Genomic DNA, 57671 nt, shown 5'->3' on the forward strand with positions numbered 1-57671 from the left:
CGATCGTGCCTTCGACGATGTCGCCATCGTTGAAGTACTTGATCGTCTTGTCGATAGCCGCGAGGAAGTCTTCCTCCGACCCGATGTCGTTGATGTCGACGCCTCGTCGTGCCGAATCCGGCGGGGGCAATGTCGCCTGGTGGATTGAGACATAGTCGCCGGCTGCGTCCCACAGCTCGTCCGTGCGAGTCTCGACGATGGTCGCAGTACTCCCACCGGCACGATCATCGATGGGTGGCCCCGCCAACAAGAGCACTCGGCAAGCTTCGATCTGCCGCGCGAGTACCACCGAGACGGCGTGTTCCGCGCCCAGCGAGTTCTCAGTCTGCAACTGCGTGCGCTCGAATATCGCCAGCGCACGCTCGAGTTCCACTGTGGAGTGATGCCTCCTGGCGAGGTCAAACTCGGCAGAAGCAGCGTTCGCAGCCGCGACTGCGGCCCGGGGGTGGAACGGCCCGAACGTCTCCGTCGCCAGTTCCACTGCGACGCGCAGTTCGCGTGCGGCATCATCGAGCGCAGTGACGGACCGGCTCATACGGGCGACCTCCAAGCCTGCGACGGCGCTGTTCATCTCGACAGCCACAGCTATGGGATGGCTGCGGCCCAACGCCGCGACGACCCGATGACGTAGTAAACGCAGGTCATCCACACTCCGTGTCAAGTCGTCCACGGACCTCGAAGCCAGCGCGATCTCAAACTCCGCGTGGGCGAGATTCACCAATCCACCGATCGCGTGCGGGTGCTGCTCGCCCAGTTGCGAAGCGGCCCGTTGAACAGCGATAGCCAGGATATCCGAGCAACGTCGTAACTCCGCCATATTGCCCTCAGCGGCTGCGCGCGAACACTTCGCCGACGCAAGCGTGAGCAACACCAGACCCAAATACGGGTGATCGGCGCCGATCTCATCAACAACCGCGGCACTACTAACGTCCATCTGTCGGAGAAACTGGCGCGCGCCATCCACTCTCGCATGCATCATAGCGTTCTCGAAAGCAGCCGTTGCTAACGTGAACCACAGAATCGGCCGATTGTGGAAGGCCTCGATCCCCACGCCGACCGCCAGATCGTCGCTTCTGAGGTCACTCGGGCCGTAGACCGCTCTCAGGGCGAAGTCGACCGCGATCCGCAGGTCGTGTTCGTCGAGCCGGCCGCCATGGTCCTCGTGGCGCAGGATCCTGTCCACCGAGTCCCAGCGGCCTCGGCGCGCATGGATCGCAGCCTGCGCCGAAACCACGATCTTCTGCATTCGTTTGTCACGCATACCACGACGGCAGGAATCCAGTAGCACATCGGCGAGGTAGGCCGCCTGACCGTAGTCGAGCAGAACAGCGGCAGCGACCACGGTGTCGACCGTTTCCCGCGCGGTGCTCAGCCGCCCTGCCAAGAGTCGCTCACGCACGATGTCGGCCGCGGCCGAAACCTCGCTGAACGCAGTCCTCCAGTCCGCCTTCGACGCCGAGAGAAGTACTCCGACACAGTTGATCAGCTTGGCTGCGGCCGGGTCGAGCTCACGCTCGCCGCTCATCGTGCGTCCGCCCGTCCATCGTCCCTTTCGCTGTGCTCGAGGACCCACTTGTTGACCATGGCCTGGTGAAGGCCCCGCACTTCGGGATCGATCGCGCCAGCGGCACCGAGGAACCCGAGCACTGTACTGACGTGCCGCTGATCGGCGTCCTCGAAATCCAGCATGGTGTCCACCCGATCCAGGGTGCGCTTATACCCTTCGTCTCTCTTCGCCGCTGCCTTGTCGTGAGCCTCTTGAGAGTCCTGAACCTTCCGGAGCAAGTAGGCGGTCTGCAACGACTCGAATTGGTCCATCGCCCCTTCGATCGCAGCGGCGAACAAAGTGTTGCTGGCACGCATCTCGTCCAGGCGGTCGGGATACTGCTCGATCAACACGCCGATGACGCTGTGCTGTTCCTCCGGGACGGTGAAGACGGGCCCACCCGAATATCCTTGGTAGTTGCCGATCATGGTTTGAGTTGTCAACTCCACGGCGTCGATCACCCCGCCGGCCTGGCAGTCGTACAAGAGCGGTCCGACCACTTCGCCGGCCAATTCCGGGTCGGCTCTACTTGGCCGAGACGGCGCGAACCACTTATCGCCTCGCTGACACCGGCTCGCCACGGGAATCCGAACCGCCGAGCCGAGTGAGTGGCTCAGCTTGAGCAACGCCAAGTCCGAGGTCTCGGCTTTCGCTTCCAGCACAGCAGGCACCGGTGCACGGTCGGCCACTGACACCTGGAGACGGCACTCACTGTCGCCGACTTGGACGCCGTCGACGCAGTGAAGCGCGGTCAACAGCAGGCGCGGCGCGAGCAACACCCCACCTCCGCGATCTACTCCATCTCGGGACACCCGCGCCCGCGCGAGATCGCTCATGTCCGCTCGACCGTGATCTTGAAGTCGAACGAAGCTTCACCGCCCACGCGGGTCAAAATTACACCCGCGTCGACTTTCAGCTTGATCCCGAAGCTCGCCTCGAGCTTCGAGACCTTCCAGCCAGAGCTGACCGCGGTATCGTCCATCGACTTCTGCATGACCTCGACCGCTTCGGCGACTGCAGCCTGGATGTCCTCCCGACGCTCGGACAGGAGCTCGGCTGTCTTGGGTCGTGCCGAGATCTGACGGTTCCCGTCAGCACCGACCTCGACGGTCTCCACCAATATCGACGAACCCGCCACGCGGCCTCCCTGAAGTTGTCACAGTCTCAATAAGGTCGCCGCCGGACGGGGAACAGTTACACCCAGGGACCGATCGGCATATCGGACGGACCGGAATTCACTCGCGCGAGTGAACCAACCCCATGACCACGCGGTAGGCGTCGTCTGGCACCGCGTCGGCAGCTTCTGGAGACCTCGTCACTGAACTGGTCGTTCGCCCATATGGCCCGGCCGCCAGGAGACAGCGAAAAGACTTGCCAATCACGTCGACGCCGTGCTATTCGCCCGTGCCAGGACAGTGTCACAAGGAGGCCAACGACGACTACTCCAAGCAACAAGTACGCCTACGCCGAGATACTGTGCTCTGCACGCACCAGCTTCACCAGATTTCGCGATCGCTCCGCACCCACCCCCAGCGCCTTCCGGAGACTCTCGGCAGACACCGGACGCTGGTACAGCTCACGATGCCGCCGATCCTCACGCCGAGCCCGTTCCAGCAACTCGGCATTCACGTCCATGCCGTCTGTCTGATCCGCTGAAGCGCTGTCCGAGTCGATGGTCTGCGTCTGGGCAACGCCAGCCGGACGCTCGGTGGCTGGTACGGCTGCCAGCGCCTGCAGCAGCACCGGCCCCACCTCCGACCACCCGATCAGCAACAACGGACCCACCGCATCGAACAACGCCCTCCCCGCCTCGCCTGCGATCAACGGCTCCGCAACGTTCAACGCCAACGTCACCACACTCGAGGCCAGCAGCAACCGCCGCGCCGGCCGAATCACCTGAGCAGGAGCGCCTCGCAGCGACAGGGACCGAATGGCGATCAGCAGCCCGACCACCGACAGATCCACCGCAGGCGCCACCAGCGGCGCTACCCAAACCGGCACTCCCAACCGAAGCGCCAATGTGAGCACGTTCCCGAAACCGAACAGGAAGGTCAGCGCCACGATGATCCCCACGATCAGCGTGACCGCCGACAGCACCGGATCGCGCCCCTCGCTCGGGCTCAACACAGCAGCCGACCTCCCCGACAACCTCCACCCCGACCCGCGCCCTCCGCAATTGACATGCAAGGACACCTCGACAGAATCCGGCACGGACGTGCCCGAGAAGTGCCCGAGAGGTCTCGCACACGTCGACAGAACGCGGTATAGTCCGACACAAGTGATGGCCGTTGACCAGCCGAAAAGGTCTTGTCCGACATCACTTGGCACCACCCGACACCCCAAAACGCGTTCTCTTAACCAGCGGGTTCGGGGTTCGAGTCCCTGATGGCGCACCCCACTGAATCGAAGCCCACCTGCGGGTATCCTTGATCACGAGGATCTTGCCGGTGGGCTTTGATCATGAGTGAGACCGGCGAGGGACCAAATGGGGCCGACCCCGCGGGACACTTGGTCCTCTTAGGACGCCTGTAGGGCGCAGCCGCGGCAGTGACGTCCGATTTCCAGCGCCTCAACGCCTCTGACATCTCCCACGTCGCCGAAATCAGGCGCGAGGCGACCACTTGTTCACTATTGCAAATCTGGAGCGCGGGTAGTCAACGAACTGGGTCAGGACTGCCGCCGACGGTCCACTGCGACTCGCTTCGTTCTACGATCTCCAACTCGGTCATGGGCGGCTCGGCTGCGTCGACGATCTTCTTCAGGTTCTCAGAGCAGCTGGCGCACGGGGTCCTTCTACGGTGCGACCTTGTGTGCCGACTTCCGCGTCGACCCCGGCCTGCGGTGCTTCTTCGTTCCGTAGTGGCGTGTGGCTTTCCGGGAGTCGCGGCGGATCTTCTTCGCCGTCCGCCGCGCCGCTTTCATGACCAGATTGGCGGTGGCTTCGGCCGCCTGGTGCGCCAGGCAGGGCAACACGCTGGTGTAGGTATCGGCGGTCAGCACGATGCTCGAGTGCCCCAGCATCGCCTGCACCACCTTCAAGTCGTTCCCCGCGGCCAGCGACAGGCTCGCCGCACCATGGCGAAGGTCATGCAGCCGGATCGGCGGCAAGTCCGCGCCGGCGATGAGCTTTGCGGAAGGCATGAGTGACATAGCCGGGACTCCGCCGGGAGCGCCAGCGTGACCGCGCCGTGACGCAGGCCATGCAACGTCGCCGGCGGCAACCCAGATCGGTGTCGACCCAGTCACCGCCGGGCTGCTCCTTGGCCGCCGCATCCTGGCACGCGATTGTGCCGGGCCAGTACCAGAACCGTGTCCGATCTGGTTCGCCACCTCAATCTCTCGGCGGGCCGAGTCAGCGACCGGATGGCGCGTGCCCCGCGTGAACGCTTCCGCCGCGCAAACCCAATACTTGCTGTGACTATGACGCGGCAGTCAACTCCGGCAAGCGGTGATGATCGGCCTGACCTGCGCCGCGGTGATCTCGAGGAGTCTTTCCGGCGTCTGTTCGACGAGCACGCCGCGGTCCTGCACCGCTATCTGGTCGGGAGGATCGGTGTCGACATTGCCGGTGACCTGCTCAGCGAGACGTTCCTGATCGCATTGCAGCAGCGCGACCGCTACGACGCCGAGCGAGGAAGCGCCCGGTCCTGGCTGTTCGGTATCGCGACGAACCTACTGCGCACGGAGGTCCGCAACGAGGTCGCTGCCCAACGCAGGCAGTTGCGCCTGGCCGCGCACGAGCACAGCAGGCGGGTTGTGCACGGGCATGCCGATCGGGTAGCCGAACGGATCGACGCGCAGACCCGGGTGCAGCACCTGGCCGGGGCGTTGGCGGAACTCTCGCCGAACGATCTGGACGTGCTGCTGCTGACCAGTTGGGCGGAACTGGCGCCGACCGAGATCGGCGAGGCGCTCGGTGTTCCCGCCGGCACCGTGCGCTCCCGCTTGCATCGGATCCGGCGCTTGCTGAAGGCGTCCGCGGCATCCAGCTCCGCGCGCGACGAGGAAGGAGTACAGGCCGATGACTGAGGACAACGTCCACCGCTTGTGGACCGACGAAGAGCTGGACGAAGGGCTGCTCTTGATGCGCCCCAGCGAACTCGCCAACCGGCAGCCCCTGGCCGAGGCACGAAACACACTGTTGAACGCAGTGCGCTCACTCGAAGGAAGGGACACCCTGGTGGCCGACACCAACCCGGTGACCGAGCTGGCACGAAAGCCAGGGCTTCCCGCCGGACGGCGCTGGTGGCTCAGCGCGGCCGCCGCGGTAGTGGTCGTTGCCGTCGGCGCCACCGTGGCGATCACCGGTGGAGACCACGGTGACCCCTCGGCCCAGCCGACGTCGTCGGTGCCGGCGGTGAAATTCGCGTCGGTGCAGCAGGCCCTGGGCCAAGCGGCCGACATGATCCACGTCACGGGCGAGGCACCCATTCCCGCGGGGAAATTCCGGTACACCGAGACCCGCGGCTGGTACCTGGTCGCCAGCAAAGAGCGCCAGTTCGCTTTCCTCGCCGAAGAGCTGAGGCAGACCTGGCAGCCGAGCGACTTCGACAGTGAATGGCTGCTCAAGATCAGTCAGACGGGGAACAAGCAGTGGCTGGTGGGCAACGAGCAAACCCCCACCACCGAGGGCCAGAACAAAAACGAAATCCGTCAGTCCGGTGAGTGGCGCGCGCGGGGTGGCCAGTTCCCCGAGAAAGCATTGATCTTCGCCGGCCGGGGCGCCGGCAAATGGAGCGCACCCACCAAACAGCAGCTGGCCGACTTGCCCCGCGACCCGCAACAGCTCTACGACCTCATGCTCAAAGATCCCTATCTGGCGAACAAGCCCCGCGGCGGAGGTGTGCTGGCAGTCGCGGCCACTCTGCTGAAGACCGGTGTCGTACCCGCCGATCTCAAGGAAGCGGTCTACCGCGCGGTGGCCAAGATCCCCGGGCTGAAGATCACCGCGCAGGTGGCGAACCTCGACGGCCGCAAGGGCGTCGCCCTGGGTGTCACACCCCCGGACGGTACCTATCTCTACGAGATCATCGTCGATTGCGACACCGGCGAGTTCATCGGGGAACGGACGACCCAGTTCACGCCAGGAGGCGACGCGGGGATCGAAGGCATCAAAGCCGACACCGTGACCTCCTACAGTTCGGTCCACACCGCCATCACCGACCAGGCGGGGACCGTTCCGGCGGGAAACTGACCGGCCCACGAGGCCGACCAGAGTGGGCCCGGCACTCGCTCGGGGCGGGTGCCGGGCCCTGCGGGTGCCGAAATCACGTCCATGCATGTCAAACGGCATGTCCGTACTCGTGGAGGACTCCCCCGAGTCGGTCCTGCCGGCGTATCACGAGGCGTTCGATCCGGTCGGGTTCAAGGGCCTGGGGCCGGGCTCGCAGGGGCGCCGCGGCGGCCAGCGATCGGTGGGTTCGGTGCTGGTTGTAGTGCCGCTCGTACTCACGGAGCGCATGTCGGAGGTGAGTCTCGTTCCACCTCCACTCGGTCAAACAACACCTCGTGGCGCACCCTTACCTCCGCCCACCCGATCAGCAGCAACGGACCCACCGCATCGAACAGCGCCTTCCCCACCTCGCCAGCGATCAGCGGCTCCGCGACGTTCAACGCCAACGTCACCACGCTCGACGCTGACGGCAGCCGCCGCGCCGGCCGGATCACCTCGGCAGAGGCGCCCCGCAGCGACATGGACCGAATGGCGAGCAGTAGCCCGTCCACCGATAGATCCGCTGCAGGCGCCACCAGCGGTGCCACCCAGGCCGGCACTCCCAGCCGGAGTGCCAACGTCAGCACGTTCCCGAAACCGAACAGGAAAGTCAGACCGCCACGATCATCGTGACCGCCGCCAGCACCGGATCACGTCCCTCGCTCGGGCTCAACACAGCAACCACCCTGCCCCGCCGTCCACGCCACGAACCGCGAACGACCTGCACGAACAGCTCGGCAGAATCCGGCACGGACGTGCCCGAGAAAAGGTCTTGTCCGACGTCACTCGGCACCGCCTGACACCCCAAAACGCGTTCTCTTAACCAGCGGGTTCGGGGTTCGAGTCCCTGATGGCGCACAGTCGAAAGGCAAAGCCCACCAACAGTTTCTCTGGATTTCAGGGTCGCTGTCGGTGGACTTTGTTGATCTTTGAGCCCGAGGTGGGCCGCTGTCAGCCCCGCCATTGGGTGGGCCTCAGCGAACGAGGCGCGTGGCCCCTGCTCGGCACCGTCCTGGCGGCTGTAGCTACCGCCCGACCTGCAGATCTTCTGTCCCCGGTCGTAGCCGGTGCGGCGGACCAAATTCGCGGTCTTCCTCTGCTGCGCGAACCGCAATCGATTCAGCAGCGCGATCGTGCCCCGATCCAGGGGCACCACTCGGCCGCCGGCCGTGGTCTTCGGCAGGCACAAACCGCCGAGCAGCGGATGTGGGCCTTCTACGAAGCCGAGTGCAGCCTTGGGATCGTGGCCCGCCGGGGCCGGCGGGCCACGATCCAATGCCCGTGCTTATCGGGCTGCCCCCAGCGAGCCGCCGATGACGGCACGCATCCAGAACCCCGCGCCGGAAGCCCAGCGCAGCGCGGGGTGCTCCGACACGACGGCTTTGATGACCTCGTCTATCACCGGCGTTCCGCCGTCGCCGTTCGTGAGTACCACCAGACCGCCGGCTGAGGACAAATCGGTCACCGACAGCGCCCGGAATCCGACCGTGTCGCCGACGTGGCCGTATACCGGCCCGGCCTCGTCGAGCACCGTTCCCAGGCCGTAACCGACGCCGGCCTGGTCGGTGAGCAACTGCCGGGCCAGCTCGGCGGGCAGGAGCGCGCCCGGTTGCCCGAAGGCTGCCTGCCGCACGGCAAGCGCGATGCGAGCCAGGTCCGCCGAGGTCGTCCACAGCCCGGCGGCCGCGGCCTCCGGGACGGCTCGCCAGCCACCGTCCACCTGCCTGGCCTCCCGGCCGTGCGCGTGGGCGACTTCGGCGCCGACGGGGTACGCAGGGTCGAAGCTGGTTTGCTCCAGACCGAGCGGCGCGAACACCAGTCGTCGGGCCAGCTCCGCGTAATCCTCCCCGGTGATGTCGCACAACAGCAGCTGCACGACGGAGAAGTGGCTGCCGGAATAGCGGAACCCCCCGGCCGCTTCGGGGTGCACCCGGACCTCGGGGGTGGCCGCGGGCGGCACCCCGTCGAGGACGTCCACGAGCGACGGCCAGGTTTCCTTCGGGTGGTAACCGGCGTACCAGGCCGGCGTCAGGCCGCCGGTGTGGGTCAGCAGCTGGCGCAGGGTCACCTTCGCCGGAACGCCCTCGGTGTCGAGCAGCCGCCACGATTCCAGGTACGCCGAGATGTCCCGGTCCAGATCCAGCCGGCCGTCCGCCACCAGCCGCAGGGCGACCAGCGTGCTCACGTGCTTGCTCACCGACCCGCACTGGAACGCGGTCCCGGCGGTCACCGGAGCGTCGTCCCCGGCAGCCCGGACACCCTCCTGCCAGACGTCGACGATCTCGCCGTCGGCGAACACGGCCACGCTGACCCCGGGCACGCCGTGTTCGGCGAGGCTCGCGGTGACGTCCTTCCGCCCGCCACCGCGCGCCACTTCATCGCCTCGGGGGACGGTTGTGCATTCGGCGATCAGAGTGCGCAGATCGGCCAGGTGATCCTCGGCGAGACGCCGCACGGTCGGCTCCTCGTGCCTGCGGGCCGAGTACATCCAGCTGACGCGCAGACGCCCACCCTGCACGGCGACGCTGAGCTCGAGTGGATGCGATCGCGCGCACCGGCCGCTGCGCGTGAGGGTCAGGTCCGCCAGCTCCGACGTCGTCCGCGCGGCTGTCTCGTCCGGGCTGCCGGAGAGCTGCCCGTGATAGTTGAAGATCACCTCCGGCTGCAGCTCGGGCCGCGGCCGGAGCCCGTAACCGATGCCTCCGTTCGGCACGGCTCGCAGCGTCTCGGCAACCGTGGCCAGCACGTCGCGGCCGTGCCGGGACGCCGGCAAACCGAGAGACACCGGGTACACCGCGGTGAACCAGCCGACCGTCCGGGACAGGTCGGCGTCCAGCAGCGGCCCGCGCCCGTGCCCCTCCAGATCGACGAGTACCCGGTCGTCGCCGGTCCACCGGGTGATGGTCAGGCCGAGCGCCGCCACCAGCACCTCGTTGATCCGGTATCCGGACGCGGCGGGCACCCGGCGCAGCAGCGCCTCCGTGGCCGCCGGGTCGAGGGTCACGGTCACCATGCGCGTGTCGGCGACGGTGTCGGCCTCATTCGGCCGATGGTCGACCGGCAGCGGGGCACCGGGCGGAAGGTCCGACCAGTACCGGGCTTCCGCTTCACCCGCGGCGGACGCGCCGAACTCACTGAGCCGGTGCGCCCACTCGGCGAACGACGTGGTCACCGCCGGCAGCACCACCGGGTCCCCGGCCACGAGCTGCCGGTACGCGGTCCGCAGGTCGGCCCGGACGATCGGCCACGACACCGTGTCGACCGCCCAGTGGTGCACGGCGAGCAGCACCCGGTCGCCGTCGGGCAGACCTCGCAGCAGCAACGCCCGCGCCAGCGGACCGTCGGCCAGGCTCAGGCTGGTGTGCAACTCGCGAGCGGCGTCGAGCGCTTCCGGACCAGTGGCGTCGATTTCCTTCACCAGCAGCGAGTTCTCGTGCGGTGCCACCTCCTGCCGCCACTGGCCGTCTTCATGCGTCAGCCGCAGGCGAAGCGCGCTGTGGTGGTTCACCACGGCCAGCAGCGCCCGCTCCAGCACGGCGATGCGCAGCTCCGGCTCGCCTTCGACGGTCAGCAGATCCGTCTGGTTGTAGTGGTCGAGGTCCCGGTGCCCCGGTGTCTCCGCCCACCATCGCTGGATGGGGGTGAGCGGCACCTGTCCCGTGCTCACCTGCGGGTCGGGAACCTTGGCGGGTAACGGTTTCGCCGCGTCGACGGCAGCGGCCATCTCGGCCACCGTGCGGTGCCGCACGGCCAGCCTCGGAGTCAGCGGCAGGCCGGCTTGCCGGGCCCGGGCGACGATCTGGATCGCCAGGATCGAGTCGCCCCCCAGCCGGAAGAAGTCGTCGTGCACGCCGATCCGGTCCAGACCCAGGACGTCGGCCCAGACGCGGGCCAGCGCGCGTTCCGTCGCGGTCCGCGCTTCGGCGTGGCTGTCGTGGCGGCCCGCCCGCCCCGACGCCGGCGCCGGCAGCCGAGCGCGGTCGACCTTGCCGCCGTTGCTCAACGGCAGTGCGTCCATCGTCACGAAGACGGCTGGGATCATGTACTCCGGCAAGGTGTCCGCGAGAAACCGGCGCAGCTCACCGTCGGCCGGCGCGGAACCGTCGGGGACGACGTAGCCGACGAGCCGCTTCTCGCCGCGCCTGCCCGGCCGGGCCGCGACGCAGACGTCACGTACTCCCGGATGCAGCAGCAACCTGGCTTCGATCTCGCCGAACTCGACACGGTAACCACGGATCTTGACCTGGTTGTCGGTCCGGCCGAGAAATTCCAGGTTGCCGTCCGGCAGAAGCCGCGCCAGGTCTCCGGTTCGGTAGAACCGGTCCCCCGGCCGGGGGCTGAACGGGTCCGGGAGGAACTTCTCGGCGGTCAGGTCCGGCCGGTTCAGGTAGCCGCGGGCAACGCCGACACCACCGATGTACAGCTCACCCGCCACACCGGTGGGCATCGGCCGCAGCTCGCTGTCCAGCACGTACATCCTGATGTTGGCGATGGGCTTGCCGATCGGCACCGGCCGGGCCGGGTCGTAGTCGTCCGGCACGGTGTAGATCGAACAGCCGACCACGGTTTCCGTGGGGCCGTACTCGTCGATGATCCGCGCGCCGGGCGCGATCCGCCGCCACGCCACCACCGTTTCCGGCTTGACCTCGTCCGCACCGACGACGAAGGTGCGGACCGAGTTGACGAGGGTGTCCGCGGGCAGTGTCGCGCGCAGCACGTCCAGGTGCGCCGGGGTGATCTTGAGCAGGCTGTGGTCGCCGGGGCGGGTCAGCAGCTCGCGCAGGCCGCCGAGGCTGGGATCCGGCCGCACCAGGGTGACGTCTCGCCCGCCGGTCAGCGGCAGGAAGAAGTTCGGCACCGACAGGTCGAATGCGATCGAGCCGAGCATCGGCGCCCCGTGCACGCCGTCGAGCCCGTACCCGTCCACCGCCCAGAGCAGGTAGTTGTTCAGGCCCCGATGGCTGATCAGCACACCCTTCGGCCGGCCCGTCGAGCCGGACGTGTACATCGCGTAGACCAGGTTGTCCGGCGTCGTCACGTGCGGTGGGTCGTCGGTCCGGGCGGCGGCCAGCGCCCCGGCGTCGCTGTCAAGGCAGACCAGGCGATGGTCCCCGGCCGGCAGCCGGTCTCGCAGCGACTCGGTGCTGACCACCACCCGCGCGCCGGTGTCGGCCAGCATGAACGCCAGCCGGTCCGCCGGATGGGAGGCGTCGAGCGGCACGTAGGCCGCGCCGGACTTCAGGATTCCCAGCAGGGCTGCCAGCATGGCGACGCTGTGGTCGACGCACACGCCGACGAACTGTTCCGGCGCGACCCCGAGGCCGCGCAGGTGCCAGGCGATGCGGTTGGCCTGCTCGTTGAGCTCGGCGTAACTGGTGACGCCGCCCTCGGCGTCGATCACCGCCACGGCGTCCGGCGTCTCGCGGACCCGGTCCTCGAACAACTGGTGGGTGAGCACCTCCGGCCAGTCGACGTCGGTCTGGTTGTGCCGGCGGACGACCGTCGCCAGCTCCCCCGGCGGCAGGTGACAGGCCTCGGGGTCACCGTCGGGATCGGCCGCGATCTCCTCCAGCACCCGCCGGTACAGGCTGCCGAGCAGCTCGCCGAACTGCCTGCTGACCACCGTCTGCTTCGCCGAGAGCCGGACCATGCCCGTCCGGTTGGCCACCACGACGAGGTCGAAGTCGTTCGGGCTGTAGTCGATGCCGGCGTAGATGTCGACCACGTCGAGGTCGACGGTGTTGAAGTCGAGGTAGTTGAACAGGATGTGGTGCAGCGGGGCACCCTCGCCGACCTCGCGTTGGATGGCCGGCACCGGGTAACGCCGGTGTGGCCACAATTCCACCTCACCGGCGAACACCTGCTGCACCAGTTCGAGCCAGGTGCGGGCGCCGCGGCGGAACGCGAAGGGCAGCGTGTTGAGGTACATGCCGAACACCCGGTCCGCGCCGAGTACCTCGGGGCGGGTGTCGCACACCAGTCCCGTGGAGAACGACGGTTCGAGGGTGAGCATGCCCATCACGGTCAGGTGCACGGCGTGCAGCACGCTCTTGAGCGGCACCCGGGCGCGGCTGGCGAGGTTCAGCAGTGCCGGCCGCAGGTCGCCGTAGGGGATCTCGACGGTGTAGGTCGGCTGCTCCTCCTTGGCGCCGCCGCTCCAGCCCGCCGGCAGGGTCAGCGGCGGCGAGTCGGTGACCACCCGCTGCCAGTACTCCCGGTCGTCAGTGTCCTTGAGGGCCTCCAGCTCGGCGGCGATGAAGTCGGCGAAGCGGACCGCCGGCAGTTCGGCGAACTGCGGCGTCCGGCCGTCCACCAGGTCGTGGTACGCGGTGACGATCTCCATGAGCATCAGGTGGTAGGTCCAGCCCTCGATCACCGGATGGCATTCGGTGATCGAGATCCACCATGCGTCGTCGGCCGTGACGTGGGCGAAGATCCGGATCAGCGGCGGAGTCGCGAAGTCGAACAGATTGCGCCGCTCGGCCGCCATGTAGGTGTGGATCTCGGCTTCCCGCTCCGCCGGCGTGAGGTGCCGCAAGTCCTGTGAGCCGATGGTCATCACGGCCTCGCCGTGCACCAGCTGCATCGGGACCGAGTAGCTCGTCAGGTCGATCGCGGTGCGCAGCACTTCGTGCCGGGCGACGACGAGGTTGGCGGCGGTGTTCAGCGCCTCGAGCTGGAAGGGGCGTTCGCTTCGTACTTCGTAACTGGTCCCGTTGTGGTACGGGGCATCGGGGTCGGACAGCATCGCGACGGCCATCCCCGCCTGCACCTGGGACAGCGGGTAGGCGTCGACCACCCCCTCGGGCAGGCGGGCGGCGTCGGCCGGGTCCAGCAGCGCGAACGGCGCGACGCCGGGTACCGGGACGGCCGGCGCCGCCCCGGCCAGGAACTCAGCGAGGCCGGCGACGGTGCGTTCGGCGAACACGTCCCGGACCGTGAGGTCCAGGCCGGCTTCGCGCAGCGCGCCGACGAGGGCGACCGCGCGGATGGAGTCACCGCCGACGTCGAAGAAGTTGTCCAGCACGCCGAGCTCGGGAACGCGGAGGCAGTCACGCCAGATCTCGGCGATGCGGGCTTCCAGGTCGGTGCGCGGTGGAACCCGCTCCTGGTCCTGAGCCAGCCTCGAACCATCCAGTTCGGACAGTGCGCGCCGGTCCACCTTGCCGTTCTCGGTGAGCGGGAAGGCATCCACGGCGGTGAAGGTCGAGGGCACCATGTAGCCGGGTACGCGTGCGGCCAGGAAACCGCGCAGCTCGGCGAGTTCGGGCGCCTGCGCCTCGAACACCAGGTGCGCGCCGAGCCGGCCGTCCTCGGCGAGCACCACGGCGTCGCGCACGCCGGGATGGGTCGTGAGCACGGCCTCGATCTCGGCGGGCTCGATCCGGTAACCGCGGATCTTGACCTGGTTGTCGACCCGGCCGACGAAGTCGAAGTCGCCCCGGGGCAGCACCCGGGCCAGGTCCCCGGTCCGGTAGAGCCGCCCGCCCGGCACGGTGCCGTACGGGTCGGGCACGAACTTCTCCGCCGTCAGGTCCGGCTTGCCGTGGTAGCCCCGGGCGACGCCCACCCCGCCGACGTAGACCTCGCCGATCGCGCCGATCGGCGCCGGCTGCAGCAGTGTGTCCAGCACGTACGCGGTGGTGTTCGGGATCGGGGTGCCGATCGGGACGAGCTCGGTGGACGGCGGGCCCTCGACCACGTGGACCGAGTTGCCGACGGTGATCTCGGTCGGGCCGTATTCGTTGACGATGCGGGAGCCGGACAGGCGCTGCCACGTGGCGAGCAGCCCGGCGGAGAACGCGTCACCCGCGGGGATCACGACGGCGGTCAGGTCGCGGGCCTGCTGCGGGGTGAGGTGCGTCGCCAGCAGGTCGAGGTGCGCCGGGGTGAGCTTCACGAAGGCGTACGGCCCGCCCGCCACCAGCCGGCCGGCCAGCTCGTCGGGTGCGAGGTCGGCCGGCAGCAGCCGCACGGGACGGCCGGTCATCAGGGAGACGTAAAGGTTGGGCACCGTGAGGTCGAAAGCGACCGAGGTGAACAGTGCGGTGCCGTGCGGCGAGTCGCCGGCGTACTGCTCGATGCACCACTGGAGATAGTTGACGAGGCCGCGGTGGGTGACGAGCACACCTTTCGGCCGGCCGGTCGTGCCGGAGGTGTAGATGACGTAGGCCAGGCTGTCCGGGTCGACCCGCACGGGCGCCGCTACCGGCCGGGAAGCCAAGTCGGCTCGCTCGTCCTCCAGCACGAGGACCGTGGCGGACGGCAGCTCGGGCACCCGGTCTCGCGCGGCGACCGAGGTGAGCACCACCGTCACGGCGGAGTCGGTGAGCTGGTAGCCGACCCGCTCGGCCGGATGAGTGGGATCGACCGGCACGTAGGCGCCGCCCGCCCGCCACACCGCCAGCAGGGCGACCACCAGGTCCGGGCTTCGCTCCAGGCACACCCCGACCGGGGTTTCCGCGCCCACGCCCAGTTCTCGCAGCCGGTGCGCCAGCTGCCCGGCCCGGCGGTCGAGGTCACCGCAGGACGTCGAGCCGTCATCGGTCAGCAGCGCCGGGGCAGCCGGATCCGCGGCCGCCCGCGCAGCCACCGCGTCGGGCACGCTCGTCCACGGCCGGTCGAGTGCGGTGCGGTTCCAGTCCGACAGCAGCAGGGTCCGCTCTTCGGGTGCCAGGATGTCCAGTTCGGACAGCCGGGTGTGCGGTGCCGCGACCGCGGACTCGAGCAGCCGGAGGTAGTTGCGCGCCAGCCGGCGCACACTGTCGCCGTCGAACAGCTCGGTGGCGTATTCGATCACGCCGGCGAGCCCACCCTCGGGAGCTTCACCGACCTGCATGGTCAGGTCGAACTTGGCGACCGCGCCGGCCAGGCTGACGTGTTCGGCCGTCAGCCCCGGCAGGTCCGGCGGGGCGCCGTTGCCGGAAGCCCAGTCGAACATCACCTGGAACAGTGGCGTGCGGGAGAGGTCACGTTGGGTGTCCACCGCGCCGACGAGCCGGTCGATCGGCACGTCCTGGTGCTCCAGCGCATCCAGCAGCGCACCACGGTTCTCGCGCACCGCGGTGGCGAAATCCGGGTCGCCGCTCCAGGGAGTGCGCATCACCAGTGTGTTGAGGAAGAAGCCGACGACGCCACCAAGGTCGCCGCGGTTGCGCCGGTTGACCGCGCTGCCCACGGCCAGGTCGGTCTGGCCGGTCAGGCGGCCCAGCAGCACCTGGAAGGCGGTCAGCAGCAAGGTGTACATGGTCGCGTCGCTGTCTTGTGCCAGGCTCCGCAGCTCGCCGGCGAGCGGCGCCGGGACGTGGAAGGGCATCCGGTCGCCCGCCCAGCCCCGGATCGACGGCCGCGGCCGGTCGGTCGGCAGATCCAGCGGGGTCAGCCCGGACAGCCGCCGCTGCCAGTGCACCACCGTGCGATCCAGCGCCGGCCCGGAAAGCCGGTCCCGCTGCCAGGCGGCGTAGTCGGCGTACTGGACGGGCAGCTCCGGCAGCCCGGCGCCGGTTCCGCGCAGCTCGGCTCGATAAAGCGCGGCGAGGTCGGCGGTCAGCACGGCCAGCGACGTGTCATCGCAGGCGATGTGGTGCAGCGCGACGGCGAGCACGTGGTCACCGTCGCCGATGCGGATCAGGCGTGCCCGGACCGGGTGCTGGCGGCCGAGATCGAAGGGGGCCGCCAGATCGGCCCTGGCCTGCGCAGTTGCCGCGGCGAGATCGGCCGCGGACGTCCTGAGCAGCTCGGCCACGGGTTCCGCGTCGATCACCTGCACCGGTTCGCCGCCGGCCAGCCGGAACCGGGTGCGCAGCGGCTCGTGGCGCCGGAGCAGCGCGGTCCAGGCCCGCGACAACGCCTCGACGTCGAGCTCGCCGCGCAGCCGCAGCACGAACGGCACCAGGTAGGCGGGGCTGTCCGGCTCCAGCTGGTTGAGCGCGAACAGCCGCTGCTGGTCGAAGGACACGGGCAGCCGCCCGGCCCGGTCGGCTCGGGGGATCGCCGCCCGGCGGGGCCGGCGTACGGGCCTCGTGCCGGTGGGCTGCGTGTCGACGCTGTCCGTGGTCATGTTCAGTGCCCCTGCTCCCCGGCGGTGACCGTTTCCTGCGCCGCCATGCGCTTGCGCAGGCTCAGTGGACGCATGTCGGTCCACACCTCGGCGATGTGCTCGAGGCACTCCGCCCGGGTGCCCTCGGCACCGGCCGGATACCAGCCCGCGGGCAGCTCTCGCCCGGCGAGCCAGATCGAGTACTGCTCCTCGTCGTTGCGCACCACGAGGTGGGCGCGAGTGTCCTCGTCGTTCATGGTTCTCTCCAGCTCGTGTCGGAGTCAGGACTCTTGGGCGTCGGCGACCACCGGGTCGCCGGGTTCGGGAATGGTGGTGAGCCGGGCGATCGGCGAAGCGAGCAGCCACAGGCAGCCGAGCACGCCACCGAGGGCGGCGGTGATCAGCGTCGGGCGCAACCCGACCACCGTGCCGAGCCAGCCGCCGACGAGTGCGCCGAGCGGGCGGCTGCCGTAGTTGATCGCGCTGTAGGCGCCGGCGGCGCGGCTGCGCATTTCGGCGGGGATGACGGCCGACTTGAGCGAGTTGTTGCCGATGTCGTACAACATCACGCCCATGCCGGACAGGCACTCCACGGCGGCGAGCACACCCACGCCGAGCCAGTGCGGCCCGCCGGCGATACCGAGCAGCACGAAGGGCGCGGGGTAGCAGATGGCGCCGACCACCATCGAACGCCCGAGGCCGATGCGGTCGATGACCTTCTTCGCGACCACGGCGCTCAGCAGGCCGCCGGCCGCACCGGCGCCGAGCCCGATGCCGATCTCCCCGGCGGACAACCCCAGCGCCCGGCTGGCGAACAGGAGCACGAGGGCCTGCCCCATGTACATGAAGAAGTTCATCGTCGTGGAGCAGGCCAGGCAGGCGCGCACGATCCGGTGGCCGAAGTTGAACCGCAGCCCCGCGAGCAGCCGGCGGCCGAGCGACGTCGAGGTGTCGGCGACCGGTTCGCTCCCGGTGACCTTCACCCGGCCGATGCTGAACGCCGAGAACAGGAATGTGACCGCGTCGACGAACACGGCGAGCGGTGCGGTGATCGCCTGGATCAGCGCACCTCCGACGGCCGGGCCCGCGATGTAGGAGGCGGAGCGGGTGGTGCTGAGCTTGCTGTTGGCCGCGACGTAGTCCGAGCGTGGTACCAGGGCGATGAAGAACGCCGGGTACGTGACGTTGAACAGCATCTGCCCGATGCCGATCAGCGCGGCCACGACGTAGAGCTGCCCCAGGGTGACGTGCCCGAGCAGGGCGGCGGCGGGCACGCTCAGCAGCACGGCCGCGCGCAGCAGGTCGGCGGCGATCAGCAGCTGCCGTTTGTCCCGGCGCGTGTCGACCCACGTCCCGACCAGCGGTGAGAGCACGTTGGGCAGCCAGATCAGCGCCACCAGCGTCGCGGACTCGGCGGGATCGGTGTGCAGCAGCACCACCGCGATGAGCGGGATCGCCAGCTCACTGATCCGGTCGCCGAACTGGGAGACGCTGTTGCCCAGCCAGAACCGGTCGAACTGCCGGTTCCGCTGTCCTGATTGCGCTCTCATCCCACCGCCTCTGGTTCGTCCGATCACCTTCGTGGCACTCACCAAAGCAAGCCCGGTCTCCTGTCGTCTACCGAGCTGTTCCCAGGTGGACCGGGCACTTTTCCCGGGCGAGCGGGATTGCTGCTCACTTCGCGGCAGGACAATACTTCTTGCATGGACACCCCGGTGCACCGTCTCTGCGATTCCTATGTGGACGATTACGCGCGGCTCCAGCCGGCGCTGGCCACCGCGATCGGCATTCCGGACCACGACCACCTGCTGCCCGATCTCTCCCCGGACGGCCATGCCGAACGGGCCCGGCTGATCGCCAGGACACTGCGCGCGGCCGACCGGCTGGAACCGGCCGACGACGGCGAGCGGGACGCGAAGGCCGTGCTCGTCGAGCGGCTCGGCGTTGACCGTGAGGCCTACGACCTGGGCCTGATGGAAGCCGAACTGAGCGTGCAGACGAGCCCGGCGAGGCAGGTCCGGCAGGCGTTCACCCTGATGCCGACCGGCTCACCGGAGGACTGGCGCAGGATCACGGCACGGATGTCCGAGGTGTCCGGCGCGCTCGCCGGCTACCGGGAAAGCCTGCGCGCCGCGGCCGCCCGAGGTCAGGTCGCGCCGGCTCGGCAGGTGCGCAAGGTGGCCGAGCAGTACGCGGCTTGGGCCGGGACCGGCGACGAGCCGGGCTTCTTCCTTTCCCTGGCCGGTTCCGCGGTGCCGGACGCACCCCGTGCCGAGCTCGCGGCCGCCGCGGCCGGCGCCGGGCAGGCGTACACCGAACTGGCCGCGTTCCTCCGGGAAGAGTTGCTGCCGAAGGCGCCCGAGACGGACTCCGTCGGCGCGGACGCCTACCGGCTCAGCGCACGCAAGTACCTGGGCGCCGACGTGGATCTGCGGGAGGCCTACGAGTGGGCCTGGACGGAGTTCGTCCGGCTCGAATCGGAAATGGCCGAGGTGGCGAACCGGATCCAGGCCGGTGCGAGCGTTCGCGAGGTCGGCGAAGCACTCGACGCCGACCCGCGGTACCGGATCACCGGAGCGGCAGCGTTCCGTGACTGGGCGCAGGACTTGTCCGACCGCGCGCTGGCCGAGCTGAGCGACACCCATTTCGAGATCCCGGCCGAGCTCATGCGCCTGGAATGCCGGCTCGCGCCACCCGGAAGCGGCTCCGGGGCGTACTACACCGGACCGTCGGACGACTTCACCCGGGCCGGCGCGATGTGGTGGGCGCTGCCGCAGGACAGGTCCGGGTTCACCACCTGGCGGGACACCAGCACCGTGTACCACGAGGGTGTACCCGGCCATCACCTGCAGATCGCGACCGCGGCGCACGAGTCGAAGCGGCTCAACAAGTACCAGCGGCTGCTCGCCTCCGTCGACGCCCATTGCGAGGGCTGGGCGCGGTACGGCGAGCTGCTCATGCGAGATCTCGGTCACCTGTCCGACGACGGCGACCTGATGGGCATGCTGAACGAAAGCCTGTTCCGCACCGCACGGATGATCACCGACCTCGGTGCACATCTCGAATTGCCGATCCCTGCCGGCACGGGTTTTCACCCGGGCGAGCGCTGGCGTCCGGACCTGGGCCTCGAGTTCATGCTGACGCGAACGATCACTGATCCGGTCCTGGTCCGGGACGGGCTCGACCGCTCGCTCGGCTGGCCGGCCCACGACCTGGCCTACCGGCTGGGCGAGCGGCTGTGGCTGTCCACGCGCGACGACGCCCGTGCGCGGGCCGGATCGTCCTTCGACCTCAAGGAGTTCCACATGCGGGCGCTGCGCATGGGCCCGATGGGCCTGGACACGCTGCGCGAACGCATGGTCGCCGGGTGACACGACAGTGCTCCGGCATCGGTGATGCCGGAGCACTGGTGAACCGGGCGCGGTCAGACCGGCAGTTCGGCGGCCTCGACCCCGGCGTGCAGGTGCTCGAGAACTTCGTCGACGGTCTCGGCACTCCGCACCAGGCCGCGTTCGTCGGCGCCGACGAAGCCGTCGGTGACCGCACGGTCGAACCAGGTCAGTACGGAATCGAAGTAGCCGTCCACATTGGCGACCGTGATCGGCTTGGTGTGCAGGCTCAGCTTGGCCCAGGTGGCGATCTCCAGCAGCTCGTCCATCGTGCCGAAGCCGCCGGGAAGCGCGACGAAGCCATCGCTGAGCCGGTACATCAGGTTCTTGCGCTCGTGCATGGACTTCACCACGAACAACTGGGTGTTCCCGCCGGCCGCCTTCTCCTTCTCGATGAGGTGGGCCGGGATGATGCCGGTGACCGCACCGCCCTCGGCCAGCACCGCCTGCGCGATCGACCCCATCAGCCCGAGGCGGCTGCCGCCGTACACCAGACCGATGTCCTGGCGGGCCAACTCGGTGCCGAGCCGCTCGGCGAACTCGGTGTAACCGTCGAACGTCCCGCTCTTTGCGCCGCAGAAGACGCAGATCTGCGCGGGCTTGCGATTCCGCGAGTGCATAGCACCTCTTTCATCGTGGCCGGATCCGTTGACAGAAAACAAGTCTGCCTCCGCCGATCCTCGGGGCGACAGAGATCGTGCCCAGGACTGGGCCGGGAATTGTTCCTGGCCGGACGGGAACGCTGCTCATTGCCGCCGGAGCGGCGGGCAAGCGATGCTCGACATGTCGAAAGCGATCCGTGATCGACGTTCCGGCATCCGGCCGACCCGGCAGAACCCAGAAACAGTGGTGGTGAAATGGAACTGGCACTCGCCCGTGAAGCAGCCGACGAAATATCCCTGCTCGCCTCCGAGATCGCCGCGGCGCCCCCGGGCCTCGTGGACGACCGGGAATGGGTGGCGGCGGCACGCCGGGCCTCGTGCCGGCTGCCGATCGAACTGCGGGAGACGCTGCGACACTTCCGGCACGATTCCGGTCCGGACGCGACCTTGCTGATCCACGGATTCCCGGTGCGGGAGGCGGAGCTGCCGGCCACGCCGATGGTGGCCGGCTCGGCCGAGACCGCGGCGTCGCCGACGGCGGCCATGCTGGCGCTGACCATGCTGCATCTCGGCGAGCTGGTGGCCTTCCGGCCCGAGAAGGGCGGCGCCCTGGTGCAGAACGTGGTGCCGGTGCCCGATCGGGAGCAGGACCAGAGCAACGCCGGCTCGACCCTGTTGCAGATGCACGTGGAGAACGCTTTCCACCCGCATCGGCCCGACCTGGTCGCTCTGTTCTGCCTACGCGGCGACCGGGACCGCCGGGCCGCGCTCACCGTGGCGTCGGTGCGCGACGCGCTCCCCTTGTTGTCCGACCGGACCCGCAAGGTGCTCGGCACCCGCGCGTTCGTCACCGAGGCGCCGCCCTCGTTCGGCTCCGGCGCCTCGCTCGGGGCGGAACACGCCGTGCTCGACGGTGATCCCGACGACCCCGATCTGCAGGTGGACTTCTTCAGCACCAAGCCCGCGGACGACCTGGCCGCCTCGGCCATGGCCGAGCTGGCCGACGCACTGCGGTCGGTCACCCGGCGGCTCGACCTCGAGCCCGGTGACCTGGCGATCGTCGACAACCGCCTCATCGTGCACGGCCGCACCGCGTTCAGCCCGTACTACGACGGCCGGGACCGCTGGCTGCAGCGTTCCTTCGTGCACCTGGACCACCGGCGTTCCCGGGTGATGCGCCGCGGCGGCGGCAGCGTCCTCGACTGATTCCGGCCGATCGGAGATGACCATGAGTGCCGAGCCCGAGCTCGTCCACCAGGCGATCGCGGATCAAGCGCGCGCCGATCCCACGGCCACCGCCGTCGTCCACGGTCGCGCGCGGCTGACCTTCGCCGAACTGGACGCCGGCGCGAACCGGCTGGCGCATCTGCTCCGCCGCCGTGGCGTGCGGCCGGAAAGCCGCGTGGGCGTCTGCCTCCCCGCGGGGCCCGACCTGATCGTCGCCCTCCTCGCGGTGCTCAAGGCGGGCGGCGCCTACGTGCCGGTCGACCCGGCCACGCCGCCTGAGCGGCTCAGGTGGATGCTGGACGATTCCGGAGCGGCACTGGTGCTGACCCGGCAGTCGTCGGCCGCACGCACCGGCCGTGCCGGGCCCGAGGTGATCACCCTCGACACCGCGCGGCACGATCTGGCCGACCTGCCCGCGACCGACCCGTTGTCCGAAGTGGACTCGCAGAACTTGGCCTACGTCATCTACACCTCCGGGTCGACGGGACGGCCGAAGGGTGTGCAGATCACGCACGGCGCCCTGGCTCGCTACCTGGGCACTGCGGTCGCCGACTACTGCGCGTCCGGCAGTGGCGGTGCCCCGCTGCTGTCCACCGTGTCCTGTGACCTGATGGTGCCGGTGCTGTACGCGACCCTGCTGTCGGGCCAGCCCGTGCATGTGCTGGACGAGGACACCGATCCGGGCCGGCTGGGCGCGGCCCTGGTGGCGGCCGGGCCGTTCGACTTCATCAAGCTCACGCCGAGCCAGCTGGTGCTGCTGACCCGGCAGCTGACCACCGGGCAGATCAGCGGCCTGGCGGCCACCGTGGTCGTCGGCGGCGAGGCGCTGCCGGGAGCAACCGCCCGGCACTGGGCCGAGCACCTCGGCGGCCGGCTGATCAACTCGTACGGTCCGACCGAGGCGACCGTCGGGACCACCGCCCACTCCGTCACCGGCACGGTCCGGCGGGAGACCGTCCCGATCGGCTTGCCGGTCGGGGGCGCGACCGTGCACGTGCTCGACGACCGGGGCCGGCCGGTACCGGCCGGTGTCGCGGGCGAGCTGCACATCGGCGGTGACCGGCTGGCCCGCGGTTATGGCGGCCGCCCGGACCTCACCGCCGAGCGGTTCGTCCCCGACCCGTTCGGCCCGCCGGGAGCCCGGCTCTACCGCACCGGCGATCTGGCCGTGGTGCTGCCGGACGGGACGATCGACTTCCTCGGCCGGATCGACGGGCAGGTCAAGATCCGCGGTTACCGGGTGGAGACGGGAGAGGTCGAGCACGCGCTCATCCGCCTGCCACAGGTGGCGGCGGCGGTCGTCACGCCGTACGAGCCGGAGCCGGGTGACCGCAGGCTGGTCGCCTACGTCGTGCCGGAGAAACCCGGACTCGACGTGTCCACCCTGCGCGCGGAACTCGGCCGCACCCTGCCTGGGCACATGGTTCCCGGCATCGTCATCACACTCGACGCCCTGCCGCTGGCAGCGACCGGCAAGGTCGACCGGACCGCGCTGCCGGATCCCGCCGGCTTCCGCCCGGCCGAAGGCACCGTCGTCACCGGTGAGGCCACCGACCTCCAACGGGCCATCTGCGAGATCTGGGCCAGGGCGCTGTTCGTCGAGCGCATCGACGTCCACGACGACTTCTTCCGGCTCGGCGGCGATTCGCTCACCGCGGTGCGGGTGATGTTCGAGCTGCAGCAGGAACGCGGACTCGACGTCGCGGTCCACACGCTCTACGCGGCGCCGACGGCTGCGGAGCTGGCTGCGACGATCGACTCGATGGCGGCCCGCGCGCCTGCCGTCGCGCCGATCGTGCGCCGACGGCAGGACGTGGGCAGCGAGGCCGGGCGATGACCGGCCACCCGGTGCTGCTGGTGGTGTACGACTTCGGCAGTCTCGCGCCGACTCGGATCGCCGAAGCGGCCGCGGCCAACGGGTGCGACGTGGTGTTCGTCGTCGCCGACTCCGAGCACACCCGGCAGATCCGGCCGATCCTGACCATGGTCGGCTCGGTCGTCGAGCTGACCGATCCCGGGGACGGCGCGCTCGTCGACCGGCTGCGAGGCCTGCAACCGGCCGGCATCGTGACCTTCAGCGAGCTCTGCATCGGGCACACCGCCCGGCTGGCGGACGCGCTCGGCCTGCCGAACCATGCGGTGGCCGACATCGACGTCATCACCACGAAGAGCGCCCAGCGCGCACGACTGGCCGAGACCGGGGTCGAGACGGTGGCCCACCACGTGGTGACCGACCGCGCCGGAATCGAAGCGGCAACCTCGGCGGTCCCCTTCCCCGCCATCGTCAAGCCGGTGGTCGGCGCGTCCAGCCGGAATACCGAACTGGTCTCCTCGCCGCAGGAGTGCCGCGCCGTGCTGGACCGCACGCTGGGTGGCGCCACGCCGGGACCGGCGGACCTGCGGGAGAAGGCCGTCATCGTCGAGGAGTTCCTCGCCGGGCGGCCGACCGGCTGGCCGTGGGCCGACTACATCGCGGTCGACTGCGTCGCGACCGGCGACATCGTGCGGCCGCTGTTCGTCAGCAGCCGGTTCCAGCTCGCCCAGCCCTTCCGGGAACGCGGCGGCTATGGCGGGCAGTCCGTTGTGGACGATTCCGAGCTGGCCGTGATCACCAAGCTGGCGTGCGAGGCGATTCACGCGGTGAACATCCGGCACGGCGTCGCCCAGGCCGAGCTCAAGCTCACCGTGGACGGCCCGCGCGTCATCGAGGTGAACGGCCGGCTCGGCGGCTGGGTCGACGACCTCGCGGTGCGCTCCGGCGGCGCCGATCCCGCGGACGTGGCCGTCAAATGCGCACTGGGCCTGGACTTCGACCTCCACCCACCGCCGGCGGACGGGCCGATCCCGTTCCAGTACATCGTGATTCCCCCGGCCGGCGCCGACCGGGTCACCGCGATCAAGGACGCGGGTGTGCTGCGCCGGATCGACCACGTCGAACGGGTGTCCGTGCTGACCTCGCCCGGGGCGTCGGCCGACTGGCGGCTCGGCACCCGCAGCAAGGTGGCCGCCGTCTTCGGCACGACCCGGACGCTGGCGGACCTGGCGGACACGATCACCGAGATCGAGCAAGCCGACTGGATCGACTACGCCTGATCGCCGACCGACAACGTACTGACAGGGATGTTCTTGTGGCTGCGACTGGTTTTCCGCTGTCGTTCGGACAGCAGCGCCTCTGGCTCGTCGAGCAGGTGCGCGCGGACAGCGCCGAATACACCGTGCCGTTCGGCTGGCGGCTGTCCGGCTCGCTGGACCCGGCGGCGCTGCAGCGGGCCCTGACCGCCCTGGTGTCCCGGCACGAGGTGCTGCGCACCCGCTACGTGTCCACCGACGGCGTGCCGGAGCAGGTCGTCGACCCGCCAGGCGCACCGGAGTGGGCGGTGGTGAACCTGCTGGAACTGTCGTCTGCCCGGCGTGAGTCACGGCTGCGCGAACTGATCGACCAGGCCGCCGACCGGCCGTTCCGGCTCGAGGCGGAATGGCCGGTGCGAGCCACGCTGTTCCGGCTCGCACCGGAGGAGCACGTCCTGCTGCTGGTGCAGCACCACATAGCCAACGACGGCCGGTCCCGCGACGTGCTGACCCGGGATCTCGGCGAGCTGTACCGGGCCGAATCGGCCGGTGGGCCCGCGCAGCTGCCGGAGCTGCCCGTGCAGTACGCCGACTTCGCCGGCTGGCAACGCGAGACGACGACCGACGCGGTGCTGCAGCGTCAGCTCGGCTACTGGCGCGACCGGCTCGCGGGCATGGAGCCGCTGGAGCTCCTGCCCGACCGGCCGAGGCCCTCGGTGTGGCGGGCCGACGGCGGCGAGGCCCGGTTCACCGTCCCTTCCTCGGTGAGCCGTGCCCTCGCGGAACTGGCCCGCTCGGAGCGGGCAACGCCGTACATGACATTGCTGACCGCAGTCTTGGTGCTGTTCTCGCGCTACACGGGCCGGGCGGACGTCTCGGTCGGCACTCCGCTGAGCGGACGCGGCCGCCCGGAGCTCCAGGATCTGATCGGGTTGTTCGTCAGCACCTTGGTCATTCGCGCCGACCTGGCCGGGCAGCCGACCTTCCGGGAGGCGGTCGGCCGGGTGCGGCGGGCGTGCCTGGACGCCTACCAGCATCAGGACCTGCCGTTCGAACGCCTCGTCGAGGAGCTGGCACCGGAGCGAGACCTGTCCCGGAACCCGTTGTTCCAGATCATGGTCAGCTACGTCGCCGGCGACCGGCCGTGCCTCGACCTGCGCGGCGTGCGGGCCGAGCGGGAGCCGATGCCGGCCGACAGCCCGGCGTTCGATCTGTCCATCGAGCTGACCGAAGCGATCGGCGGTGGCCTGACCGGGCTGATCACCTACGCGGCCGGCCTGTTCGAGGCCGCCACGATCGCGCGGTTCGCCGCGGATCTGACGCAGCTGCTCGCCGCGGCGGCCGCGGAGCCCGACCGCGCGATCGGCGATCTCCCGCTGCTCACCGGCGACACTCGCAACCAGGTTCTGGTGGAGTGGAACCGGACCGCGGTGCCCCGGCCCGAGGCCTGTGTCCACGAGCTGATCGCGCAGCACGCGGCACGGACGCCGGACGCGCTCGCGGTCGCGGGTCCGTCCGGCGAGCTGAGCTACCGGCAGCTCGACCAGCGGGCCAACGCGCTGGCCCAGCAGCTGCGCGTGCTCGGCGCCGGCCTGGAAACGCCGGTCGGTGTGTGCCTGCCGCGGGACACCGGCCTCGTGGTCGGTCTGCTGGCCGTGCTCAAGGCCGGCGCCGCCTACCTGCCGGTCGACCTCGATCAGCCGGAGGAGCGGACGGCACGCGCGCTCGGAGAGGCCGGGGTGTCCGTGGTGCTCGGCCACCCGGCGTCGGCCGGCCGGCTGCCCGGCGGTATCCGGCTGGTGAGGCCGGACGAGACGCAGTTCGCCGCCGAGCCGCCCAGCACCGGCGCCGGTCCGGACAGCCTGTTGTACGTCCTGTACACCTCGGGCTCCACCGGCGAACCCAAGGGAACCCTGATCACCCACCAGGGCATGGTCAACCGCGCGCTGTGGGGCGCACGGCACCTGCGGCCGTCCGACCGGGTGCTGCACAAAACCGCCCTGACCTTCGACGCCGCCGGCTGGGAACTGTGGGCGCCGCTCATCACGGGCGCGACGTTGGTCACCGCGGCACCGGACGTGGAGCGTGATCCGGCGGCGCTCGTGCGGGCCGTGGCCGACCACCGGGCGACCGTCCTGCAGGTGGTGCCCTCGATGCTCCGGCTGCTCGTCGAAGAACCGGGCCTGCCCGGTTGCACGTCGCTGCGGCTGGTCTTCGCGGGCGGCGAGCGACTGACCGCCGAGCTGGGCGACCGCGTGACCGAGCTGCTCGATGCCGAGCTGCACAACCTGTACGGGCCGACCGAGTGCACGATCGACGTCACGTCCTGGCCGTACACCAAGGGTGACCGGGTGGCCATCGGAGCCCCGATCGACAACGTCCGGGTCTACGTGCTCGACGCTCGCGGCAACCCGGTCCCGGTCGGCGTTCCCGGCGAGCTGTACGTGGGCGGCCCGGGGCTGGCCCGCGGTTACCTCGGCCGTGCGGCGCTCACCGCCGAGCGGTTCGTGCCCGACCGGTTCGGCGACGGTGACCGGCTGTATCGCACCGGCGACCAGGTTCGCTGGCTGCCCGACGGTCACCTCGAGTTCCTCGGCCGGCTGGACGACCAGGTGAAGGTCGGCGGCGTGCGGATCGAGCTCGGTGAGGTCGAGTCGGCGCTGAGCCGGCATCCCGGTGTGACCGGCGTGGCGGTCGCCGCCCGCACGGACCGGCTGGGCGACACGTTCCTGGTCGCCTACTACGAGCCGGCGGGCATCGCGCCGGCGGCCATGCGTGACTTCGCTGCTTCGCTGCTGCCAAGCACGGCGGTGCCCGCGCGGTTCGTTCCGCTGGCCGAGCTCCCGCGGACGACCGGCGGCAAGGTCGACCGCCCGGCACTGCCCACCGCGGAACCGGAGGCGGAGGGCGCCTACGTCGAGCCACGGAGCACGACCGAACGCCGGGTGGCGGAGATCGTCGCCGCGGTCCTCGGGCTGGACCGGATCGGCCTGCATGACGATTTCTTCCGGCTGGGCGGCCATTCCCTGCTCGCCGTCCGCGCCGCCGCCCGGCTGCGGGCCGAGCTGTCCACCGAGCTGCCGGTCCGGCTGCTGTTCGAGGCGTCCACCGTCGAGCGGATCGCCCGGGCGGTGGAGACGGCGACGACCACCCGGCGGGTGGTCATCCCGGCCGCGCCGCGGGACGTGCCGCCGCCCGCCTCCTCGGGTCAGCAGCGCCTGGCTTTCCTGAACCGGCTGCGACCGGACCAGCCCGAGTACCTGGTCACCGTCGCCGCCCGGTTGCGGGGGCCACTCGATGTCGAGTCGCTCGCGGACGCCGTCCACGAGCTGGTGACCCGGCACGAGGCGCTGCGCACCCGGTACGCCGTCCGCGACGGCCGGATCGTGCAGGTGATCGACCCGCCGGAGGTCATCGAACTGTCCAGAGTGGACGCCGAGCACGTGCGCCACGACATCGCCGAGTTCGTCACGCAGGTCTCCAGCCGAGGCTTCTCCCTGGACGAAGAGCCGCCGCTGCGCGCCACGCTGGCCCGGATCGGCGAGGCCGACCACGTGCTGGTGCTGGCCATGCACCACATGGCCTGCGACGCGCGGTCGATCGAGGTGATCGTGCACGAACTCGGCGAACTCTATGCGCATCGGCCGCTTCCCCCGCTGCCGGTGCGGTTCGCCGACTTCGCCGTATGGGAACAGCAATGGTTGCGCTCCGAAGAGGCAGCGGCCCAGCTCGAGTTCTGGCGTGAACGACTCCGGGGTGCGGTTCCGCTCGAACTACCGACCGACCGGCCTCGCTCGCCGGAAGCCGGGAACACCGGGGCGGCCGTCGAGTTCCGGGTGCCGGCCCCGCTCGCCCGGGCGCTGTCGGAGATCGGCCGGGCCGAGGCGGCGACGCCGTTCATGACCATGCTGGCCGCCTTCACCGTGCTGCTGGCCGAACGCACCGGGCAGCGCGACATCGTGCTCGGCACCACCGTCGCCGGCCGGCCGCTCCCCGCCCTGGAGAACCTGGTCGGCCCGTTCTTGAACAGCGTCGTGCTGCGCGCTGATCTGACCACGAGCCGGACCTTCGGCAGCGTGATCCGCCACGTCCGCGACAGCGCGCTCGCGGCGTTCGCCAACCAGGACCTGCCGTTCCAATCGGTCGTCGAGGCACTGCGGCCGGACCGCGACCCGGCCCGCAACCCGCTGTTCCAGGTGCAGTTCGAACTGGAGCCGTACGGCGGTGGCGAGCTCCGCTTCGGCGACGTCCTCGCCGAGCCGGTCCGGGCCGATCGACAGGTGGCCAAGGTCGACCTCGCGCTGCACCTCGGCGAACAGCGGGACGGGTCCTACTGCGGCAGCCTGCTGTATCCCGTGGCGCTGTTCACCGACGACACCGCCCAGCGCATCGTGGCCGGATTCCTGGACGTCGTCGAACGCGCCGCCGCCGGGAGGCTCGATCTGAGCGCCGGCGGCGGGCCGGCCGCGCTCCCGGCCGAGACCGAGCGTCCACTTGCGACGGACGAACCCGGCGTCGTCCTGACGCCGGCCGAGGAAATCCTGGCCGGCATCTGGGAAGACGTCCTCGACCTCGACCGCATCGGCCGTCAGGACAACTTCTTCCACCTCGGCGGCCATTCGCTCTACGCCATCGAGGTGCACATGCGGCTCCAAGAGGAATTCGACATCGATCTGCCACTGCGCGCCCTGTTCGACGCACCGACGTTGCGCGAGCTGGCCGTGGTGATCGACCAGGCGGTACCCGACAAGAACAAGCCGGTCTCCGGCACCGAAGGCGGCAGCAATGAGTAATCAGGTTCGCACCACGACACGTCCGGCCGGTGACACGGTCCACGCCGAGCGCCTGCTCGGCGATCTGGACACGCTGGCGTCGTTCGGCGGCCGCCCGGACGGCGGGGTCGACCGGGTCGCGGGCTCCGCGGCCGACCGCGAGGCCAGGGCCTGGCTCGCCCGGCGCATCGAACATGCCGGCCTGCACGCGTACACCGACAAGATCGGCAACGTGTTCGGCCGGACCCACGCCGGACCGGGACCGTGGCTGCTGGTCGGTTCGCACACCGACACGGTGCCCGCGGGTGGCCGGCTGGACGGCGCCCTCGGTGTGCTGGCGGCCTTGGAAGCGCTGCGCACGCTGCACGAAAGCGGCCACCCTGCGGCCGACCTGATCGAGATCGTGAGCTTCTGGGACGAGGAGGGCGCCTCTCCCGACTCGCCGGGTGGGCTGATCGGATCAACGGCGCTGTGCGCGAGCGAGCACATCCGGCAGATCAGCGGCTACCTCGAACTCCACATCGAGCAGGGGCCGCGGTTGGAGAACTCCGGACTCGAACTCGCTGCGGTCGACGGGATCGTCGGGATCGACCGGTACCGGATCGAGGTGTGCGGCGCCGCGAACCACGCGGGCACCACGCCCATGGACGCCCGGTCGGACGCGGCCCGGGGCGCCGCCCGCGTGCTGGCCGGAGTGCGTGCTGTGGCGCTCGGCCTCGACCCCGGCATGGTCGCCAACGTCGGCTGCCTCGAACTGCGCCCGGGCTCCCCCAACGTGATCCCCGGCGCGGCCACCATGGTCGTCGAATTCCGGGCGGGCGGTGAGGAGTCGCTGGCCGGGGCCGGGGCCGAACTGGGCGCGCTGGTGACGCGGATCGTCGGTGAGGAGCGGTGCACCGCGACGATCGAGCGGATCTCCCACAAGCCGGTGACCCGGTTCGACCCGCACCTGTGCGACCTGGTGGAAGCGGCGTGCTCGCGCACCAGCCCGCTGACCGTACGGCTGATGAGCTATGCCGGCCACGACGCCAGTGTGCTCAGCGGTCACGTGCCCACCGGCATGCTGTTCGTCCCGAGCACCGGGGGGATCAGCCACGCGCCGCAGGAGTCGACACCGGACCGGCTGCTGGTCCAGGGGTGCCAGGCGCTGTACAACACGATCGCCGATCACTACCACGCACTGTCATGACCGGGTCCGCAACCGGGTGGCTACCCGGTCGGTACCGCCGATCCGCTGCTGCCCAGCCACAGTCCGATCGCCTCGGCCCGATCCGCGACCTGGAGCTTGCCGAAGATCCGGGACACGTGGTTGGCCACCGTCTTGGGGGACAGCCGGAGGTTGGCCGCGATGGTGCCGTTGCGCATGCCCAGCACCATGAGCTCGAGCACCTCACGCTCACGCGTGGTCAGGTCGGGGAACAGCACTCCGTGCCGCTCCTGGCAGTTGTCGATCCGGTTGACGATCCGGTCCGCGACGCTCGGCCCCAGCACCGCCTCACCCATGGCCAGTCCCCGCACGGCAAGCAGAACACCGTCGTCGGAACTGTGCTTGAGCAGGTAGCCCCGAGCGCCGGCACGCATCGCCGACACCATGGTTTCTTCGTCGTCGACGGCAGTGAACACGAGAACCGCCGTCGACGGTGTCCCGCGCAGGACCTCCCGGATCCGGGCGCCGACCCCCAGGCCGAGCAGTTCGATGTCCACGACGAGCACGTCGGGCCGGTGCAGCACCGCCAGTCTCAGTGCATCGTGTGCCGTCGCCGCCTCGGCGGCGACGGTGACGTTCCGCGATCTCGACAGCATCGCCCGCAGCCCGTTTCGAACGACCGGCTGCTCATCGGCGAGCACCACGGTCACCATCTCCGGCTCGAATGTTTTGTCGGCGTCTTCCCGTTCCGCGTCAACCCCAGCGCCGCTCACCAGCAACCCACCCCCATTGTCCCGTTGTGACAAGAATGCCGACCGGCGCACTGACATTCACGCCCCCCTTGGCCACATCAGCATCGCGGCGGCACCAGTGGGGGGTCAAGATCCCGGGATCGTCCTGCCCGAAAGTGTGCACAGACTTACGTCGTCGACGATTGATTTCACTGGCTGATCATTCGATCCTGTCCTTTGCTTTTCGTGTTGCACGCTGCTACGGCGACCCTTCCAGCGGGCTGCATCGGAACGACATCCGTCCGATATCCGAAGGCGGATCGCGGTCAGTGCTGCTCGGCCGGAGGACGGACCTCGGCCGGCCGCGCCTGGCAGCGGGTACACCGCGCGTCCGGGTCGCCCGGCGCCGCGAGGTGCGCCCGCGGCTGGTCCGCGTCCGGAGTGGTCCGCGGATAGACGTTCAACGCACGTTCCCAGAGGCGGGCGGCCTGTTCGTGGTCACCCTGACCTGCCGCAACGTGAGCGAGCCCCTCCCACGCCCGCGCCAGTGCCATCGGCAGGTCACCGGTCGAAGCGATCCGCTCCGCACGCTCGAAGACAGGTACCGCGTCCACGGACCTGCCCGCGGCAACGTAAGCCTCCCCGAGGCCGTTGAGGGCCTCGCACTCGGATTCCTGCATCTCCGACTTCCCGGCGGCCTCGCACGCCTGCAACCCGGCGGCGATCGCTTCGCCGAGATTGCCCAGCCGGCGGTGGGTGACCGCCAGCCAGGCCAACGCGGTGACCTCGGCCCGGATGTACCCGGCGGCCCGGCTCAGCGGCAACGCTCGCTGCAACGCGGCCAGCCCCGAAGTGTCGTCACCGTCCAGATGATGCAGCCAGCCCAAGTTGATCAGTGTGACGGCTTCCCTTCCCACCGCCTTCTCGCTTCGGTGGTGCCGCAGGGCCGCCTCGAACAGAAGCCGGGCTTCGCCGTGGCGGCCGGCCTGGGCCAGCGTGAGCGCAAGATCTCCGGTCGCGCCGACTGCGCAGTCCTTGTCGCCCGCGGCATCAGCCAGTTGTCGGGCCTCGAGAAACTGTTGCTCGGCCTCGTCGAGCCTGCCCGCCTCCAGTGCGGACCCGCCCAGGTCCCGGCGCGCCACCGCGGCGGTCGCGAGGTCGCCGCCCGCTTCGCTGAGCCGGACTGCCGACTCGATCAGCTCGCGCACCTGTTCGTGCCGCCCCTGCTCGCCCAAGGCGAAGGCGCTGGTGAGCAGGGCGTACGCTTCGGCGCGCGGATTCCGCAGGTGACGCGCGGCGGAGACCGCCCGTTCCGCCAGCGCGCCGACACCGGTCCGCTGGCCGATCGAAATGAAGTACGGCAACAGCAGGCAGGGCAGCTGCCAGGTGTGCTCCCACCAGCCCCGCTCACTCGCGTGTTCGGTCGCGGCAACCAGGTTGGCGTAGTCGGTGCGCAGACGGGCGATCGCCTCGGCGGGGTTCACCGGCTCCGTTACCGGGCCCACCGTCTCGTCGAGGTCGATGCGAGGCATCGGCCTGCCCGCGGCCAGCGCGGCACACTGCGTCTTGGCGAACCACGCGTAGTAGCCGGCCAAACGTCCGAAGGCCGCTCGAAGGCCGGCCTCGGTGTCCTCGTCGGCCGATCTGGCCCGTACGTAGTCCCGGACCAGGTCGTGGAGGGCATAGCGATCCGGTCCACGTTCGAGGACGAGGCTGCGCTCGAACAGCGACTCGAGAGCGTCACGTGCCTCGGCCGGCGGCACGGCCGCCATCGCCGCCACGGCGCGGGTGTCGAAGTCAGGTCCCGGCACGACGCCGAGCAGCCGGAATATGCGCTGCCTCCGGGGTGGCAGGTCCCGGTAGGACAGCGTGATCGTGGCGGACACACCATCGTCGTCGCCGGTGAAGGTGCGGTCGCGGCCCCGACGATCGCTCAGCTGTTCGGCCAGGTAGGCCATCGTCCACCCCGGGCGGCGGCGGAAGCGGGCCGCGGCGATCCGGAGGGCGAGTGGCAGGTGACCGCAGAGCCGCACCACGGCTTCGGTCGCTCCCGGTTCTGCTTCCACCCGTCCGTCGGCGGCGATCCGGCGGAAGAGCTCGGCCGCCTCCGGCGGTTCCAGCACATCGACGGGCACCGGGACGGCGTCGTCCATGTCCACGAGATGCCGCCTGCTGGTGACCAGCACGAGCGAGCCGGGAACGCCGGTCAGGAGGGGCCGGGCCTGTGCCGCACTGGCGACGTTGTCCAGCACCAGGAGCAGCCGCTTGCCTTCGGCGGCCTTACGCCACTGCCCGAGCCTGGCCGCGGGCTCCGCGGCAACTCGATTCGCGGGCATGCCGCTTTGCCAGAGCAGGGTCTCGAGCGCGACATGGACCGGCATCGGGGGCTCGCCCTCGGTGAACCCTCGCAGATCCACGAACCGGACTCCGTCCGGGTAACGGTCACGCATGAGATCGGCGACCCGGACCGCCAGGGACGTCTTGCCGACGCCGCCCATGCCTTCCAGCACGATCACCGGCGCATGACTGGACGGAGCCGAAGACACCAGCGACAGCACTCGGCCGATGACCGCGGTGCGGCCGACGAAGTGCACGTTCTCCGGCGGCAGGACCGTGCTCGGCCGCGCCGGACCCGGATCCTGGTCCTGATCCGCCCGCAGGACCTCGTCGTGCGCCGCGCGCAGCACGGGGCCGGGGTCGACGCCCAGCTGCTCGGCGAGCAGCCGATGCCCCTGCTCGAAGACCTCGAGCGCGTCGGCGTGCCTACCGACGCGGCGCAAGGCCCGCATCAACGTCGCTCGCAGCGATTCCCGCAGCGGGTACTCCGCGACCAAGGCGACAAGTTCGCCGATGACCGCCTCGACGTCGGCGACCTCAGCCGCCGCCTCGGCATAACGCTCCACGGCGGTCAGCCGCTGTTCGGCCAGGCCGCTGCGGACGGCGTTGATCATCGGGGAGTCGAGGCCGTCGAGCAGCGGCCCACGCCACAGCTTCAACGCGTCGCCCAGCAGCCTCGCCGCCGCCTCCGGTGGCTGGGACACCGCGTTGCCGACCAGCGCCCGGAAGACCGCCAGGTCCAGCTCGTCGTCGGAGGCGCGGACGAGGTAGCCGTGCGGCGTGGTGACCAGGCAATCGCCGACCACCCGCCGGACGCCGGCGGCCGCGTTGGCGACCTGCCGCCGCGCGGTGGGCGGCGGATCGGGCCACAGCTCGTCGATCAGCCGGCCGTGGGGAACCACCGAGTTCGCGCTGAGCAGCAGCACCGCGAGCAGTTTGCGCTGACGTTCGCCACCGAGGGGCACCACCGTGCCCGCGGCGCGCAGTTCCAGTGATCCGAGCACCGCGTAGCGCACGATCGACCACCCCCAAGCATCTCTACCACGTAAATCTCGTCGTGATGGCGTATTGACACCGTAAAATCCGTAGGCTTGTCTGTTAATCACATGCGTCGCCAGAGAGGAGGGGACTTGAAACTTTACTGCGCGCTAGGCGGGCTTCTCGGACTTCTGGTAGTGCTGGTGCTGTTATTGCCCGGCTCCGGCACCGGCCCCGTAGATCCACATCCCGCATCGACCGAATTCACCCAAGCCGACGATCCGCCTCCCATCAGGTGACACAGTCCGACGCGGACATGGCCAGACGCGGATTCGGCTTCACCGCTGCCGCCTTGCTCGTGTTCGTCTCGGTCCTGTCAGTGACCTACCTGCCGGAAAGCACAGTGGGCAAAGCGATCCGCTCCCGGCAGGATGTCGCGGAGCTCCTGTGGCCGATCCGGTGGCACTTCTACACCGGGGAGAGCGATCGCGAATACGTTGTGGCATACCGATTATCAGGAGAACTGCTCGTACCGCTGCTCTCGCCGGCGGTCGAGCGCCAGTGGGGACTGAACCGTTCGGTCTATGGCGATTACGCGCGATTGCGCTCCACCGTGCAGGGAATTCCGTCCGCCACGTGGCATGACTGCGTCGCCGACAACGTCCGGCCATGCGCACAACTACTCGAATCAACACCCGTCACGACGGTTCCCAGCAAACTGCCGCAGGCTTGCGGACATTTTATCCTGGCACTCGAACACGCTTCGGCCGGTGAAGCGCGGCAGATCCGGCGTGTGGCTTCGGTCGACCTGAAGTGTTGAAAGGTCTGCTCACTTTCGAGCCCAGAACGGTGACTCTCGGAGCAGGCCGGTCACTGCTCGCATTGGGCGAACTGCTCACCCTGGTGTTCACTTCCGACCACGACCTGTTTCCCGGGCTCGACGAACGTTGCGGCGGCTTGCGGATGGTCTCCCTGTGGTGCCTGGGGTCCGGCAGCGGATGGCCGGAAGTGGCGCGGTACCTCGCGATCGTCGTGCTGGCCACGGTGGTCATCGGCTACCGGCCGCGATGGACGTGCGTCCCGCACTGGTACATCGCGTTCAGTCTCGGCGCAGCCTTGGTGACACCCAACGGCGGCGAGCAGATCGTGAAGATAGCCGCCTTGCTGCTGATACCGATCCTGCTCGGCGACGATCGGACGTGGCACTGGGCGAAACCACCGGCACCGATGCCCCCTCGATGGCGCGGTGCGGCCGCGGCGGGCCATCTCATGGTGCGCGCGCTGGTCGCCTCGGTTTACTTGCAAGCACTGGTGACCAAACTCGTCGAGGCGGCGTGGCGTGAGGGTCAGGCGATGCACTACGTCCTGCAAGACCCCTACTTCGGGGCGACGCCTTCGATGGCGGCTTTGCTCGAAGGCGCGGTGCCGGCGATGACTTGGGGTGCAATGGTGGCCGAAGCGCTGTTGGCCGTGTCCGCCTTCGCGGGCGACCGGACTCGCGGATGGGCCATCGCCGTCGGCGCAGCACTGCACGTCGCCATCGCAGTAGTGCTCGGGCTGGTCAGCTTCGGATTGACGATGGTAGGCCTGCTGTGCGTGAGCGCGCTGCTGCGGGATCGTCAAGCGACAGCCGGCCCGTAAGCTGTCTTTGGCTTGCCGTACAACGCTGTGCGGTAGACCGCCGCACCACGTCTCGCGGCGGGCGCTCGCGGTCTCGGAGCCAGTCTCGCGAGACCGTTGCTTCAACGCACCGTTCGGCAACTCGACCGCCACCAGCAGCACCAGCGGCGAGCAGGCCGCCACCGCACCGGCCCGACCCACCGCCGCCGCCGCGGCGGGTCTTCCCCAGCTCGACCGTCGCGATCGTCAGCAGACCGTCGGCCAACAGCGGCCAGATCGACGCCGTCACCGTGTCCGCACTGAAACGGAGTGCGAACTCACGTCCGTGGCGACACGAGGCGTACGCCGCGCCGTCGTGCGGCAGCCCGCGCTGAGCGCCGCGCCCAGGATGAGGTCCGGCCGAGCTGATCACCGCCTTGCGGGTTCCCTTTTGAGCGATCCTGAGCGATAGTGGTGGAGTCTGTGTTTTACAACGTTGTAAACCCTCGCGGGAGGCTCGATGCACGGGCGGCTGTCCTGGAGACGTACCCGACGCGGCGTGATCGCGTGGCTGGCCGTGGTCGGCCTCGCCGCGCAGATCGCGCTCACCGGCGTTGCGAACGCGGGTGAGCACACCACGGCGGCTGGGACGCACTTCCTCGACCACGGCTCCTACCTCGCCGGCTTCGCCGATCCTGCCTGGTACGAAACGAACATCCCCTTCGTGGATCTGCCCGACACCACCATGCAGAGCGTCTACTACTACCGGTGGCGCGTCTTCAAGGAACACCTGCGCTACACCAACCCGACCGACGGCTGGATCTCGACGGAGTTCCTCGACTGCTGCGGGTACGCCGCGCCCTATCAGGCGATCAATGCGGCCACCGGGCACCAGCTGACCGAAGGGCGCTGGCTGCGCGATCCGGGTTACGGCCAGGACTACCTCAAGTTCTGGCTCACCGGCCCCGGCGCCGGGGCCAAGCCCGCCACCGAAGACGTCAACCCCGACACCACCGACTGGGCGCATGAATACAGCGTGTGGCTGGCCACTTCCGCCTACGGCCAAGCCCAGGTGACCGGGGATTTCGCGCCGTTGCGGGAGCTGCTTCCGTCGCTCGTGCGCCAATATCGCGGCTGGGACAAGCAGTTCAACGCGGATCTGGGCCTCTACTGGTCGGTGCCCGTCTGGGACGCCATGGAGTTCTCCGCCTCGTCCTACGAGTCACCCAATCCCTACCACGGCGGCGCCGGGTACCGGCCGACGCTCAACTCCTACCAGTACGGCGACGCCGTCGCGATCAGCCGGATCGCGGACTCGGTCGGTGATCGCCGGCTCGCCGCCGAGTACGCTCAGCGGGCCGCGCAGCTCAAGGCCGCCCTGCAGAAATGGCTGTGGGACCCGGAACGCGGCTTCTACTACGCCATGGCCCGGGACGACAACCCGAGCCACCGGTTGTCCGGCAGCCGGGAGCAGATCGGGTTCGTCCCGTGGATGTTCGGGGCCGCCGGCACCGGGGACACCGCGGCTTGGTCGCAGCTGCTCGACCCCAACGGGTTCGCGAGCGCCTACGGCCCGACCACGGCGGAGCGCCGCAGTCCGTTCTTCATGAAGGATGCCGGCAACTGCTGCCGGTGGGACGGGCCGAGCTGGCCCTTCGCCACTTCCCAGACCCTGACCGGGCTCGCGAACCTGCTGGACGACTACCCGGCGCAGGGCTCGATCTCCCGGGACGACTACGCCGCGGCCCTAGCCACCTACGCCCGGACCCAGACCAAGGACGGCAAGCCCTACGTCGCCGAGGCGCACGACCCGGACCGGGACGCCTGGATCTACGACGGCCGCAACCACAGCGAGGACTACAACCACTCCACCTACACCGATCTGGTCCTGTCCGGACTCCTCGGCCTGCGCCCGCAAACCGGGGACACGCTGCAGGTCCGGCCACTGACACCGTCCACATGGGACCACTTCGCGGCCGAAAACGTGCCGTACCACGGGCACAACGTCACCGTGCTGTGGGACCGCGACGGCAAGCACTACGGACAGGGCGCCGGGATGCGGCTCTACGTCGACGGACGGCTCGTCCAGAGCTCCGCGACTCTGCGCAACACCACCATCAACGTCGGCCGCACCGTGCTCCCGCGGCCCGACAACCTCGTCAACGACGCCGCCAACCCGTTGCGCACCGGCTATCCGCGGCCGATCACCTCCTACACCTTCCCCAACGACAACGCGTGGAACGCCCTCGACGGCAAGGTCTGGTACAACGAAGTTCCCGAGAACACACGGTGGACCAACTACGCTTCGCCGAACCCGAGCGACTTCTACGGCGTCGATTTCGGCGCGCCCACAGCGGTCGGCGACATCCGCTGGCACGGCTACGACGACGGTGGTGGGGTCAAACCCGCGGCGGCCTACCGTCTCCAGTACTGGACCGGCTCGGCCTGGCAAGAGGTTCCCGGTCAGGTCCGTGCGCCGGCGGGCCCGGTCGGCAACGGCGTCAACCGCATCACCTTCCCGAGCCTGACCACCAGCAAGGTCCGGCTCGTGTTCACCAACCCGCCAGGCGCCTTTGTCGGCGTCACCGAGTTCCAGTCCTGGACGCCTTCGAGCCCGGACGCCCGGATCGACGTCGGGCCCGCCAACGCCAACGGTGTTGTCACGGTCAGCCGGAGCACACCGCTCGACGTCACGGTGCGCAACACAACGCAGAGCCCGCTCATCTCCCCGCGATTGAGTCTCGCGGTGCCGGACGGCTGGTCGGTCACCCCGGCCGGCCGGCCCGCCGCGGCGATCCCGCCCGGTCAGGCACGGACCTGGACGTTCACGCTGAACGCGCCGCCGGACGCCGCGCCGGGCAGCGCCGCGGCCCTCACCGCGACCGCGTCCTACCGCGGGCCCGCCGGACGCACGGAGAACACGCACCAGCAGCAGGACCTGCAGGTCGCGCACCCGGCCGGCCAGCATGATCCGGTGGGCGCCTGGGCTCTCGACGAAGGCAGCGGCACCACCGCCCACGACAGCGCGGGAACCCACGACGTCACCACGACCGGCGCCCCCGGGTGGGTCCCGGGCGTGACCGGCACCGCCCTTCAGCTCGACGGTTCAGGTCAGTACGCGCAGACGAGCGCGCCGGTCCTGGACACCACCGGCAACTTCTCGGTCGGCGCCTGGGTCCGGCTGGACCGCACGGGTTCGTGGGCGACGGCGGTCAGCCAGGACGGTGATCCGAGCAGCGCCTTCTACCTCCAGTACTCCGCGGCCGACAACCGCCTGGCGTTCTCGACCAGTGCGGGCCGGGCGCTGTCGGACGTCGCCCCCGAACCCGGGCGCTGGTACCAGCTGGTCGGCGTGCACGACGCCGACGCCGGCAGCTACATCCTCTACGTCGACGGCGTGGCTCAGACCAAGACGTGGAACCAACCTGCCGGCGACGCCGCACCCGGCCCGCTCGCGATCGGCCGCGCTGTTTCCGGCGGTAACCACAGCGACTTCTGGCCCGGCAGCATCGACGACGTCCAGGTGTGGAACCGGGTCCTGACCGCGGCGGAGGTGGCGAGCCGGTACCGGGCACCGGCCTAGGCCGAGCCTGCCACCCCGGTCAGGAAGCCCGGCCGTCGTCGGCCGTCTGGAGGCGTTTGATGAGACCCAGTTCTTCCAGGTGCCGGAGCTGGCGGGAAATGGTCAGCGACCTTGAGATCCGGGTGCACGTCCCGACCGTGGTGGTTGTGTCTTCGACAGTCATGACGGAGGACCCATTCCGGGGAAGGACGCGCGCTGGTGTCCCGGTCGGCCGGGACACCAGCCGGACGGATCAGCGGCCGTAGGCTTCGAGCAGCCGCAGCCACACTTCGCTGACGGTCGGGAATGCCGGGACCGCGTGCCAGAGGCGGTCCAGCGGCACCTCGCCGACCACGGCGATCGTCGCCGCGTGCAGCATTTCCGCGACGTCGGGTCCGACGAGGGTGAATCCGACGATCACCTTCCGGTCCTCGTCGACGACCATCCGCGCGTGTCCCTGGTAGCCCTCGGCGTGCACGGCGGACCCGGCGGTGGCGGCGAGGTCGTAGTCGACCACGCGGATCCGCAGCCCGGCGGCCTCGGCGTTGGCCGCGGTCAGGCCCACCGACGAGATCTCCGGTTCGGTGAAGACCACCTGCGGCACCGCGCGTTCGTCGGCGGTCGCCGCGTGCCGGCCCCATTCGCCGTCCTCGACGGCTTCGCCCTTCGCGCGGGCCACGATGACGTCGCCGGCGGCACGCGCCTGGTACTTGCCCTGGTGCGTGAGCAGCACACGCCGGTTGACGTCGCCGGCGGCGTAGAGCCAACCGTCCGCTCCGGCGACTCGCATCGTGTTGTCGACCGTGAGCCAGGCACCCGGCTCGAGGCCGATGGTCCCCAGGCCGATGTCCTGGGTGTTCGGCGTCCGGCCGATCGCGACGAGCAGTTCGTCGGCGTCGAGCTGCTCGCCGGTGGTCAGCGTGATGGACACTGTGCCGTCTTCGTTGCGCTTCACCGCTCCGGCTTCGGCGCCGACGCGTACCGAAACACCCTTGTCCTGCAACGACTTCGCGACCCGCTCGCCGACGAACGGCTCCGCCAGGTGCAGCACGCCGTCCCGGGCCAGCATCGTCACCGACGACCCGAGTTCGCTGAACGCGGTTGCCATCTCCGAGGCCACGACCCCACCGCCGATGATGGCGAGCCGGCCGGGGATCTCCTTCGCCGCAACGGTTTCCCGGCTGGTCCACGGCGCGGCCTCGCGGAGGCCGTCGATGTCCGGGACCAGGGCGCCGCTGCCGGTGGCGACGACAACCGCGTGCCGTGCGGTCAGCGTCGTGACGGTGCCGTCGGCGCCGGTCACCTCGACGACCCGCGCGGAGCTGATCCGGCCGTGGCCGCGGTACAGCGGAATGCCCGCCGACTCGAGCCAGGACACCTGGCCGTCGTCGTGCCAGTCCGAGGCGAAGGAGTCACGCCGGCGCAGCACCGCCGCCACGTCCAGCTCACCGGTCACGGCTTCCCGGGCGCCGGGCACCTGCCGGGCGGCGCGCAGGGCCGCCCCGCTTCGCAGCAGCGCCTTGGTCGGCATGCACGCCCAGTAGGAGCACTCGCCGCCGACCAGTTCCCGTTCGACGATGGCGGCAGTAAGCCCGCCCTGGACGACCCGGTCGGCGAGGTTCTCCCCCACCGGGCCCGCGCCGATGACCACAACGTCGTACGTGGTCATGTCAGTTCCCCTTGGCGGCGCGGCCGAGGCGGATCGCCGAGACGAGGAAGAAGATGCCACCGAGCACGGCGTAGCCGGCCACGTTGGCGAGCGACGGGTTCGCCGCGGAAGCGCCGATGACGAAGTTCGCGCCGGCCAGCACCGAGATGCCGCCACTGAGGATCATCGGCCACTGGCCGCCCAGCTTGCGCCGGCCGAGGGCCACGATCAGCTGCACGAGACCGGCGACGATGGCCCAGGCACCCCAGACCCGCAGCACCGCCGGCACCCCGGAGGCACTGGCGATCGCGATGCCGATGCCCGCGAGCAGGCTGATCGCGATGTTCACGTACAGCCCGCGAGCCGTCCCCGTGGCGCGGGACGAACGAGCGTCCACCACCGCGGCGGCGACGTCGAACAGCGGGTAGAGCACAACCAGGACGACGCCGATCGGCCCGACCGCCGACTTGGAGGTGACGAACAGCAGCACCGCCCAGACGATGGCGAACGCGAACCGCACGAAGTACAGCCGGCGCAGCGCCGGTGCGATTCCGCCGGCGGTGGGTGTGTCAACGGTGGTCACGATGATCCCTTTCGAAGTCGGGCAGGAGAGTGCGGATGCGCTCAATAAGACCGAACGTTCTATCTCATTTGAGCATGTCCGCCGGTTCCCGACTTGTCAAGACCGAACGTTCTATCTCAATTCTTACGTCTGACTGCCGTCGGCCGGCAACGGACGGCCGACGGGGACGGCCCCACGTCCGGCTCTTTCAGGTGGCCGGGGCGAATACCTGACATATGGAGCGTTCATTACACCGCACACTGCAACGGCCGTCCGCCAAGCGCTACTTTGCCGCGGAGTTGATGCGGAACTGCAGGATCCCGTCGACTCCCTGGAGGAACGTGTCGGAGACCTCGGCCGGGTCCGACAGGCAGCCCGCCGCCATCGCGCCGTCCCGGAGCATCACGAAGTGCCGGCCCGCGAGGCCCGGCGGCGTTTTCCCGACCTGCGCGAGCAGGTCCGTGATGGTGCGCAGGAACCACTCGCGGTGCGCGAGGACGGTTTTGTGCACGGGATGCTCGGGGTCCGGGTACTCCGCCACCGCGTTGAGGAACGCGCAGCCGCGGAAGTGCGCCGACCGGATGCCTTCGGTGATCGACTTGGCGATGGCACGCAGGATGTCGGCCGCCGAAAGGCCGCTGGCGAGCGCCTTGTCGACCCCTTCGCGCTCCATCTCGTGGACACCCTGCAGGTAGGCGACAACAAGGTCGTCCTTGCTGGGAAAGTGCCGGTACAGCGTGGCGCGGGTGACCTTCGCCTCCGCGACCACCCGGTCGATCCCCACGGAGTGCAGACCCTCCGCGTAAAAGATCCGGGTGGCCGTCGCGAGCAACCTCGACCGCGCTTCGGACACCTGGCCTCGAGCGTTGTGCACCATCAGACGAAGAGTAGCAGATAGAACGGTCAGTCTCTACGTCGTCCCGCCACGATGCGCCGTGCCGCCCCGGTGCTCCGCCAGCCCCCGGATCAGGGCGACGAACGGGACGACCTGCGAGCTGTAACTCATGTCGTCGAAGCTGTTGGTCACCGAAAGGCCGTCCGTCAACGCGCACCCCAGGACGGCCAGCTGCCGGACGAGGGCCTCGTTGTTCTTGCCGCCGTTCGGCGCGAAGATCGGGGTGAGCGCGTCCACCCAGGACGCGTGCGCGTAGTCGCGGATGCGGCGCACGGTCACCTGGACGGCCTCGGCGTCCTTCTGCGGGCCCACGCTGATGGCGACCAGGAGCCGGAGGTAGTCCGGCCGGCGGTCGAGCGAACTGCAGGCCGCCGAGAACCACGCTTCGAGCCGCTCCAGCGGCGCCAGGTCGTCGAACGAGGACGGGTTGGGGAACAACGCGTGCAGCTCGTCGAAGGTGCGCTCGAGCAGCGCCGCCAGGACACCGAGCTTGCTGCCGAAGTGGTAGTAGATCGAGCTGGGCGGGAGGCCGGACTGCGTGCACAGCTCCGAGATGGCCATGCCGTCGTAACCCTTTTCGCCGACGAGGGTGCGCGCCGCGTTCAAGATGACTTCGCGACTGGTCAGACCGGCAGCGGTCGGCGCGGAGCCGGCATCCCTCACCATGCGGTCATGGTAGGTCCGCCTCGCCGTCACTCCCCGCCGGGCGCGCGGCCACGTCCTTGGTCAACGTGTCCATCAGCAGGTCGACGAGCCGGCCGGCCTGGGCCGGCGTGCCGTGCCGGACCGAGTAGGCGATACCGCCCATGAGCAGCAGCACGAGGTCCGGCGTGAGGTCGGTGCGCAAGGTGCCGTCCCGGGCGCCGGCGTCGAGCAGGGTGCCGACCGCGCCGGTGAGCAGCGTCAGGCTGTCGGCGAACGGATCGGCTCCGGAGGCGACGACGGCGTCGAGCGCCGCGGACATGCCGCTCTTGGCCGCGGCGTAGTCGAGGAAGTGGGCCACCCACCGGCGGGTGGCCTCGGCGGCCGGGTGCCGGGCGACCAGCTCGGCGACCGTCTCGCACACCCGGGCGAGCTGGTGCTGGTAAGCGGCTTCGACCAGGGCTTCCCGGGTCGGGAAGTGCCGGTAGAGCGTGCCGACGCCGACCCCGGCCCGCTGGGCGATCGCCGCCGGCGCGGTGTCGAGGCCGTCCTCGGCGAACGCCTGCGCGGCGACCTCCAGGAGGCGGGCCCGGTTCCGGAGCGCGTCACTCCTGGTCCGGCGGGGCGCGGTGGCCATACGAGTTCCTCTCTCGCTTGCATACCGGAATGAGTTCCGCTTAGAGTCGTTAGCGGAACTCATTCCGGTTAGCATCCTACGACGGGAGACTCACATGTCCGTTCCGGACAAGCCAGTGCGCCACTGGTTCATCACCGGCGCGTCCGGCGGGCTGGGCCACCACATCGCCGAGCAGGCGCTGCGGCACGGCGACCGCGTCACCGCCACCGCCCGCGACCGGACGGCGCTGGACGACCTGGCCGCGGCCCACGGCGACCGGCTGACCGTGGAAACGCTGGACCTCACCCAGCCGGCCTCGGTGACCGCCGTGGTCGACCGGACACTGCGGTCCGGCCCGGTGGACATCGTGGTCAACAACGCCGGGTACGCGGTGGTGGGCGCCGCCGAGGAGATGACCGTCGAGCAGGTGCGGGACCAGGTCGAGGTGCTGCTGCTCGCCCCGATGCTGATCACGCGGGCGTTCCTGCCGTCGATGCGTGAGCAGGGCGGCGGCCGGATCATCCAGATCTCCAGCATGGGCGGCCAGGTCGCCATCCCCACGCACAGCGCCTACCACGCGGGCAAGTGGGGACTCGAAGGCTTCAGTGAAAGCGTCGGCCGGGAAGTCGCCGATTTCGGCATCCACGTCACCATCGTCGAGCCCGGCGGCACCCGGACCGGCTTTGCGTCAGCCCTGCGGTACACCGAGGAAACGGCCGCCTACCGGGACAACGCCGTCGGCCGGACCCGGCGCAGGCTCGAAGCGATCAGCGACGACGTCCTGACCGGCGATCCGGCGAAGCTGGCCGCCGTCGTCTACCGGACCACCCGCGACCCGAACCCGCCCTTGCGCCTCGCCCTCGGGTCCGACACTTACCACGCCGTCCACACGGCACTGAGCGAACGCCTCACCGCCCTCGAAGCCCAGAAGGACCTCGCGGCGACGGTCGCCTTCACCGTGTGACCCGGCTGCGTCAGGCGACACGCGGCGGAAGCGGAACGCATCGCCGAAGCGTTCGTGGCCCTCTGCGACGGTTACACGCAGCAGCTCGCCGTGCGCACTGTGGCTGACGCTATGTAGCGTTCGCTCCGACGTTCTCAGTGCGGCCGCAGCCCGTCGACGACAACGGTGAGCATCCGGTCGAGCTGGGCGCGCTGCTCGGGGGCGCCGGCCACCGAGAGCACGCCGGCGAGGATGCCGCCGACGTCGACCGGGTTGATGTCACTGCGCAGTTCTCCCGCTTCGGCGCCGGCCTCGAGCACCATCTCCAGGATCTGCTGGACCTCGTCGCAGACCGGTCCGGTGCCGAAGCGTCCGGAAGCGCTCATCGCGACCAGGGCTTCGCAGATGCCACGCCGTTCACCAGCCCACTCGGCGAAGCGGCGCATCCAGGCATGAAGAGCTTGCGCGGGCCGCTCGGTGGCCAGCAGGACTTGCGCGTCGTCGCGCAGCGGGCGGATCTGGTCGCGGTAGACCTCTTCGACCAGGTCCTCCCGGGTGGGGAAGTGCCGGTAGAGGGTGGCGCTGCCCACTCCCGCGCGTTTGGCGATCGCGTCCAGCGAGATCGGCCGCCCGGAGGCGAACGCTTCGGCGGCCGTGGTGATCAGGTGCTCACGATTGCGCTGGGCGTCGGCGCGCAGGGTGCTCCGTGGCGGTGTCATGACCTTCGCAATCGGGGTGCCGGGTCGAATCGGGGACGTCTCCGTTTAGTGTACCGTGACGAAAGCGGAGACTCCCCCACTTATCCGGAGCGGGCCGCACACTCGAACCGCAACCACAGGAGAACCGATGTCACTCACCCTCGACACCTACCGCCGGCTGGGCCGGTCCGGCCTGCGGGTCTCGCCGCTCGCGCTCGGGGCGGCCACCTTCGGCAACGACTGGGGCTGGGGCGCGGAGCAGGACGAGGCGCGAAAGTTGTTCGACCTCTACGTCGACCGTGGCGGGAACTTCATCGACACGGCGGTCACCTACACCAACGGCACGTCGGAACGGATGCTCGGTGAGTTCGCCCGGGACCGGCGGGACAGCCTGGTCCTGGCCACCAAGTACACCACCCTGCGCCTCCCCGACGACCCCAACTCCGGTGGCGCGAGCCGGAAAAGCCTCTTCGGCGCGGTCGAAACCAGCCTGCGGCAGCTGAACACCGACTACCTCGACCTGCTCTACCTGCATGTGTGGGACCCCACGACCTCCGTGGAAGAGATCCTTCGCGGTCTCGACGACCTGGTCCGGCAGGGCAAAGTCCTCTACGTGGCCATCTCCAACACCCCGGCCTGGCAGATCGCCCGTCTGCAGACGATCGCCGACCTGCGCGGCTGGTCGCCGCTGGTGGCACTGCAGCTGGAGTACAACCTGGTGGAGCGCACCGGGGAACGCGACCTGATCCCGATGGCACAGGAGCTCGGACTGGGCACGGTTCTGTGGTCACCGCTGGCGGGCGGCGTGCTCACCGGCAAGTACAGCCGCCAGGACCTGATCACGCCGCCGTCCGGCCAGGGCGAAAGCGCTCGCAAGAGTTTCAACGTCGCCCTCGGCGGAGTGACCGAGCGCAACCTCGCCATCGTGGACGTGGTCAAGGAGGTGGCCGACGAGCTGGGCCGCACGCCGGCTCAGGTGGGGCTCGCCTGGACGCTGCAGAACCCCGGCGTGACGGCGCCGGTCATCGGGGCTCGGACGGCCGGGCAGCTGGAGGAGAACCTCGGCGCGCTGGAAGTCGAGCTCACCGCCGCTCAGCTGGCGCGCTTGGACGAGGTCAGCGCGATCGACCTCGGCTTCCCGCACGCCATGCTCGCGAGCGACCACATCCGGGTCCAGACCCGCGGTGACCTGAAGATCCAGGCCCGCCGCTGACGACCGGGCCACCGCTCACCGCCAGTCGGCGCAGCGCCTGACCTCGAATCCCCGGCCGGGAAAGACCTTCTCCAGGAAGAACTCGTGGACGGCCGGGTCGCCGTCGGCGCAGGCGTCGGCGAGCACGGTGACCCGGTAACCGCGGTCGGCCGCGTCGTAGGCCGTCGCGGCGACCATCGCGCTCGTGGCCACACCGGCGAGGACCACCGTGTCCACACCGCGTGCCCGGAGCACCAGATCCAGGTCCGTTCCCACGAACGCGCTCGTCCGGCGTTTGCGCACGACAACGTCCTCGCTGTGCACCGGCAGGTCGAGCTTGATGCCGGGCGAGCCCTCGTGGAACGTGTCCCCCGCTTCGTGGAAGGAGGCGAACAGGGCGTTGCCGGGTGGCAGGTCGGCGCGGTTGACGCGGAACGCGGTGTGGATGTGCACCACCAGCGCTCCGGTGGCGCGGACGCGCGGCAGCAACTCCTCCAGCGGCGGCAAAACCTGGCGCGCGAACCCGTAGTTCCCGGTGATGCCTCGCTGCAGGTCGCCGACGACGAGTGCGGTGGTCATGAGGTCAGCTTCCCATCAAGACGCTCCACGCGGCGGCCGACCGTCACCAGGACGACGAGCCCGGCCACCATGATCACCGCGATCGCCAGGAGCGCGTAGGTGAAACTGCCGGTGGCGGTCTTGATCGCGCCGGTGAAGTACGGGCCGACGAACCCGCTGAGATTGCTGACGGAGTTGATCAGCGCGATGCCGGACGCCGCCGCGGTGCCGGTCAGCCCGATCGCCGGGATCCGCCAGAACTGCGGCATCGCGGTGTAGATCCCGGCCACGCTCAGGCAGACCGCCAGGATGAACACCGGCCCGTTGCCGGCGAAGGTGGCCAGCAGCAGCCCGGCGGCGCCGACCGCCATCGGGACGCCGGTGGCGAACACCGCCGTCCGGCGGCCGGCGACGCGGACCCAGGCGAGCATGGCCAGCGCGGCGACGAGGTACGGGATCCCGGACAGCAGCACGCTGCCGACGTCGGCGGCGCCGCCGATGCTGTGCGTGATCGTGGTGATCATCGTGGGCAGGAAGAACGCGAGCGGGTAGAGGCCGAACACGACGGCGAAGAAGGCCACCGCGAGCGCCCAGACCCGGCCGCTGGTCAGCGCTTGGCGAAGCCCAGTCAGTGCGCCGTGGCCGCGTTGTTCCTCGGCCTCCGCGGCGAGCGTCCGCTCCACTGTGGACTTCTCCGCGTCGTCGAGCCAGCGCGCGTCGGCCGGCCGGTCGGGCAGGAACACGAAGATCAGGATCCCGATGAGGATCGTCACCACGCCCTCGACGAGGAACAGCGAGCGCCAGCCGGCGATCCCGAACAGGTTTTGGCCCCAGGTGAGCAGAGCCGCGGCCAGCGGGGAGCCGACGATCGAGGACACCGGGATCATCAGGAAGAACCCGGTCAGCGCCCAGGACCGCTGCCGTCGGGGGAACCAGTACGTCAGGTACAGCAGGATCCCGGCGGCCAGGCCCGCTTCGGCGAACCCGAGCGCGAGCCGCGCGATGTAGAGCGCCGCCGCGGAGTCGACGGTCGCCGTCAAGCCGGTGACCAGCCCCCACGTCAGCATGATCCGGGTGATCCACTTCCGGGCCCCGAACCGGCGCAGCGCGAGGTTGCTCGGCACCTCGACGATGATGTAACCGATGAAGAACAGGCCCGCGGCCAGGCCGACCTGCCCGCTGTCGAGGTGCAGGTCGCGCGACATCGGCGCGGCGACGTACCCGAGGTTGGCGCGGTCGACGTAGCTCATCACGTAGGCGACGCCGATCAGCGGGATGATCCGGGTGCCGACCTTGCGCCAGGTCCGGCCGGTCACGGTGGCCGGTGTGGTGCCGAGAGCGGAGTCCATGCGGTGTCCTTTCCGGACGATCGAACGATGCGTCAGCCGGCTGTTCCGCGCAAGGCGGCCGTGGCGGGGTGGTCGAGCGTGCCGTCGGCGGTGACGACGACGCCGTAGTCCCGGGCCGCGCCCTCGCGGGTCACCTTGCCTTCGGTGACGTCGTCGAGGACTCGCCGCGGTTCACGGGTGAACGGGTCGCCGTGGCCGCCGCCGCCGGCGGTCACGTGCCGGTGCCGGCTGCCCGCCGTCAGTACGAGGTGGGGCTTGGAATCGAGGACGCGCTCACCGGGTTCGCCGGGGTCGAGCAGGTTCAGCGACGGCGTGCCGGGCGCGCCGCCGTCGAGTCCGTAGGGCAGGAACTTGCGGCGGTCGGACCGGATCTGCACGCTCGCTTCGGGCGCGAGGATCGTCATGTCCCGGAAGGTGCTCAGGCCACCGCGGAACCGGCCGGCGCCGCCGGTGTCGGGGAGGTAGCCGTAACCGTCGATGCGGACGTGCCCGGACCGTTCCAGCTCCTCGACCGGGGTGTTGGCGAGGTTGGCGCCGAGCGGGCTGATCCCGTCGACGCCGTCGCGGTCGGGCCGGGCACCCCAGGCGCCGCACAGGATGTCCCAGAGCACCACCGAACCGCCGTCGGCGCCGGTCACGCCGATCGCGACGGAGTCGGGCCCGCCGTCACCCGCGGCGGGCACCCGGGTGGGGAACACCGGGGCGAGGGCGCCGAGCACGGCGTCGATGATGCGGTAGGCCACGAGTCCCCGGGCGCCGCGGGCGGCGGGGCGGCGGCCGTCGAGGATCGAGGCTTCGGGGATGACGAACGTGAACGGCCGGTAGAACCCGCTGTTGGCCGGGATGTCGCGGGCGAGCGCACCCTGGACCGCCGCGTAGGACGCCGACCGCGTGAACGACGCGGTGGCGTTGAGGGCGGAGGCCACCTGCGGCGAGGACCCAGTGAAGTCCAGTTCGATCCCGGTGCCGGACAGCGTAACTGCGACGTGGAACGGGATCGGGCCCGAGCCGAGGCCGTCGTCGTCGATGTGGTCGGTGAACGCGTAGCTTCCGGGAACCGCGTCGGCGAGCGCGGCACGCAGCAGCGTCTCGGAATAGCCGAGCAGTTCGTCGTTGAGTTCCGCCAGGCCGGCGGCGCCGTACCGGGTGGCGAGCGCGCGCAGGCCTTCTCCCCCGGCGTGGCACGCGGCGAGCTGGGATTCGAGGTCTCCGCGCAGCAGTTCCGGCTCGCGGACGTTGCGCAGCACCAGGTTCAGGAAGGGTTCGTTCAGCTTGCCCGCGTCGACCAGGCGGGACGGCGGGATCTGCACACCCTCGGCGAAGATGCTCGTCGACTGGACGGCCATGGACCCGGCGACCCAGCCGCCGACGTCGGCGTGGTTGACCACGGTGACGGCGAAACCCAGCAGGTCCGGCCCGGCGAACACCGGGGCGGCCGCGAAGATGTCCGGCAGGTGCATCCCGCCGCGGGAGGGATCGTTGAGCAGGTAGACGTCGCCCTCGGCGATCCCGTCGCCGAACTCGGCGAGGAACGCCGCCATGGCGTCCGGAATGGACCCGAGGTGCACCGGGCAGGTGTTGGCCTGGGCGATGACCCGGCCGCGGCCGTCGCACAGCGCGGTGGAGAAGTCCATACTGGACGCGACGATCTGCGAGTGCGCGGTGCGCAGGATCGTGATCGCCATCTCGTCGGCGACCCCGGTGACGGCGTTGCGGAAGACCTCGAAGGTGACGGCGTCGCGGATCATGCGGCACTCCAGGTGATGACGAGGGTGTGGAAGCGGTCGCGGTGCACGCGGGCACCCGGCGGCACGAGCGTGGTGGCGTCCATGTCCTCGATGACCAGCGGCCCGTCGACGGGCTCGGCCCCGACGGCCGAGCGCGCGACGACCGGGGTGGGAATCGGTTCGCCGAAACGGCATTCGCGGGTCACCGGTGCCCGGCCGGGGGCCGGCGGCAGCCGCAGTACGTCCTCGAGGGACACCGGGCTGGGCACCGTGCCGCGCACGCGGAGGTTGACGATCTCGACGAGCTCGTCGCCGCCTGCGCGGCCGTAGGTGCGCTCGTGCTCGGCGTGGAACCGCGCTCGTGCCGCCGCGAGCAGCGCTTCGGTCAGTTCGCCGTTGTCGAGCCGGATCCGCAGCTCGAAGCGCTGGCCGCGGTAACGCATGTCCAGCAGGCGTTCGACGACGGCGTCTCCGCCCAGTTCGGCGGTCACCTTCGCGGTCAGCCGCTCGAACTCCGCGGCCGGATCCGGGTGGTGGGGCGCGACTTCGTTCAGCTCGGTGTCGGCGACGAGGAGGCCGAGGCTGCTGAACAGGCCGGGGTGGGCGGGCACCAGCACCGTGGTGATGCCCAGTTCCTTGGCCAGTGCAGCTGCGTAGAGCGGTCCCGCGCCGCCGAAGGCGACCATGGTGGCCTCACGCGGGTCGCGACCCCGCTCGCTGGTGACGGCCTTGACGGCGGTCGTCATGCTCGACACCGCGACTTCGTAAGCGCCGCGTGCGGTGTCGGGGACGTCGCGCCCGAGCTGGTCGGCCACCGGGGACAGGGCTTTGGCGGCCAGGTCGGGATGGATCGCCACGCGGCCGCCGGCAAGCGCGTCGGGACTGAGGTAGCCGAGCGTCACGTTGGCGTCCGTCAGGGTCGGCAGCTCGCCGCCCTGGCCGTAACACGCGGGGCCGGGGCGCGACCCGGCGCTGGCCGGGCCGACGTGCAGCGCGCCGGCCTGGTCGACGGTGATGACACTGCCGCCGCCGGAGCCGACCTCGGCGATGTCGATCGACGGCGTCCGCACCGGGTAACCGGCGCCGGAACCCAGCCCCCGCGCGGCGTTCATCCCGCCGCCGACTTCGTAGTCCGCCGACACGAACGGCTCTCCGTGCTCGATCAGCGACGCCTTCGCGGTAGTTCCGCCCATGTCGAAGGCGACCACGGACGGCAGCTCCAGCAGGCGGGCGAGCTGCCGGACGGCGGTGACCCCGGCGGCCGGGCCGGACTCGATGATCTGCACCGGCCGGTGTGCCACCGAATCCGCGTCGAGCAGCCCGCCGCTCGACTGCATGACCAGCAGCGGCGCGTGCACGCCCGCGGTCCGCAGCCCGGCTTCGAGGCGGGTGAGGTAACCGTGGACGACGGGACCGACGTAGGCGTTGACGGTCGCGGTGCTGGTGCGCTCGAACTCCTGCGGCTGCGGGGAAATGTCCACCGACGCGGTCACGTACACGCCGGGCAGCTCCGCCCGCAGCAGCTCGGCGACGCGCCGCTCCTCGTCTGGGCGGACGTAGGAGTTGAGCAGGCAGACCGCGACGGCTTCGATCCCGTCGGCCCGCAACCGCACGGCCAGGGCCCGGACGTCGGCTTCGTCGGCGGGCGGGGTCAGCCGGCCGTCCGCGGTGATGCGCTGGGCCAGCTCGTGGCGGTGCCGGCGCGCGGCGAGCGGAACCGGCTTGGTCCAGGACAGGTCGTACAGCACCGGCCGGCGCAACCGGCCCAGCTCCAGCACGTCCCGGAAACCCTGCGTGGTGACTACCGCGGTGCGGGCGCCGGCCATCTCGAGGATCGTGTTGGTCGCCACGGTGGTGCCGTGGAGCATCGCGGCCACGTCGGCCGGAGCGGCCCCGGCGGCGTCGAGCACGGCGGTCGTGGCGGTGACGACGCCCGTCCCGTAGTCGGGCGGGGTCGACAGGACCTTCATCGGCACCACTTCGCCGGCCGGGCCGAGGGCGATCACGTCGGTGAACGTGCCGCCGATGTCGGCGCCGACGCGCCAACCGGAACTGGGAACCACGAGGTCTCCTTCGCCGTGTCCAACGTCTGGATGGCACAGTAGGAACCCGTTAAGATATTAGCAAGACGTACTTGAGATATTTTTACTCTCGACACGTACGACCAGGGCGGCACGTCAGGTGTACCGTTCCAGGACCAGACCGCCCCTGAGGGAGCCACCGTTGCGTTACGAGCCCGACCTGATCCGCGAGCACCCGCCGGTGAGCAGCCTGATGGAGAGCGCCTACCGGCGGCTGAAGCGCGAGATCATCGAGCTGGTCCGGCCGCCCGGCGCGAGCTTCACCGAGCTGGAGGTCGCGAAGGTCTACGAGCTGAGCAAGACGCCCGTCCGCGAGGCGCTAGCCCGGCTGCACCGCGACGGCCTGGTCCGCCCGCTGCCCCGGGCCGGCTACGTGGTTTCGACGGTGACCCTCGGCGACGCGACCGACCTGTGCGACATGCGTTCCCTGCTGCAGTCGCAGGCGGCGGCCCTGTGCGCCGAACGCGGACTGCCCGAATCGGACGGCGCGCGGCTGGCCGAACTGGCCGTCGACACCGACGAGGACCAGCTGGGCGGCCCGCGGTTCGAGGAGCGGTTCCGGGCCAACTACGAGTTCGAGTCGATCATCGCCAACGGCGGCGGCAACCACCGCCTGGCCGCGGCCTCGGTCGGGGTGCTCGACGAGATCGAGCGGATCATCCGGCTGAGCATCAAGCTGGATCCGTCGATGCCGCCGGAGAGGATCCGCGAGCGCCAGGCGATCGTGGACGCCATCGCCGCGCGCAACCCGGACGCCGCCCGCGAAGCCATGCAGCGGCGGACCGCGTCCGCCCGGCGGGAGATCGTCGGCGCGCTGGCCGCGAGCCGCTCGATCATCCACGCCGAGATCGGCATGCCCTGACGTCGCTCGCCCACTGACGGTTCCGCCCCAAGGCGGCCTTGGTTGCGTTGAAATAGGTGCTGCGGCGCGAAGCGCCTCCGCTGAGGGTGGTGGCGGGGGCATGGATGGAGCACCGAAGGCGGCCTCGGGTGCGTCTGACGCAACCAATGTGGCCTTGGGGCGCTCTGCCAGGCCGCTAACCGCCCAGCTCCTTGACCAGCACGGCGAGGCGGTTCCCGAGCTCCGCGAGATCGGCCTCGGCGCCGCCGTAGAGCAGGCGCGCGTGCCAGGACGGGCCGTGGAACGCGTCTCCGGCGATCCCCGGGATCCCGTGCCGCAGCAACGCGTCCTCGAGCTCCCGACCACGCAAGCCGAGGGCGGTGAAGTCGGGGAAGAGGAAGATCCCGGAGTCCGGCCGCACGACGGGCAGTCCCGCGGCCTCGACCGCATCGGCGAGCAGGTCACGGCGGCGCCGGAAGGTCGAGTAGACCACGTCGAGCCAGTCCTGCGGCCCGGTGATGACGGCGCAGGCCGCCGCCTGCGGGACGTCACCGACGTTGATCGCGTCCCATTCGAACGCCCGGTGCACCCGGTCCAGGAGCTCCCGCGGCGCGTGCACGTACCCGACCCGCCATTGGGTGAACGCATAGTTCTTGCTGAGGCTGGTCACCGTCACCAGCTCGGGCCACACCTCTCGCAGGGACTGCTGCGGCGTGTAGCCGGGTCCACTGTGGACATATCGGGCGTAGGACTCGTCGGACAGCACCACCAATCCGTGTTCGGCAGCCAGCGAGAGGATCTCCGACAGCTCCTGCCGCGTCGGCGTGTGCCCGGTCGGGTTGTTGGGGTTGCACAACAGGATCGCCCGGGTAGCTGGGGTCACCGCCGCCCGGACGGCATCCAGGTCGGTGGCCCACCCCCGCTCCGGCCGGCTCGGGACGTACACCGGCCGGGCACCGGCCATCCGCACCATGCCGTCGAAGAAGTAGGTCGGCGCGGGCACGACGACCTCGTCACCCGGCGAGAGCAGCGCGCGCAAGACAACGCTCATCCCGTGCTGCGCGCCGTGGGTCACCAGCAGCTCGTGCTCCGGGTCGACGTCCAGGCCGAACTCCTGCCGCAGGTGGTTCGCCACAACACCGCGCAGCTCGGGCCAGCCCCGCGTCTGCCGGGGCAGCACTCGGGCGGCGGCCTCGCGAACCGCTTCCAGCACGTGCTCCGGCATGGGCAACGCAGGAACGCCCGGCATCGGGACGACGGACCACTCTCGCGCGCGCTCGGTCAGGGCCAGCGCCGGAAGCCGCTCCATTTCGCCTCCATAGTATCTCACTATTCAGAGTTGAGATACTAACAGGCTCACGCTTGCAGAGTCTTGGTCAGCCGGTGGGCCTCTTCGAGCAGGAGGGCGCCGAGCTCGGGACGACGGTCGTCGCGGAAGCGGGACTCGACCCCGGTCAGGGTCAGGGCCCAGGCGGGTTCGCCGGCCTGGTCGAACACGGCGGCGGCCATCCCCCAGCTGCCTTCGACAACAAGCCCCGGATTGACGGCGTAACCGAGCTCGCGGGTGCGGGCGATCCGCTCGCGGACGGCGTCCGCCCGGTGCTGCGCGCCCCAGCGGACCGTGAGGTCCGTCCGGCTCAGGTAGTCGTCGATTTCGCGGTCCGGCAGCAGGGCCAGCACAACCTGGCCGGCGGAGACGACCCCGAGCGGGAACCGGGCGCCTTCGAAGAGCACGAACGAGCGGATCGGGAACGCGCCGTCCTCGCGCAGCAGGCACACCGTTTCCTCACCGCGCCGGGCGGAGAAGAACGCGCTCTCGCCGGTCGCGGCGGCGAGGCGGTGCACGCTGGCGCGGGCGTGCCGCGTGACGTCGTAGCGGTTCGCGGCGACCCCGCCGAGCAGGTACAGCTCCGGTCCGAGGTACCACTGCCCGGTCCGGTGGTCCCGGTCCACGTACCCCTCGTCGGCCAGCGCCACGAGCAGCCGGTGGGTGGTCGGGCGGGCCAGCGCGCTCGCCCGCGCGATCTCGGAGGTCGACGCGCCGTCACGCTGGGCGGCCGACAACGCGCGGAGGACCGCGGCGATCCGGCCGATCACGTTCGGAGGAGGAGCAGCCATGGCTCCGATCGTACGTTCACTCAGTGAACGCCTGGGTCGCGATTGCTCGCCTGCCGAGAACTTCCGGCCGCAGAACCGGCAGGTGGTTGACGGATTGTCGCGGTCCGCCGTTCACTGCGACGGCGTTCACTGAACAGACGACAGGAGCGGGTCTTGGACTTCGGTGTCACACCCTTCGACGGCGTCCCGCTGCCGCCCCGGGTGACCCTCTGCGAGGTCGGTCCCCGTGACGGCCTGCAGAACGAGTCCGCGGTGCTGCCCGTCGCGGTCAAGGCCGAGTTCGTCGAGCGCTTGGTCGACGCGGGCCACACGGTTGTGGAGACGACGAGTTTTGTGCACCCGAAGTGGGTGCCGCAGCTCGCCGACGCCGACGAGCTGCTCCGCGCGATCACCGTCGCGCCGGGTGTGCGCTACCCCGTGCTGGTGCCGAACCTGCGTGGCCTCGAGCGCGCCCTCGACCTCGGCGTCCGCGACATCGCGGTGTTCGGCAGCGTCACCGAGACCTTCTCGCAGCGGAACCTCAACCGCACGGTCGACGAGTCCCTCGAGATGTTCGCCCCGGTGGTCGCCCGGGCCCGGGAAGCCGGGATCGGCGTGCGCGGCTACCTGTCGATGTGCTTCGGCGATCCTTGGGAGGGCGAGGTTCCCGTCCTGCGCGTCCTGGACGTGGCCACGCGCATGCGCGCGCTGGGGTGCACCGAGCTCAGCCTCGGCGACACCATCGGCGTCGCCACGCCCGGCCGGGTCTCGGCCGTGCTCGACACCTTGATCGCATCCGGCATCCCGGTCGACTCGATCGCCGTGCACTTCCACGACACCTACGGCCAGGCGCTGGCCAACACCCTGACCGCGATCCGCAAGGGCGTCACGCTCGTCGACGCCTCCGCCGGCGGCCTGGGCGGCTGCCCGTTCGCCGGCAGCGCCACCGGCAACCTCGCCACCGAGGACCTGCTCTGGCAGCTGCACGGTCTCGGCATCGAGACCGGTGTCGACCTGCGGAAGCTGGTCGACACCAGCACCTGGCTGGCCGAGCACCTCGGCCGCCCCAGCCCGTCCCGCACCGTCACCGCACTCGCCGGCTGACCGCGTTTCCTGAGGAGAAGAGGCATGGACAAAGTTGTCACCGCCGAACAGGCACTGACCGGCATCACCGAGGGCGCGTCGCTCGCGGTCGGCGGGTTCGGTCTCTGCGGCATCCCGACCACCTTGATCGAAACCCTGTACAAGCTGGGCGTCAGCGACCTGCGGGTGGTGTCGAACAACTGCGGCGTCGACGACTGGGGGCTCGGGATCCTGCTGGGCGACCGGCGGATCAGCCGCGTCACCGGCTCCTACGTCGGGGAGAACAAGGAGTTCGCCCGCCAGTACCTCGGCGGTGAGCTCGAGGTCGAGCTCTGCCCGCAGGGCACGCTCGCCGAGCGCCTGCGCGCCGGCGGGTGCGGCATCCCCGCGTTCTTCACCCCGGCGGGCGTGGGCAGCCAGATCGCCGACGGCGGCCTGCCGTGGCGGTACGCGGCCGACGGCTCGGTCGCCGTTGCGTCGCCGCCCAAGGAAACCCGGGAGTTCGGCGGCGTCACGCACGTCCTCGAAG

40 protein-coding genes and 1 pseudogene (1 of these 41 running past the window's edge) are annotated in these 57671 nt (G+C 70.1%); 16 read left to right on the forward strand and 25 right to left on the reverse strand.

Annotation, left to right across the window (positions count from 1 at the left end; all coding sequences use genetic code 11):
• The 5 genes and pseudogenes from ACIA5G_RS19490 to ACIA5G_RS19510 all read right to left on the reverse strand — a co-directional run.
• Positions 1–1525, reverse strand: a pseudogene (locus ACIA5G_RS19490) (hypothetical protein); the annotation flags it as partial.
• A complete protein-coding gene (locus ACIA5G_RS19495; protein WP_395924982.1) occupies positions 1522–2325 on the reverse strand; it encodes a serine protease in 804 nt (267 codons plus the stop codon). The gene ACIA5G_RS19495 and the pseudogene ACIA5G_RS19490, both read right to left, overlap by 4 nt.
• A gap of 53 nt (positions 2326–2378) precedes the next feature.
• The gene (locus ACIA5G_RS19500) at positions 2379–2684 is read right to left on the reverse strand and encodes a CU044_2847 family protein (protein ID WP_395924984.1); all 306 of its coding nucleotides are present in this window, start codon (positions 2682–2684) and stop codon (positions 2379–2381) included.
• A gap of 323 nt (positions 2685–3007) precedes the next feature.
• On the reverse strand, positions 3008–3670 hold the full coding sequence (locus ACIA5G_RS19505; RefSeq protein ID WP_395924986.1) for a hypothetical protein: 663 nt from the start codon (positions 3668–3670) through the stop codon (positions 3008–3010).
• A 669-nt stretch (positions 3671–4339) separates the two neighbouring features.
• The gene (locus tag ACIA5G_RS19510) at positions 4340–4696 is read right to left on the reverse strand and encodes a tyrosine-type recombinase/integrase (protein WP_395924988.1); all 357 of its coding nucleotides are present in this window, start codon (positions 4694–4696) and stop codon (positions 4340–4342) included.
• A 270-nt stretch (positions 4697–4966) separates the two neighbouring features.
• On the opposite strand from ACIA5G_RS19510, the gene ACIA5G_RS19515 reads away from it, so the two are divergent.
• Together ACIA5G_RS19515 and ACIA5G_RS19520 are read left to right on the forward strand one after the other, a co-directional pair.
• Positions 4967–5575 (forward strand): RNA polymerase sigma factor, encoded by a 609-nt coding sequence (locus ACIA5G_RS19515; RefSeq protein WP_395924990.1) that lies wholly within the window; start codon positions 4967–4969, stop codon positions 5573–5575.
• Positions 5568–6740 (forward strand): CU044_5270 family protein, encoded by a 1173-nt coding sequence (locus tag ACIA5G_RS19520; protein WP_395924992.1) that lies wholly within the window; start codon positions 5568–5570, stop codon positions 6738–6740. Before ACIA5G_RS19515 ends, ACIA5G_RS19520 begins: the two co-directional genes overlap by 8 nt.
• A gap of 254 nt (positions 6741–6994) precedes the next feature.
• Here the strand turns inward: ACIA5G_RS19520 and ACIA5G_RS19525 are convergent, their stop codons facing one another.
• The 5 genes from ACIA5G_RS19525 to ACIA5G_RS19545 form a co-directional block, all read right to left on the reverse strand.
• Entirely contained in the window at positions 6995–7306 is a 312-nt protein-coding gene (locus tag ACIA5G_RS19525) for a hypothetical protein (protein ID WP_395924994.1), read from the reverse strand.
• A 62-nt stretch (positions 7307–7368) separates the two neighbouring features.
• The gene (locus tag ACIA5G_RS19530) at positions 7369–8034 is read right to left on the reverse strand and encodes a hypothetical protein (protein WP_395924996.1); all 666 of its coding nucleotides are present in this window, start codon (positions 8032–8034) and stop codon (positions 7369–7371) included.
• A 9-nt stretch (positions 8035–8043) separates the two neighbouring features.
• Positions 8044–16818, reverse strand: a complete 8775-nt coding sequence (locus ACIA5G_RS19535) for an amino acid adenylation domain-containing protein (RefSeq protein ID WP_395924998.1) — start codon at positions 16816–16818, stop codon at positions 8044–8046.
• Positions 16819–16820: 2 nt separating this feature from the next.
• Positions 16821–17054 (reverse strand): MbtH family protein, encoded by a 234-nt coding sequence (locus tag ACIA5G_RS19540; RefSeq protein ID WP_395925000.1) that lies wholly within the window; start codon positions 17052–17054, stop codon positions 16821–16823.
• Between the two features lie 24 nt (positions 17055–17078).
• A complete protein-coding gene (locus tag ACIA5G_RS19545) occupies positions 17079–18347 on the reverse strand; it encodes an MFS transporter (RefSeq protein ID WP_395925002.1) in 1269 nt (422 codons plus the stop codon).
• 153 nt (positions 18348–18500) lie between these two features.
• On the opposite strand from ACIA5G_RS19545, the gene ACIA5G_RS19550 reads away from it, so the two are divergent.
• On the forward strand, positions 18501–20168 hold the full coding sequence (locus ACIA5G_RS19550; RefSeq protein ID WP_395925004.1) for a DUF885 domain-containing protein: 1668 nt from the start codon (positions 18501–18503) through the stop codon (positions 20166–20168).
• 53 nt (positions 20169–20221) lie between these two features.
• Here the strand turns inward: ACIA5G_RS19550 and ACIA5G_RS19555 are convergent, their stop codons facing one another.
• Positions 20222–20806 carry a TIGR00730 family Rossman fold protein gene (locus ACIA5G_RS19555; protein ID WP_395925006.1) on the reverse strand — a complete coding sequence of 195 codons (585 nt, stop codon included), beginning with the start codon at positions 20804–20806 and terminating at the stop codon, positions 20222–20224.
• Positions 20807–21043: 237 nt separating this feature from the next.
• Here ACIA5G_RS19555 and ACIA5G_RS19560 point away from each other — a divergent pair, with 237 nt between their 5' ends.
• Genes ACIA5G_RS19560 through ACIA5G_RS19580 form a run of 5 tightly spaced genes read left to right on the forward strand, consistent with a single transcriptional unit; the run spans position 21044 to position 31045 of the window.
• Entirely contained in the window at positions 21044–21994 is a 951-nt protein-coding gene (locus tag ACIA5G_RS19560) for a TauD/TfdA family dioxygenase (RefSeq protein WP_395925008.1), read from the forward strand.
• 22 nt (positions 21995–22016) lie between these two features.
• Positions 22017–23852: an amino acid adenylation domain-containing protein gene (locus ACIA5G_RS19565; RefSeq protein WP_395925010.1), complete on the forward strand. Its 1836-nt coding sequence runs from the start codon at positions 22017–22019 to the stop codon at positions 23850–23852.
• Entirely contained in the window at positions 23849–25108 is a 1260-nt protein-coding gene (locus tag ACIA5G_RS19570; RefSeq protein WP_395925012.1) for an acetyl-CoA carboxylase biotin carboxylase subunit family protein, read from the forward strand. The genes ACIA5G_RS19565 and ACIA5G_RS19570 overlap by 4 nt, the downstream gene beginning before the upstream one ends.
• A 35-nt stretch (positions 25109–25143) precedes the next feature.
• Positions 25144–29877: an amino acid adenylation domain-containing protein gene (locus ACIA5G_RS19575; RefSeq protein WP_395925014.1), complete on the forward strand. Its 4734-nt coding sequence runs from the start codon at positions 25144–25146 to the stop codon at positions 29875–29877.
• Positions 29870–31045, forward strand: coding sequence for a Zn-dependent hydrolase (locus ACIA5G_RS19580; RefSeq protein WP_395925016.1), 1176 nt, complete (start codon positions 29870–29872; stop codon positions 31043–31045). The genes ACIA5G_RS19575 and ACIA5G_RS19580 overlap by 8 nt, the downstream gene beginning before the upstream one ends.
• Before the next feature lie 20 nt (positions 31046–31065).
• Here ACIA5G_RS19580 and ACIA5G_RS19585 read toward each other — a convergent pair whose 3' ends face one another.
• A complete protein-coding gene (locus tag ACIA5G_RS19585) occupies positions 31066–31776 on the reverse strand; it encodes a LuxR C-terminal-related transcriptional regulator (protein ID WP_395925018.1) in 711 nt (236 codons plus the stop codon).
• Positions 31777–32060: 284 nt separating this feature from the next.
• Positions 32061–35087, reverse strand: coding sequence for a BTAD domain-containing putative transcriptional regulator (locus ACIA5G_RS19590; RefSeq protein ID WP_395925020.1), 3027 nt, complete (start codon positions 35085–35087; stop codon positions 32061–32063).
• A 257-nt stretch (positions 35088–35344) separates the two neighbouring features.
• Between ACIA5G_RS19590 and ACIA5G_RS19595 the strand changes: the two genes are divergently transcribed.
• The 3 genes from ACIA5G_RS19595 to ACIA5G_RS19605 all read left to right on the forward strand — a co-directional run bounded on the left by ACIA5G_RS19595 (position 35345) and on the right by ACIA5G_RS19605 (position 40231).
• On the forward strand, positions 35345–35869 hold the full coding sequence (locus ACIA5G_RS19595) for a hypothetical protein (protein ID WP_395925023.1): 525 nt from the start codon (positions 35345–35347) through the stop codon (positions 35867–35869).
• Positions 35863–36690 (forward strand): sporulation-delaying protein SdpB family protein, encoded by an 828-nt coding sequence (locus ACIA5G_RS19600; RefSeq protein ID WP_395925025.1) that lies wholly within the window; start codon positions 35863–35865, stop codon positions 36688–36690. The genes ACIA5G_RS19595 and ACIA5G_RS19600 overlap by 7 nt, the downstream gene beginning before the upstream one ends.
• Before the next feature lie 517 nt (positions 36691–37207).
• Positions 37208–40231, forward strand: a complete 3024-nt coding sequence (locus tag ACIA5G_RS19605) for an MGH1-like glycoside hydrolase domain-containing protein (protein ID WP_395925027.1) — start codon at positions 37208–37210, stop codon at positions 40229–40231.
• 232 nt (positions 40232–40463) lie between these two features.
• Here the strand turns inward: ACIA5G_RS19605 and ACIA5G_RS19610 are convergent, their stop codons facing one another.
• The 5 genes from ACIA5G_RS19610 to ACIA5G_RS19630 all read right to left on the reverse strand — a co-directional run bounded on the left by ACIA5G_RS19610 (position 40464) and on the right by ACIA5G_RS19630 (position 44594).
• Positions 40464–41879, reverse strand: coding sequence for a dihydrolipoyl dehydrogenase family protein (locus ACIA5G_RS19610; RefSeq protein WP_395925029.1), 1416 nt, complete (start codon positions 41877–41879; stop codon positions 40464–40466).
• Position 41880: 1 nt separating this feature from the next.
• Entirely contained in the window at positions 41881–42441 is a 561-nt protein-coding gene (locus ACIA5G_RS19615; protein WP_395925031.1) for a hypothetical protein, read from the reverse strand.
• A 262-nt stretch (positions 42442–42703) separates the two neighbouring features.
• Positions 42704–43297 (reverse strand): TetR/AcrR family transcriptional regulator, encoded by a 594-nt coding sequence (locus tag ACIA5G_RS19620; protein ID WP_395925033.1) that lies wholly within the window; start codon positions 43295–43297, stop codon positions 42704–42706.
• Between the two features lie 33 nt (positions 43298–43330).
• The gene (locus ACIA5G_RS19625; protein WP_395925035.1) at positions 43331–43981 is read right to left on the reverse strand and encodes a TetR/AcrR family transcriptional regulator; all 651 of its coding nucleotides are present in this window, start codon (positions 43979–43981) and stop codon (positions 43331–43333) included.
• Positions 43982–43985: 4 nt separating this feature from the next.
• On the reverse strand, positions 43986–44594 hold the full coding sequence (locus tag ACIA5G_RS19630; protein WP_395925037.1) for a TetR/AcrR family transcriptional regulator: 609 nt from the start codon (positions 44592–44594) through the stop codon (positions 43986–43988).
• Between the two features lie 94 nt (positions 44595–44688).
• Here ACIA5G_RS19630 and ACIA5G_RS19635 point away from each other — a divergent pair, with 94 nt between their 5' ends.
• Positions 44689–45537: an SDR family oxidoreductase gene (locus tag ACIA5G_RS19635; RefSeq protein WP_395925039.1), complete on the forward strand. Its 849-nt coding sequence runs from the start codon at positions 44689–44691 to the stop codon at positions 45535–45537.
• A 134-nt stretch (positions 45538–45671) separates the two neighbouring features.
• On the opposite strand, the gene ACIA5G_RS19640 is transcribed toward ACIA5G_RS19635, so the two are convergent.
• A complete protein-coding gene (locus tag ACIA5G_RS19640) occupies positions 45672–46235 on the reverse strand; it encodes a TetR/AcrR family transcriptional regulator (protein ID WP_395925041.1) in 564 nt (187 codons plus the stop codon).
• Positions 46236–46362: 127 nt separating this feature from the next.
• On the opposite strand from ACIA5G_RS19640, the gene ACIA5G_RS19645 reads away from it, so the two are divergent.
• The gene (locus ACIA5G_RS19645; protein ID WP_395925043.1) at positions 46363–47427 is read left to right on the forward strand and encodes an aldo/keto reductase; all 1065 of its coding nucleotides are present in this window, start codon (positions 46363–46365) and stop codon (positions 47425–47427) included.
• Between the two features lie 15 nt (positions 47428–47442).
• On the opposite strand, the gene ACIA5G_RS19650 is transcribed toward ACIA5G_RS19645, so the two are convergent.
• From ACIA5G_RS19650 to ACIA5G_RS19665, 4 genes are read right to left on the reverse strand one after another with little or no spacing between them, the layout of a single operon-like run.
• Complete coding sequence (locus tag ACIA5G_RS19650) at positions 47443–47985, reverse strand: cysteine hydrolase family protein (protein ID WP_395925045.1); 543 nt, start codon at positions 47983–47985, stop codon at positions 47443–47445.
• A complete protein-coding gene (locus ACIA5G_RS19655) occupies positions 47982–49313 on the reverse strand; it encodes an MFS transporter (RefSeq protein ID WP_395925047.1) in 1332 nt (443 codons plus the stop codon). The genes ACIA5G_RS19650 and ACIA5G_RS19655 overlap by 4 nt, the downstream gene beginning before the upstream one ends.
• A gap of 32 nt (positions 49314–49345) precedes the next feature.
• Complete coding sequence (locus ACIA5G_RS19660; protein WP_395925049.1) at positions 49346–51061, reverse strand: hydantoinase B/oxoprolinase family protein; 1716 nt, start codon at positions 51059–51061, stop codon at positions 49346–49348.
• Entirely contained in the window at positions 51058–53103 is a 2046-nt protein-coding gene (locus ACIA5G_RS19665) for a hydantoinase/oxoprolinase family protein (protein ID WP_395925051.1), read from the reverse strand. The genes ACIA5G_RS19660 and ACIA5G_RS19665 overlap by 4 nt, the downstream gene beginning before the upstream one ends.
• 160 nt (positions 53104–53263) lie before the next feature.
• On the opposite strand from ACIA5G_RS19665, the gene ACIA5G_RS19670 reads away from it, so the two are divergent.
• Complete coding sequence (locus tag ACIA5G_RS19670; RefSeq protein ID WP_395925053.1) at positions 53264–53983, forward strand: GntR family transcriptional regulator; 720 nt, start codon at positions 53264–53266, stop codon at positions 53981–53983.
• A gap of 175 nt (positions 53984–54158) precedes the next feature.
• Here the strand turns inward: ACIA5G_RS19670 and ACIA5G_RS19675 are convergent, their stop codons facing one another.
• Together ACIA5G_RS19675 and ACIA5G_RS19680 are read right to left on the reverse strand one after the other, a co-directional pair.
• Positions 54159–55271 (reverse strand): pyridoxal phosphate-dependent aminotransferase, encoded by a 1113-nt coding sequence (locus ACIA5G_RS19675; protein ID WP_395925055.1) that lies wholly within the window; start codon positions 55269–55271, stop codon positions 54159–54161.
• Positions 55272–55318: 47 nt separating this feature from the next.
• Positions 55319–56080 carry an IclR family transcriptional regulator gene (locus tag ACIA5G_RS19680; protein ID WP_395925057.1) on the reverse strand — a complete coding sequence of 254 codons (762 nt, stop codon included), beginning with the start codon at positions 56078–56080 and terminating at the stop codon, positions 55319–55321.
• A 153-nt stretch (positions 56081–56233) separates the two neighbouring features.
• Between ACIA5G_RS19680 and ACIA5G_RS19685 the strand changes: the two genes are divergently transcribed.
• Together ACIA5G_RS19685 and ACIA5G_RS19690 are read left to right on the forward strand one after the other, a co-directional pair.
• Positions 56234–57163 carry a hydroxymethylglutaryl-CoA lyase gene (locus ACIA5G_RS19685; protein ID WP_395925059.1) on the forward strand — a complete coding sequence of 310 codons (930 nt, stop codon included), beginning with the start codon at positions 56234–56236 and terminating at the stop codon, positions 57161–57163.
• A gap of 24 nt (positions 57164–57187) precedes the next feature.
• Positions 57188–57671, forward strand: partial view of a CoA transferase subunit A gene (locus tag ACIA5G_RS19690; RefSeq protein ID WP_395925061.1) — the 5' portion only. It continues 269 nt past the right edge of the window; only the first 484 of its 753 coding nucleotides appear in the window; the start codon lies at positions 57188–57190; its stop codon lies off the right edge, out of view.

The sequence above is a fragment of the Amycolatopsis sp. NPDC051758 genome (assembly GCF_044453095.1).
Classification (GTDB): domain Bacteria; phylum Actinomycetota; class Actinomycetes; order Mycobacteriales; family Pseudonocardiaceae; genus Amycolatopsis.

Bases quoted from the DNA above. Each gene is read 5' to 3' on its own strand.
- ACIA5G_RS19510 (WP_395924988.1), bottom strand. From the start codon at position 4,696: ATGTCACTCATGCCTTCCGCAAAGCTCATCGCCGGCGCGGACTTGCCG.
- ACIA5G_RS19515 (WP_395924990.1), top strand. From the start codon at position 4,967: ATGACGCGGCAGTCAACTCCGGCAAGCGGTGATGATCGGCCTGACCTG.
- ACIA5G_RS19520 (WP_395924992.1), top strand. From the start codon at position 5,568: ATGACTGAGGACAACGTCCACCGCTTGTGGACCGACGAAGAGCTGGAC.
- ACIA5G_RS19535 (WP_395924998.1), bottom strand. From the start codon at position 16,818: ATGACCACGGACAGCGTCGACACGCAGCCCACCGGCACGAGGCCCGTA.
- ACIA5G_RS19540 (WP_395925000.1), bottom strand. From the start codon at position 17,054: ATGAACGACGAGGACACTCGCGCCCACCTCGTGGTGCGCAACGACGAG.
- ACIA5G_RS19545 (WP_395925002.1), bottom strand. From the start codon at position 18,347: ATGAGAGCGCAATCAGGACAGCGGAACCGGCAGTTCGACCGGTTCTGG.
- ACIA5G_RS19550 (WP_395925004.1), top strand. From the start codon at position 18,501: ATGGACACCCCGGTGCACCGTCTCTGCGATTCCTATGTGGACGATTAC.
- ACIA5G_RS19555 (WP_395925006.1), bottom strand. From the start codon at position 20,806: ATGCACTCGCGGAATCGCAAGCCCGCGCAGATCTGCGTCTTCTGCGGC.
- ACIA5G_RS19560 (WP_395925008.1), top strand. From the start codon at position 21,044: ATGGAACTGGCACTCGCCCGTGAAGCAGCCGACGAAATATCCCTGCTC.
- ACIA5G_RS19565 (WP_395925010.1), top strand. From the start codon at position 22,017: ATGAGTGCCGAGCCCGAGCTCGTCCACCAGGCGATCGCGGATCAAGCG.
- ACIA5G_RS19570 (WP_395925012.1), top strand. From the start codon at position 23,849: ATGACCGGCCACCCGGTGCTGCTGGTGGTGTACGACTTCGGCAGTCTC.
- ACIA5G_RS19580 (WP_395925016.1), top strand. From the start codon at position 29,870: ATGAGTAATCAGGTTCGCACCACGACACGTCCGGCCGGTGACACGGTC.
- ACIA5G_RS19610 (WP_395925029.1), bottom strand. From the start codon at position 41,879: ATGACCACGTACGACGTTGTGGTCATCGGCGCGGGCCCGGTGGGGGAG.
- ACIA5G_RS19620 (WP_395925033.1), bottom strand. From the start codon at position 43,297: ATGGTGCACAACGCTCGAGGCCAGGTGTCCGAAGCGCGGTCGAGGTTG.
- ACIA5G_RS19625 (WP_395925035.1), bottom strand. From the start codon at position 43,981: ATGGTGAGGGATGCCGGCTCCGCGCCGACCGCTGCCGGTCTGACCAGT.
- ACIA5G_RS19630 (WP_395925037.1), bottom strand. From the start codon at position 44,594: ATGGCCACCGCGCCCCGCCGGACCAGGAGTGACGCGCTCCGGAACCGG.
- ACIA5G_RS19635 (WP_395925039.1), top strand. From the start codon at position 44,689: ATGTCCGTTCCGGACAAGCCAGTGCGCCACTGGTTCATCACCGGCGCG.
- ACIA5G_RS19640 (WP_395925041.1), bottom strand. From the start codon at position 46,235: ATGACACCGCCACGGAGCACCCTGCGCGCCGACGCCCAGCGCAATCGT.
- ACIA5G_RS19645 (WP_395925043.1), top strand. From the start codon at position 46,363: ATGTCACTCACCCTCGACACCTACCGCCGGCTGGGCCGGTCCGGCCTG.
- ACIA5G_RS19650 (WP_395925045.1), bottom strand. From the start codon at position 47,985: ATGACCACCGCACTCGTCGTCGGCGACCTGCAGCGAGGCATCACCGGG.
- ACIA5G_RS19655 (WP_395925047.1), bottom strand. From the start codon at position 49,313: ATGGACTCCGCTCTCGGCACCACACCGGCCACCGTGACCGGCCGGACC.
- ACIA5G_RS19660 (WP_395925049.1), bottom strand. From the start codon at position 51,061: ATGATCCGCGACGCCGTCACCTTCGAGGTCTTCCGCAACGCCGTCACC.
- ACIA5G_RS19675 (WP_395925055.1), bottom strand. From the start codon at position 55,271: ATGGAGCGGCTTCCGGCGCTGGCCCTGACCGAGCGCGCGCGAGAGTGG.
- ACIA5G_RS19680 (WP_395925057.1), bottom strand. From the start codon at position 56,080: ATGGCTGCTCCTCCTCCGAACGTGATCGGCCGGATCGCCGCGGTCCTC.